56 protein-coding genes and 1 pseudogene are annotated in these 57,503 nt (G+C 42.9%); 21 read left to right on the forward strand and 36 right to left on the reverse strand.

Annotated elements, in window-relative coordinates; translation table 11 throughout:
- A pseudogene (locus P5G49_RS04275) lies at positions 1-792 on the reverse strand (Gly-Xaa-Xaa repeat protein); the annotation flags it as partial.
- Between the two features lie 247 nt (positions 793-1,039).
- Between P5G49_RS04275 and P5G49_RS04280 the strand changes: the two are divergent.
- Complete coding sequence (locus P5G49_RS04280) at positions 1,040-1,237, forward strand: hypothetical protein (RefSeq protein WP_301242213.1); 198 nt, start codon at positions 1,040-1,042, stop codon at positions 1,235-1,237.
- Here the strand turns inward: P5G49_RS04280 and P5G49_RS04285 are convergent.
- The 5 genes from P5G49_RS04285 to P5G49_RS04305 all read right to left on the reverse strand — a co-directional run bounded on the left by P5G49_RS04285 (position 1,210) and on the right by P5G49_RS04305 (position 5,220).
- Entirely contained in the window at positions 1,210-2,139 is a 930-nt protein-coding gene (locus P5G49_RS04285; RefSeq protein WP_301242286.1) for an AEC family transporter, read from the reverse strand. The genes P5G49_RS04280 and P5G49_RS04285 overlap by 28 nt on opposite strands.
- Positions 2,140-2,321: 182 nt before the next feature.
- Complete coding sequence (locus tag P5G49_RS04290; protein WP_301242214.1) at positions 2,322-2,789, reverse strand: hypothetical protein; 468 nt, start codon at positions 2,787-2,789, stop codon at positions 2,322-2,324.
- Between the two features lie 174 nt (positions 2,790-2,963).
- Positions 2,964-3,689 carry an amino acid ABC transporter ATP-binding protein gene (locus P5G49_RS04295; RefSeq protein ID WP_301242215.1) on the reverse strand — a complete coding sequence of 242 codons (726 nt, stop codon included), beginning with the start codon at positions 3,687-3,689 and terminating at the stop codon, positions 2,964-2,966.
- Positions 3,690-3,704: 15 nt separating this feature from the next.
- Entirely contained in the window at positions 3,705-4,337 is a 633-nt protein-coding gene (locus P5G49_RS04300; RefSeq protein ID WP_301242287.1) for an amino acid ABC transporter permease, read from the reverse strand.
- Positions 4,338-4,407: 70 nt separating this feature from the next.
- On the reverse strand, positions 4,408-5,220 hold the full coding sequence (locus P5G49_RS04305; RefSeq protein WP_301242216.1) for a transporter substrate-binding domain-containing protein: 813 nt from the start codon (positions 5,218-5,220) through the stop codon (positions 4,408-4,410).
- 215 nt (positions 5,221-5,435) lie between these two features.
- Between P5G49_RS04305 and mgtE the strand changes: the two genes are divergently transcribed.
- Positions 5,436-6,794, forward strand: coding sequence for a magnesium transporter (gene mgtE, locus P5G49_RS04310; protein WP_301242217.1), 1,359 nt, complete (start codon positions 5,436-5,438; stop codon positions 6,792-6,794).
- A gap of 71 nt (positions 6,795-6,865) precedes the next feature.
- Here the strand turns inward: mgtE and scpC are convergent, their stop codons facing one another.
- On the reverse strand, positions 6,866-8,389 hold the full coding sequence (gene scpC, locus P5G49_RS04315; protein ID WP_301242218.1) for a succinyl-CoA:acetate CoA-transferase ScpC: 1,524 nt from the start codon (positions 8,387-8,389) through the stop codon (positions 6,866-6,868).
- 165 nt (positions 8,390-8,554) lie between these two features.
- A complete protein-coding gene (locus P5G49_RS04320; RefSeq protein WP_301242219.1) occupies positions 8,555-9,193 on the reverse strand; it encodes a LytTR family DNA-binding domain-containing protein in 639 nt (212 codons plus the stop codon).
- 137 nt (positions 9,194-9,330) lie between these two features.
- Here P5G49_RS04320 and P5G49_RS04325 point away from each other — a divergent pair, with 137 nt between their 5' ends.
- On the forward strand, positions 9,331-9,960 hold the full coding sequence (locus P5G49_RS04325; RefSeq protein ID WP_301242221.1) for a CBS domain-containing protein: 630 nt from the start codon (positions 9,331-9,333) through the stop codon (positions 9,958-9,960).
- Between the two features lie 39 nt (positions 9,961-9,999).
- Here P5G49_RS04325 and P5G49_RS04330 read toward each other — a convergent pair whose 3' ends face one another.
- Together P5G49_RS04330 and P5G49_RS04335 are read right to left on the reverse strand one after the other, a co-directional pair.
- Positions 10,000-11,259 carry an MFS transporter gene (locus tag P5G49_RS04330; protein ID WP_301242222.1) on the reverse strand — a complete coding sequence of 420 codons (1,260 nt, stop codon included), beginning with the start codon at positions 11,257-11,259 and terminating at the stop codon, positions 10,000-10,002.
- A gap of 89 nt (positions 11,260-11,348) precedes the next feature.
- On the reverse strand, positions 11,349-12,977 hold the full coding sequence (locus tag P5G49_RS04335; RefSeq protein ID WP_301242223.1) for a M20/M25/M40 family metallo-hydrolase: 1,629 nt from the start codon (positions 12,975-12,977) through the stop codon (positions 11,349-11,351).
- A 263-nt stretch (positions 12,978-13,240) separates the two neighbouring features.
- On the opposite strand from P5G49_RS04335, the gene P5G49_RS04340 reads away from it, so the two are divergent.
- Positions 13,241-15,310, forward strand: a complete 2,070-nt coding sequence (locus P5G49_RS04340) for a sensor domain-containing protein (RefSeq protein ID WP_301242224.1) — start codon at positions 13,241-13,243, stop codon at positions 15,308-15,310.
- 47 nt (positions 15,311-15,357) lie between these two features.
- Entirely contained in the window at positions 15,358-17,295 is a 1,938-nt protein-coding gene (locus tag P5G49_RS04345; RefSeq protein WP_301242225.1) for a GTP-binding protein, read from the forward strand.
- 94 nt (positions 17,296-17,389) lie between these two features.
- On the opposite strand, the gene P5G49_RS04350 is transcribed toward P5G49_RS04345, so the two are convergent.
- Together P5G49_RS04350 and P5G49_RS04355 are read right to left on the reverse strand one after the other, a co-directional pair.
- Positions 17,390-17,998: a class I SAM-dependent methyltransferase gene (locus P5G49_RS04350; RefSeq protein WP_301242226.1), complete on the reverse strand. Its 609-nt coding sequence runs from the start codon at positions 17,996-17,998 to the stop codon at positions 17,390-17,392.
- Between the two features lie 91 nt (positions 17,999-18,089).
- On the reverse strand, positions 18,090-18,386 hold the full coding sequence (locus tag P5G49_RS04355; RefSeq protein ID WP_435877176.1) for an efflux RND transporter permease subunit: 297 nt from the start codon (positions 18,384-18,386) through the stop codon (positions 18,090-18,092).
- Positions 18,387-18,463: 77 nt separating this feature from the next.
- Between P5G49_RS04355 and P5G49_RS04360 the strand changes: the two genes are divergently transcribed.
- On the forward strand, positions 18,464-18,838 hold the full coding sequence (locus P5G49_RS04360) for a VOC family protein (RefSeq protein WP_435877177.1): 375 nt from the start codon (positions 18,464-18,466) through the stop codon (positions 18,836-18,838).
- 42 nt (positions 18,839-18,880) lie between these two features.
- Here P5G49_RS04360 and P5G49_RS04365 read toward each other — a convergent pair whose 3' ends face one another.
- Both P5G49_RS04365 and P5G49_RS04370 read right to left on the reverse strand, forming a co-directional pair.
- Complete coding sequence (locus P5G49_RS04365) at positions 18,881-20,140, reverse strand: MFS transporter (protein ID WP_301242228.1); 1,260 nt, start codon at positions 20,138-20,140, stop codon at positions 18,881-18,883.
- Between the two features lie 144 nt (positions 20,141-20,284).
- Entirely contained in the window at positions 20,285-21,103 is an 819-nt protein-coding gene (locus P5G49_RS04370) for a GNAT family N-acetyltransferase (protein WP_301242229.1), read from the reverse strand.
- Between the two features lie 125 nt (positions 21,104-21,228).
- On the opposite strand from P5G49_RS04370, the gene P5G49_RS04375 reads away from it, so the two are divergent.
- Positions 21,229-22,197, forward strand: coding sequence for a nuclease-related domain-containing protein (locus P5G49_RS04375; RefSeq protein ID WP_301242230.1), 969 nt, complete (start codon positions 21,229-21,231; stop codon positions 22,195-22,197).
- A 16-nt stretch (positions 22,198-22,213) separates the two neighbouring features.
- On the opposite strand, the gene P5G49_RS04380 is transcribed toward P5G49_RS04375, so the two are convergent.
- From P5G49_RS04380 to P5G49_RS04405, 6 genes are all read right to left on the reverse strand, one after another.
- Positions 22,214-22,369: a hypothetical protein gene (locus P5G49_RS04380; protein WP_301242231.1), complete on the reverse strand. Its 156-nt coding sequence runs from the start codon at positions 22,367-22,369 to the stop codon at positions 22,214-22,216.
- Positions 22,370-22,419: 50 nt separating this feature from the next.
- The gene (locus P5G49_RS04385; RefSeq protein ID WP_301242232.1) at positions 22,420-22,845 is read right to left on the reverse strand and encodes a hypothetical protein; all 426 of its coding nucleotides are present in this window, start codon (positions 22,843-22,845) and stop codon (positions 22,420-22,422) included.
- Positions 22,846-22,901: 56 nt separating this feature from the next.
- Positions 22,902-26,042 (reverse strand): DEAD/DEAH box helicase, encoded by a 3,141-nt coding sequence (locus tag P5G49_RS04390; RefSeq protein WP_301242233.1) that lies wholly within the window; start codon positions 26,040-26,042, stop codon positions 22,902-22,904.
- A 257-nt stretch (positions 26,043-26,299) separates the two neighbouring features.
- Positions 26,300-27,931 (reverse strand): hypothetical protein, encoded by a 1,632-nt coding sequence (locus P5G49_RS04395; RefSeq protein WP_301242235.1) that lies wholly within the window; start codon positions 27,929-27,931, stop codon positions 26,300-26,302.
- Positions 27,924-28,721 carry an ABC transporter ATP-binding protein gene (locus P5G49_RS04400; protein WP_301242237.1) on the reverse strand — a complete coding sequence of 266 codons (798 nt, stop codon included), beginning with the start codon at positions 28,719-28,721 and terminating at the stop codon, positions 27,924-27,926. The genes P5G49_RS04395 and P5G49_RS04400 overlap by 8 nt, the downstream gene beginning before the upstream one ends.
- A gap of 195 nt (positions 28,722-28,916) precedes the next feature.
- Positions 28,917-29,093, reverse strand: a complete 177-nt coding sequence (locus tag P5G49_RS04405) for a hypothetical protein (RefSeq protein WP_301242238.1) — start codon at positions 29,091-29,093, stop codon at positions 28,917-28,919.
- Between the two features lie 282 nt (positions 29,094-29,375).
- Here P5G49_RS04405 and guaC point away from each other — a divergent pair, with 282 nt between their 5' ends.
- Positions 29,376-30,359, forward strand: coding sequence for a GMP reductase (gene guaC, locus P5G49_RS04410; protein WP_301242239.1), 984 nt, complete (start codon positions 29,376-29,378; stop codon positions 30,357-30,359).
- A 61-nt stretch (positions 30,360-30,420) separates the two neighbouring features.
- Here the strand turns inward: guaC and P5G49_RS04415 are convergent, their stop codons facing one another.
- Entirely contained in the window at positions 30,421-31,131 is a 711-nt protein-coding gene (locus tag P5G49_RS04415; protein ID WP_301242241.1) for a sulfite exporter TauE/SafE family protein, read from the reverse strand.
- Between the two features lie 159 nt (positions 31,132-31,290).
- On the opposite strand from P5G49_RS04415, the gene P5G49_RS04420 reads away from it, so the two are divergent.
- The gene (locus tag P5G49_RS04420; RefSeq protein ID WP_301242289.1) at positions 31,291-32,946 is read left to right on the forward strand and encodes an ABC1 kinase family protein; all 1,656 of its coding nucleotides are present in this window, start codon (positions 31,291-31,293) and stop codon (positions 32,944-32,946) included.
- A gap of 47 nt (positions 32,947-32,993) precedes the next feature.
- Here the strand turns inward: P5G49_RS04420 and P5G49_RS04425 are convergent, their stop codons facing one another.
- Positions 32,994-34,181: an NHL repeat-containing protein gene (locus tag P5G49_RS04425; protein WP_301242242.1), complete on the reverse strand. Its 1,188-nt coding sequence runs from the start codon at positions 34,179-34,181 to the stop codon at positions 32,994-32,996.
- On the reverse strand, positions 34,174-34,695 hold the full coding sequence (locus tag P5G49_RS04430; protein ID WP_301242243.1) for an RNA polymerase sigma factor: 522 nt from the start codon (positions 34,693-34,695) through the stop codon (positions 34,174-34,176). Before P5G49_RS04430 ends, P5G49_RS04425 begins: the two co-directional genes overlap by 8 nt.
- Positions 34,696-34,872: 177 nt before the next feature.
- On the opposite strand from P5G49_RS04430, the gene P5G49_RS04435 reads away from it, so the two are divergent.
- The gene (locus P5G49_RS04435; RefSeq protein WP_301242244.1) at positions 34,873-35,244 is read left to right on the forward strand and encodes a cytochrome-c oxidase; all 372 of its coding nucleotides are present in this window, start codon (positions 34,873-34,875) and stop codon (positions 35,242-35,244) included.
- Between the two features lie 66 nt (positions 35,245-35,310).
- On the opposite strand, the gene P5G49_RS04440 is transcribed toward P5G49_RS04435, so the two are convergent.
- A complete protein-coding gene (locus P5G49_RS04440; RefSeq protein WP_301242245.1) occupies positions 35,311-35,856 on the reverse strand; it encodes a GNAT family N-acetyltransferase in 546 nt (181 codons plus the stop codon).
- Positions 35,857-36,030: 174 nt separating this feature from the next.
- Positions 36,031-36,915: a LysR family transcriptional regulator gene (locus P5G49_RS04445; RefSeq protein ID WP_301242246.1), complete on the reverse strand. Its 885-nt coding sequence runs from the start codon at positions 36,913-36,915 to the stop codon at positions 36,031-36,033.
- Positions 36,916-37,026: 111 nt separating this feature from the next.
- Between P5G49_RS04445 and P5G49_RS04450 the strand changes: the two genes are divergently transcribed.
- Positions 37,027-38,220 (forward strand): coenzyme F420-0:L-glutamate ligase, encoded by a 1,194-nt coding sequence (locus P5G49_RS04450; protein WP_301242247.1) that lies wholly within the window; start codon positions 37,027-37,029, stop codon positions 38,218-38,220.
- A 274-nt stretch (positions 38,221-38,494) separates the two neighbouring features.
- Here P5G49_RS04450 and P5G49_RS04455 read toward each other — a convergent pair whose 3' ends face one another.
- The 4 genes from P5G49_RS04455 to P5G49_RS04470 form a co-directional block, all read right to left on the reverse strand.
- Entirely contained in the window at positions 38,495-39,436 is a 942-nt protein-coding gene (locus tag P5G49_RS04455) for a Gfo/Idh/MocA family protein (RefSeq protein WP_301242248.1), read from the reverse strand.
- A 303-nt stretch (positions 39,437-39,739) separates the two neighbouring features.
- Positions 39,740-40,450, reverse strand: coding sequence for a GNAT family N-acetyltransferase (locus P5G49_RS04460; RefSeq protein WP_301242249.1), 711 nt, complete (start codon positions 40,448-40,450; stop codon positions 39,740-39,742).
- A 99-nt stretch (positions 40,451-40,549) separates the two neighbouring features.
- A complete protein-coding gene (locus P5G49_RS04465; protein WP_301242250.1) occupies positions 40,550-41,710 on the reverse strand; it encodes a hypothetical protein in 1,161 nt (386 codons plus the stop codon).
- Positions 41,703-42,227: a sigma-70 family RNA polymerase sigma factor gene (locus P5G49_RS04470; RefSeq protein ID WP_301242251.1), complete on the reverse strand. Its 525-nt coding sequence runs from the start codon at positions 42,225-42,227 to the stop codon at positions 41,703-41,705. Before P5G49_RS04470 ends, P5G49_RS04465 begins: the two co-directional genes overlap by 8 nt.
- Positions 42,228-42,509: 282 nt before the next feature.
- On the opposite strand from P5G49_RS04470, the gene P5G49_RS04475 reads away from it, so the two are divergent.
- Both P5G49_RS04475 and P5G49_RS04480 read left to right on the forward strand, forming a co-directional pair.
- The gene (locus tag P5G49_RS04475) at positions 42,510-43,916 is read left to right on the forward strand and encodes a purine-cytosine permease family protein (RefSeq protein ID WP_301242252.1); all 1,407 of its coding nucleotides are present in this window, start codon (positions 42,510-42,512) and stop codon (positions 43,914-43,916) included.
- A gap of 122 nt (positions 43,917-44,038) precedes the next feature.
- Positions 44,039-44,614, forward strand: coding sequence for a hypothetical protein (locus P5G49_RS04480; RefSeq protein ID WP_301242253.1), 576 nt, complete (start codon positions 44,039-44,041; stop codon positions 44,612-44,614).
- A gap of 42 nt (positions 44,615-44,656) precedes the next feature.
- Here P5G49_RS04480 and P5G49_RS04485 read toward each other — a convergent pair whose 3' ends face one another.
- Positions 44,657-44,956: a DUF378 domain-containing protein gene (locus P5G49_RS04485; protein WP_301242254.1), complete on the reverse strand. Its 300-nt coding sequence runs from the start codon at positions 44,954-44,956 to the stop codon at positions 44,657-44,659.
- Between the two features lie 144 nt (positions 44,957-45,100).
- On the opposite strand from P5G49_RS04485, the gene P5G49_RS04490 reads away from it, so the two are divergent.
- Together P5G49_RS04490 and P5G49_RS04495 are read left to right on the forward strand one after the other, a co-directional pair.
- Positions 45,101-45,607, forward strand: coding sequence for a DUF1648 domain-containing protein (locus P5G49_RS04490; protein WP_301242255.1), 507 nt, complete (start codon positions 45,101-45,103; stop codon positions 45,605-45,607).
- A 47-nt stretch (positions 45,608-45,654) separates the two neighbouring features.
- Positions 45,655-46,356: a YjjG family noncanonical pyrimidine nucleotidase gene (locus P5G49_RS04495; RefSeq protein WP_301242256.1), complete on the forward strand. Its 702-nt coding sequence runs from the start codon at positions 45,655-45,657 to the stop codon at positions 46,354-46,356.
- 325 nt (positions 46,357-46,681) lie between these two features.
- Here P5G49_RS04495 and P5G49_RS04500 read toward each other — a convergent pair whose 3' ends face one another.
- From P5G49_RS04500 to P5G49_RS04510, 3 genes are read right to left on the reverse strand one after another with little or no spacing between them, the layout of a single operon-like run.
- Positions 46,682-47,512, reverse strand: coding sequence for a MetQ/NlpA family ABC transporter substrate-binding protein (locus P5G49_RS04500; RefSeq protein WP_301242257.1), 831 nt, complete (start codon positions 47,510-47,512; stop codon positions 46,682-46,684).
- A 16-nt stretch (positions 47,513-47,528) separates the two neighbouring features.
- Positions 47,529-48,191 (reverse strand): methionine ABC transporter permease, encoded by a 663-nt coding sequence (locus tag P5G49_RS04505; protein WP_301242258.1) that lies wholly within the window; start codon positions 48,189-48,191, stop codon positions 47,529-47,531.
- The gene (locus P5G49_RS04510; RefSeq protein WP_301242259.1) at positions 48,184-48,933 is read right to left on the reverse strand and encodes a methionine ABC transporter ATP-binding protein; all 750 of its coding nucleotides are present in this window, start codon (positions 48,931-48,933) and stop codon (positions 48,184-48,186) included. The genes P5G49_RS04505 and P5G49_RS04510 overlap by 8 nt, the downstream gene beginning before the upstream one ends.
- Positions 48,934-49,065: 132 nt before the next feature.
- Between P5G49_RS04510 and P5G49_RS04515 the strand changes: the two genes are divergently transcribed.
- Positions 49,066-49,509, forward strand: coding sequence for a GNAT family N-acetyltransferase (locus tag P5G49_RS04515; RefSeq protein WP_301242260.1), 444 nt, complete (start codon positions 49,066-49,068; stop codon positions 49,507-49,509).
- A gap of 50 nt (positions 49,510-49,559) precedes the next feature.
- On the opposite strand, the gene P5G49_RS04520 is transcribed toward P5G49_RS04515, so the two are convergent.
- Complete coding sequence (locus P5G49_RS04520; RefSeq protein WP_301242261.1) at positions 49,560-51,218, reverse strand: malate:quinone oxidoreductase; 1,659 nt, start codon at positions 51,216-51,218, stop codon at positions 49,560-49,562.
- Between the two features lie 174 nt (positions 51,219-51,392).
- Positions 51,393-51,818 (reverse strand): MarR family winged helix-turn-helix transcriptional regulator, encoded by a 426-nt coding sequence (locus tag P5G49_RS04525; protein WP_301242262.1) that lies wholly within the window; start codon positions 51,816-51,818, stop codon positions 51,393-51,395.
- Positions 51,819-51,957: 139 nt separating this feature from the next.
- Between P5G49_RS04525 and P5G49_RS04530 the strand changes: the two genes are divergently transcribed.
- Positions 51,958-52,485 (forward strand): CarD family transcriptional regulator, encoded by a 528-nt coding sequence (locus P5G49_RS04530; protein WP_301242263.1) that lies wholly within the window; start codon positions 51,958-51,960, stop codon positions 52,483-52,485.
- Between the two features lie 65 nt (positions 52,486-52,550).
- Here the strand turns inward: P5G49_RS04530 and P5G49_RS04535 are convergent, their stop codons facing one another.
- Positions 52,551-53,123, reverse strand: a complete 573-nt coding sequence (locus tag P5G49_RS04535) for an N-acetylmuramoyl-L-alanine amidase family protein (RefSeq protein WP_301242264.1) — start codon at positions 53,121-53,123, stop codon at positions 52,551-52,553.
- A gap of 147 nt (positions 53,124-53,270) precedes the next feature.
- On the opposite strand from P5G49_RS04535, the gene P5G49_RS04540 reads away from it, so the two are divergent.
- The 4 genes from P5G49_RS04540 to P5G49_RS04555 are packed head-to-tail and all read left to right on the forward strand — an operon-like array spanning position 53,271 to position 57,219.
- Positions 53,271-53,885, forward strand: coding sequence for a sterol desaturase family protein (locus P5G49_RS04540; RefSeq protein WP_301242290.1), 615 nt, complete (start codon positions 53,271-53,273; stop codon positions 53,883-53,885).
- Between the two features lie 60 nt (positions 53,886-53,945).
- Entirely contained in the window at positions 53,946-54,836 is an 891-nt protein-coding gene (locus tag P5G49_RS04545; protein ID WP_301242265.1) for a DMT family transporter, read from the forward strand.
- A 54-nt stretch (positions 54,837-54,890) separates the two neighbouring features.
- Positions 54,891-56,516 (forward strand): ATP-binding protein, encoded by a 1,626-nt coding sequence (locus P5G49_RS04550; RefSeq protein WP_301242266.1) that lies wholly within the window; start codon positions 54,891-54,893, stop codon positions 56,514-56,516.
- The gene (locus tag P5G49_RS04555; protein WP_301242267.1) at positions 56,509-57,219 is read left to right on the forward strand and encodes a response regulator; all 711 of its coding nucleotides are present in this window, start codon (positions 56,509-56,511) and stop codon (positions 57,217-57,219) included. Before P5G49_RS04550 ends, P5G49_RS04555 begins: the two co-directional genes overlap by 8 nt.
- Positions 57,220-57,503: the final 284 nt, after the last annotated feature.

The raw sequence follows: 57,503 nt of genomic DNA on the forward strand, positions 1-57,503 counted from the left end.
CTCGCCTTTGTCACCTTTCGGACCTTGAGCGCCATCGCTGCCGTTGGTGCCTGGATCGCCTTTGTCTCCCTTGTCGCCCTTGTCACCTTTCGGGCCTTGGGCGCCATCGCTGCCGTTGGTACCTGGATCGCCTTTATCTCCCTTATCGCCCTTGTCACCTTTCGGACCTTGGGCGCCGTCGCTGCCGTTGGTGCCTGGATCGCCTTTGTCTCCCTTATCTCCCTTATCACCTTTCGGACCTTGAGCGCCTTCGCTGCCGTTGCTGCCTGGATCGCCTTTGTCTCCCTTATCACCCTTGTCCCCTTTGTCACCTTTGTCACCTTTCGGGCCTTGGGCGCCGTCGTTGCCGTTGGTGCCTGGATCGCCTTTGTCTCCCTTGTCGCCTTTGTCACCTTTCGGACCTTGGGCGCCATCGCTGCCGTTGGTGCCTGGATCGCCTTTATCGCCCTTGTCGCCTTTGTCACCTTTCGGACCTTGGGCGCCATCGCTGCCGTTGGTGCCTGGATCGCCTTTGTCTCCCTTGTCGCCTTTGTCACCTTTCGGACCTTGGGCACCGTCGCTGCCGTTGGTGCCTGGATCGCCTTTGTCTCCCTTATCGCCCTTGTCCCCTTTTGGACCTTGGGCACCGTCGCTGCCGTTGGTGCCTGGATCGCCTTTGTCGCCTTTCGGGCCTTGGACACCGTCAACGCCGTTGATACCTGGATCGCCTTTGTCGCCTTTTGGTCCCTTAGGTCCTTCTGGCCCAGGAGGACCTGGAGGACCTGGAGGACCTGGACATGGTAAAATTCCCAAAATAATCACCTCTTTTTAGTTATAATAATAGTTTACTAACGAAAAAGAATTATTCTTGGACGAACCCCTCAGCACAAAAAAATATTATATTATAAATAATCTACTCGCCTGTTTAACACACTGTTCGGAAAAAAGACTGCAATGAAACTATTGAAATGGTATTGAGATCATCACGAAATCACCTAAAGAGTTGATCATTCTTTGATTTGAACAAGAAAGGACTTCCGAGTTGGTGGAAGTCCTTTTTTTGATGTTGTGGGTTCCGCTTGGCGGATTATCGGTCAAATCCGGGGAATTATCGGTCAATTTCACAAAGTTATCGGTCATATCCGGGGAGTTATCGGTCACTTCGGCAGAGTTATCGGTCACTTTCCAAGAGTTATCGTCGTTTCATGACCTTCTACCTACCAGCTCCGATCAAACAAACAACACCGCAGATAAATAAACCACAAACGTCACCGTAATCGCACTTAACACAGTTGAAAACAGAACCGTCTGTGCGGCCAAATCCGGATGTACATCATATTCCAACGCAAGTGTCGAACTGTTTCTTGACGTCGGGAATGAACTTGCAATAAAGAGCGATTGGGCGACGACGCCGTCCAGCCCGAACAGGAAAATGAGGAGCAGCGCCACGCTCGGCCCTATGATAAGTCTTCCGATGCTGCTGGTAACAATCGTCCGATTGAGAATTGTCTTCAATTCGATTTGTGCAAGTTGGGCCCCCAACAATACAAGCGCAATTGCCAAAAACGCGTCCGATAGATGGCTGATAGGAGTCCATAAAAAGGACGGGATCGGGATTTGCAGCCAATTCAACAAACTGCCAAGAATCATCGCATGGATGACCGGCATTTTCATTAGCGATTTCAAGATTTCCAACCCCGACTTCGTTGCGGATATCAAATTATATAATCCATATGTATACGTTAAAACATTTTGGAAGACCATCACGATGATTTGTATGGAGATGCCAAGCGGATTTGCCTGAAACAGCAGCTGACTAACGGGAATCCCATAATTCCCAGAGTTGATTAACGAAATGCTGTTTTTGAATATCGCGGCTTCCCCTTTGTCCAACTTCAATAGTTTACTCAAAATAGTTGTGACGACGATTATTATTAAACTGAAGGCAACCAAATAACCGATGATCTCCAATAGGATGTGCACATCAATCTCTGTCTGATACAGATTGGTGAAAACGGCTGCCGGCATAAGACAATACGTAATCAGATTTGAGATCGCTTTTAAATTGAATGCGAATTTCCGCTGTAAGACCGCGCCGATTATTAATAGAATTAAGATCGGTATAATGATATTAATGAAAATGGTTCCTATGAACATGATGGTCCCCCCTGTTGTGAGGTTACTCTAACAGAAATCTCTTCCATTTAAGTATACAGGAATGCAATCCTTCATTGTAATTAGGAAAAAGTTATAACGCTCTTTATCAATTTATTCTTTTGCGACAAAATGAAAAAGTATCGGAAGGGTGTACTCTCGATACCTTTGGTTACAGCTATATGCTCTTAAAAAAACTTCGTTACCCCAAGAATGAGATTGACCAGGACGCCTACGTGCATGATATCCAAATAGACGATGAGACGGTTGGTTTGCGAGCGCATCAAATCGTCCACTCCCCCGCCTCGCTCTATATTCTCCTTCAATCGCTTTTTTAAGCGCTTCATCCCGGGAGCGATAATTGTGGCCAACAAGATAATGATACCAAGCATGATGTACTGCTTCAGCCCAATCCACGACCACTGCAAAAATCCGTATTTACCCATGATTGTCATTGCAATTCCTGTAACTATAATCGTGACCACTGAAGTGAAAAAGAACGGGACACTGCCTAACAACAATTTCAGCATCGGCACTTCCTTTTCACTACCGGCTTCCCTATGGAATCCAGCAACTATAAAGCATCGCTCATAAAGTGCCCCACCAAGCCAACAACATACTGCAATCAAATGAAGCACTAAAATAAATGTGAACATCGTACCCCTCCCGAAACTTATAACCATCTACTCTATGTATATTTCGGAAATGATGTTTAAGTACCATGCGGACAAAGGTAAGGGTAGATTTTTCACGATAGAGGAGTTATGTGCCTGAATGTGATTGATTAATAAAAAAGCAGCCTCCTTTTAAATAGGAAGCTGCTTTTTCATTCACACATTCACCATCTCTAAAAACTGCCGTGTTCTTTTGTTAGTGGAGTGATTAAAAAATGTATCCGGATCGGCGTCTTCGATGATGACCCCTTCATCTAACATGACGATGCGATTCGCCACTTCTTTGGCGAATTTCATCTCATGTGTTACGACGACCATCGTCATGCCTTCATTCGCAAGGTCCTGCATGACTTGGAGAACTTCGCCGACGAGCTCCGGGTCAAGCGCGGATGTCGGTTCGTCGAATAATAATGCTTTCGGCTCCATTGCAAGGGCTCGAGCGATTGCGACCCGCTGTTTCTGTCCGCCTGATAATTTATTCGGATAGACATCCGCTTTATCGGAAAGTCCTACTTTCTCCAATAAGGTGAGTGCCAATTGTTTTGCTTTCTCCTTATCCATCTTTTTGACAATCAATGGCGCTTCCATAATGTTTTCAAGCACCGTCTTATGCGGGAACAGGTTGAAGTGCTGGAACACCATGCCGACTTCTGCACGGACTTGCGAAAGGTCATCCTTCTTCCGGTCGATTGCGCGGCCATCAATCGATACCGTTCCCTCTTCTGCTTTTTCAAGAAAATTCAAGCAGCGCAGCAATGTACTTTTCCCTGAACCACTGACACCGACCAAGACGACTACCTGACCAGGATTAATGTCCAAATCAATCCCTTTTAAAACTTCCAATTCACCAAAAGATTTATGAAGATTCATTGTTTTAATCATCTGTATCCCTCCCTATCAAGATCCATCCACATTTAATTTGTTCTCATATAGCTTCAGCAACCACGTGAAAATCAAGACGAGGATAAGGTAATACAATCCGACGACGAGGAATGTCTCAAACGGCATGAAGTTCGCTGCCGCTTCGCGGTTCGCTCGGGCGAACAACTCCGAAACCCCGATTAGATAGACAAGGGAAGAATCCTTCAATGTAATGATGAACTGGTTGCCGAGTGGCGGAATTGCGCGGCGAAGCGCTTGTGGGAAAATGATTCGGCGCATCGCTTGTGTGCGATTCATGCCGAGTGCAAGGCTCGCCTCGCGTTGCCCGCGGTCGACTCCCTGTATCGCACCTCTGAAAATCTCCGCAATATAGGCGCCGTTATGGACCCCAAGTGCAATCGCTCCTGCCCAGAAATTCGACAAGACGACAATTGATGTTATCCCATAATAGAGGAACATGATCTGCACGATTAGCGGAGTACCGCGGATAATCGTAATATATAAGTTTGCAATCGTCTGTAAAACTTTTGATCTCGATATTTTCATCAATGCAAAAACAATTCCAAATGCGGTTCCCAAAACAACAGCAATAGCCGTAACCTTCAGGGTGACAAGTACCGCCTCTAAGAAACCTGGATATGTGTTCATGAATACTTCGTAAAATGTTTTAATTGTTTCAGGCACTGGCCACTCCCTCTTTCCATTCCAAAATCTTTATTTATTCAAGCAGTTCCGCATCTTCCAAGTCGATGTCTAACAGATTGCGCTTGAACCACTTCTGCGAAATTTCCTCATAGGTGCCATCATCGATCATTTCTTGAAGGGCTTGGTCAATCGCGTCACGTAGCTTTTCATTATCCTTCTTCACCGCGATCGACGGCTGCTCCACCCATAACGGGTTCCCGACTTCCTTAATGGCAAAGCCATTTTCAATCGCTTCAAATCCTACGATATCGGCTGTAATTACAGCATCCAACCGTCCTTCAATCGTCAAATCCTTCAGAGCAACAACATCACTGGCATAGTATTGGATATCGTCAGACAATGTTTTTGCTGGCTCTTCATAGGTGGATTGTGAAACTACACCTATTTTCTTTCCTTTCAAATCTTCAGGTGTCTTAATTTCGTCATTGTCTTTCGCAATCCAGATCATCCCACCAGAATAGTAGTAAGGCTGTGTGAATGCTGCCTGCTCTGCACGTTTTTTCGTATAAGCCATCGAACCGATGATGGCATCATACTTATTCGCAACCAATCCTTGTAGGATTGTTTCAAACGGGTTCGTTACTGGATTTGCTTCCAATCCCATTCTCTTAGCAATCTCGGTTCCTATTTCTATGTCAAACCCTGTCAATTCGCCATTCTCTTCAAAACTGAACGGCTTGTAAACGCCACTTGCCGCATATGTGAATTTACCTTTTTCAGTAAGGCCGTATTCGTTGTCACTCGCTTCGCCCTTGTCTTCACTACATGCTGCAAGCACTAACACTGCTGCCATAAGCAAGAATAATAGCGTCTTCCAATTTCCCATTCGAATAACTCCCTTTTTTGTCGACTGATGCCGATTTATTTTGCCTACTAACTCCCTTTCCCTATCATTTATCCACTAAACCTACTTTTTTGGAGGGAGATTGGTTGGGAGGATGATCCCTTACAATCTCCTACTCTGTTTATCCGAACAACTATAAGGGGATAGACAGGTTACCGAGAGTTTTATTTAAATTGCAAGGTGAGGTGAAGGGGGACATGTCAATAAACGGAGAAAGAGAGGAAATTTCACGTGCAATTGTCCACCTCTTAAAGGAAGGGCAGAAAGATACATTCCAGAAAGTCGTTAGTGAATTGTCGCCTTATGAAATATCAACACACTACCGGGGCTTGCCGCGAAAACGTAGAATCCTATTTTTAGAATGGCTTTCTTTAGATCAGTTAGTGGCACTTCTTAGATATTTGACACGCAGTGAACAGCTTCGTGTGCTGAAGAAAATTGGTCCCATTCGTTCAATGGAATTAATGGAGCTTTTGAAAAGTGATGAATTAACACACCTACTTTCCGATTTACCCGAAAAAGAAGTAAATCGGTTGATTGCCGAGATGAAGGACGAGGAAAAAAAGGCGATACGCAAGCAGATGAAATATCCTAAAAAATCCGCTGGGCGTGTGATGATTAGTCAATATGTTTGGGTTCATCAATCGTATACCGTGCGAATGGCGATCGATAAGCTGAGGCATTTTAGGGAGTATGCGGATTACTTGAACTATGTGTATGTGATTGATGATGAAAAGAAATTAATTGGCGTAGCCTCGTATCGGGACCTGCTGTTATGCGAACCGGAGAACGACATCGTTGAGGTAATGACAACGGATATCATCAAGGTCACCGATACGACAAAACAGAGTGATGTCGCAAAAATGATTGGACGGCATGATTTACTGTCGGTGCCGGTCGTGAACGATAAAGATATTTTGGTGGGCATCATTACAATGGATGATGTGTTAGATATTGTCATACGAGAGGCGAATGAGGATATTGAAATGTTGTTTGCATCGGGTAAGGAAATTGACTTCCATACAAAACCGATTGCCGCCGCTTTTAAACGGTTGCCTTGGCTAGTTTTGCTATTATTTATCGGACTTGTTTCCGGTAGCATTATTGCAAAGTTCGAAGAAACACTTGAAGCGGTCGTCGCGCTCGCCTTTTTCATGCCGATGATTGCAGGGATGACTGGAAATACAGGCACACAGTCGTTAGCTGTTGTCGTCCGCGGACTGGTTACCGAGGAACTGACGATGAAAAAGACATTCGGCCTCATTTTCCGTGAACTGCTTGTCGGCATCATGCTTGGTGTCATCAACGGATTCGTTATTGCCATCATCGCTTATTTTTGGCAACAAAACCTTACACTTGGACTTGTCGTAGGAGCATCCCTCATCGCAACTCTCATCATCGGTACACTCGCGGGCACCATCATTCCGCTGATTCTGAATAAATTCAAAGTAGACCCAGCTGTTGCATCCGGTCCACTTATTACGACCATCAACGATATCTTATCCTTGCTCATCTACTTCGGGATTGCGACGATGTTCATCTCGAAATTGATGTGAAACGAAGAAAAGCGACCCCTTAGAGGTCGCTTTTTTGGCGGTTTATATATTTCAGTTCGAATGGCGGTAAATTAAACTAACCTTTCAGTGCGCTCAGTGCGTGGGCGCATTGTTCCATACTGCATCAAATTCGTATGCCAGGAAAATGCTTTTTCAAGTACATGCGGTGTGTGACCGCCTCTTTCTAACGCTTCAGAGTAGTATTCCCACAGCTGCGCGCGATACATCGGGTGCGCACAGTTTCCGATGATTATCTCAACACGTTCTCTTGGCGCAAGCCCGCGTAAATCCGCATAGCCATGCTCTGTAACGATGACGTCGACATCATGTTCCGTATGATCCACATGTGAGACAAACGGCACGATGCTGGAGATATCCCCGTTTTTGGCAACCGACTTTGTTACGAATATGGCAAGTCGTGCATTACGTGCGAAGTCACCGGAACCGCCGATGCCGTTCATCATTTTTGTCCCCGTTACATGCGTTGAATTGACGTTTCCGTAGATGTCCAGTTCAAGCGCAGTATTGATGGAGATCAATCCGAGCCGACGGATGATTTCCGGATGGTTCGAAATTTCCTGTGGACGCATAATTAATTTATCACGATAGTTTTCCAAATTACTGAATACCTTGTCCATCTTCTCTTGCGACAATGTAATCGAAGCACAAGAAGCCTTACGGACTTTACCTGCGTCGATCAAGTCAAAGACAGCATCCTGCAATACTTCCGAATACACTTCGAGATTTGCGAATTCCGAGTCTAAGAGGCCGTGAAGTACAGCGTTCGCCTGGGATCCGATACCCGATTGAAGAGGTGCCAATGAATTTTTTAATCTGCCTGACTCAACTTCCGTGCGTAAGAATGAAAGCAGATGTGCAGCCATGATTTCTGTTTCTTCATCAGGTTGGGCAATCGTCGATGGTGAATCAGCTTGGTGCGTAAACACGATACCTTTGACTTTATCTACGTCTACTGGAATGCCGATTGTTCCGATTCGATCACCGACTTTCGTAAGTGGAATCGGATTTCTTTCGCCTTGTTTACCCGTGTCATACAAGTCATGAATGCCTTCCCATTCAGAGGAATGCGCTGTGTTAATTTCAATAACGATTGATTTTGCATGCTTTGCAAATGATAACGAGTTACCGACAGATGTCGAAGGAATGATCATTCCGTCTTCGGTAACTGAAACCGCTTCCACAATAGCGAAGTCAATTGGTTCAATCACACCTGCGCGAATCCACTCAGCTGTGTGGGATAGATGGTGATCCACAAAAAGAAGTTCCCCGTTATTGATGCCGTTTCGCATCGCTCGTTCCGCTTGGAATGGCAGACGCTTATTCACAATACCTGCTTCCGTAAACAGTCTATCAATATCAGAACCAAGTGAAGCACCTGTAAATACATTCACTTTAAATTTTTCGGTTTCAGCGCGTTTCACCAAAGCCATTGGAACCGCTTTCGCATCACCCGCACGCGTAAATCCACTTAGCCCCAAAGTCATTCCGTCCGTAATCCAAGAAGCTGCCTCTTCTGCAGAAACGATTTTCTCCTTTAATCCTTCATGTCTGATGCGATCCATATGGTTACCCATTCCCAACCGCTCCTTTTCATATCTTTGGAATAATTTTATCTTATCGAAAAGAATGAAAGGGAATTTGAGGATGAAATACGATTTTACAGGATGAACAGCTATACAATTTGTCCGAAGCAGCATATTTTCGCCCAAGAACCAATTCAGCCCGTTTGAAATACGACGTTAAAAACCTAATAGTTTTCTAAAATAACTTGAGTACGACTGACTCACAGGGATTTGTGCACCGTCACTCATGGATAATAGGAAAGTTGAGTGGGTATCCGGATAAATGGCTCTAATATGAGTAACGTTTACAATGAAAGAGCGGTGGCAACGCACAAACAGATCATGCGGCAAGACATACTCGAAGTTTTGTAATGAATTCTTATGGGTACCTGTAATATGATCGGCAACGACAACAGTCTTTCGATTCTTTACTTCAATATAGTTCACTTCAGAAAAAGGAACTGGCACCCATCCGTCTGATGTTTTCAACGTGACAACAGATTTGCCTTCCGTATATGCCGGGTAAATTGCAATCACACAACCGTCAATGACACCATCATTATGAAAAGGAACGGCCATGCCATGATAAGGAACACCGAAAACATCTCGGTTGATGAACTCCGAAGTTTTCTGACCTTCTGTTAACGCTTTGTACGCAAGTGTTCCTTCCCTTACAGGATCACCTGGCCTTATTTTCAAATCGATTCTTTTGCTTGGTCGATAATAAACGTACTCTTTTGTATTTGATACAACGATGGATATTTCATCTGCAAATAATTCACCCATTACGTCCAAAAGGGAATCCAAATTCAACATATCCTTGCTCCTTTCTCTGAGAAAGCTTTACCTATACGTATAAGTTTTCATGTACAACATTCAACTTATCAATTATAATAAAAGATACCAAGTAACGAAAAATTATGATAAAAAAGAAAAATTAGGGGGACTGCATTATGCATATTCGAGATTTAATTGTAGAAAGATTAGGAGTCGCAACGGTGAAAGTGGATCAAACCGTTTCAGAGACATTTAAGAAAATCATTGAGACAGGATACCGGTGCATCCCCGTTGTTGATAACGATGATACGTATAAAGGGATGATCTACAAGGTCGACTTACTTTCCTACCTATACGAAGAAAAAGGTGATGAACAAAAGTCCATCGAGCATTTGTTAGAACACCAGGACGTCTTCCTATATGAAGACTCTTCATTCTTAACTGCCTTACTTAAAATAAAGGCATTGCCATTCATCAGCGTCGTTAGAAACGGCAAGCTTCTTGGTATTGTAACGCATAATAAGATTGAAAGCGTATTTGAAGATGCCTTTGGATTAAAAACAGGCGGACTAAATATTACTTTAGCATCAACCGAAGCACGAGGCATGATCCGGAAATTGACAACGGTGTTAAAGGATGAAAACATCGAAGGTCTAATGACGCTCGACAATGGATCTGCACTTGCGCGACGAGTCGTCCTTACATTGGAAAACGGAAAATCCGAAGATGAAGCTACGAAAATACGTGAAAAATTAGAGAAAAACGGCTTTAGAATCTTACAAATGCAGCAAATCGAACCGAGATAATATAAAAAACAGGCGAAATCGCCTGTTTTTTATTTTCCCCTATGCTACTTCACTCGCCGGCTTCGGAACCATACGTAACAGAATTCCGCCGATGATGAACAAGATCACTAAACTAAACACGCCATATGCCGAGCTCCCCGTCATTTGAGCCGTCACCGCCAACAACATTGGTCCCATAACGGATGCAAACTTACCAAAGATATTATAGAATCCGAAGAACTCATTGGATTTCTCCTTCGGTACAAGCTGAGCAAAATACGAACGGCTCAATGCTTGGATACCACCTTGAGAAGTCGCGACAAGCATTGCAAGTATCCAGAAATCCATTACTGACGATAAGAAAAACGCGTAAATACAAACGATAATATAAACAAAAATCCCTACATACAACATCGCCTTCACCGAAAACCGCTTTGCTAACCTTCCATATATAAGCGCGAACGGAGCTGCCACGACTTGGGTTACGAAAAGGATAATGAGAAGATCAGTAGACCCAATCCCCAAGTCCGTCCCATATGCTGTCGACATCGAAATGATTGTACCAACCCCGTCGATGTAGAAGAAATAAGCTAACAGGAAAATGAAAACGGTTCTGTACTTCTTAATTTCCTTGAACGTTTCGCCAAGTCTCCGAAAGCTGCTTGCAAGTATCTTGGGTTCACGTTCAATCGCATGGATCTGCACAACATTTTTCAGCATTGGAATCGTGAACGTGAACCACCAAATTCCCGTGATGACAAATGCCAACTTAGTCGCTACAGCCATCGAAAGCGGAATCACTCCATTATCAGCCAAAAGTATGATTGCAATACTGATAATGAATGGAATTGTACTTCCGATATACCCCAAACCGAATCCGCGAGCGGACACTTCATCCATTTTCTCTTCAGGCGTCACATCAACTAAAAATGCATCGTAAAATATATTCGCCCCATGGAATCCGATGGCCGTTATCGTATAAATGATTAACAGCGGTAGCCAAGTACCGTCAGGCACAAACGCCAAAGAAACCGTCGAAACTGAACCAATCAGAAAAAACGCAAAGAAAAACTTCTTTTTTAATCCCCGATAATCCGCAATCGTCCCCAAAATTGGCCCGATCATCGCCAAAATGAATGTAGCAATCGCCACCGTATACCCTAAATACGCTGTCGACTGCGCCAATCCAACACCAGCATTCGTCGCCACTGACTTGTAATAAATCGGAAAAACTGCAGTTGTAATAATTATCGAATAAGCCGAGTTTGCCCAGTCGTAAAACATCCAACTCTTTTCCGTCTTGTTATACCTCTTCCCCATTCCACCACCCCTTTTTAAGAACCTTCATTATAGTCTATTAATACAAGTGTACAATTAATTGACTTAAAACAATAGGATTTTTAATAATTTCATTGTATATAGCTTCCAACAAACATGCTTTCAATCACTTTCGCCAAAACAAACGGCGTATACTTGAATGCACTTTCCTTGTGTAGACGTTCGGTTAACTTATGCGCGTCTTTTCCGAATGGCCCGATGTTCAACACGGGTGATTGAAGCTGCTGCATTTCCTTGAACGGAATACTGTATGTATCTCCCCACACAGGCGTATTGTTTTTAAAAGACTGCCATCCCGTGTCGGTTGGATTGTAATTCACATAGCTTAAATCTGAGATTCCATTGAAGTAATGCACTTGGGTCGCTTCAACATTGAATTCCTCTTTTAACAATTTTTGAGTCAAGGCAATCTTCTTCTGTACCAATTCATTATCAGATGAATTAATTGCTGGATAATATGGCGGTGCATAAAACAATACTGTAGCTGGGGCCAGCTCCTGACAACGCAACATCAAATTATCAGTAATTTGCATGGACAATTTCCGTTCATCCAGTGACTCATCAGCCATTACGCTTTCTATCAATTTCTCTACTCCGTTAGAACCCATTTTTCTCACCGCGTACTCAAGCAGTTCAGTGTACTCCAATACTCGGATCTCCCCGATCGGAGTGACGCCTTCCCGTTCACAGATTTTCTTATAGTCATTCGTACATTCAGCCATTGAAGTGATAGCGGTGTGTTTAAATATCGTCATAATATCATCCGCATTCTGCCGCATTAAGAAGACATTATAAAGCGCAGCAGTATGATGGGATGTTTGTGCGGAGTAATCTTCCTTTAAGTCAATTTCTTGTAAACAAATTGGAAGTGGGGTTTTCTCACCGTACTCCTCTTCAACAAAATGTGGGTTAAACTCCATTGCTTTCGTCAGATAGGATGCCATATAATGACCTGTTATCCCGCTTAACGGTTCCCCGGCATGTGTTTCCCTGCCGTAAAATAATGCTGATGGCATAATTTTTCCAATCGTTCCTGAGTAAATATAATAATTTGCATCCTGCGGCTTTTGTGAAAATGAAGGTTCGCTATTCAAAAACAATTGGTATTCTAACCCATATTCTTTCCTTAAGTTGATTAGACCCTTTACTGCAGCCCTCATCCCTGAAGAGTTTACTTCTTCGTCTGGTACAGTCAACAAAAGTAGGTTGATGGGCCATTTTTCAATGCTTGCTTTTTCTAATAGATGAAGATGTAAAACAAGCCCCATTTTCATATCCATTGTTCCTCGACCAAATAGATAGTCGTCAGTATCAAGATCTATTTGAACATCTTCGGGCAAATCGTCTTTTCTTTTTTTAAGCTCTTCTGTCAGCGCCTTCGGTTGGAATGCTAATTCTTCCAAGCCGCCACCAAACTCTTCTGTATGTACTGTATCAAAATGGCTAATTAGGACGATTGTTTTATTAGTCACTCCACTATCATAATACGCAGTAACCGCACTTCTTCCCTTACCCGCATCATGAAAATGGATATGGGAGCTGTTTTCTTGAAAGTATTGCATCTCCAAAATCTTTTTTAAAACCTTCGTTGCAAACTCAATTTCCCCTTCGGTTCCCGTTCTGCTATCCCAACCAACCACTTCGCATAATAACTCCTCGAGGTCCTCCGGAGTATTCCACTTCATCTTTTCATTTTCCATTTCAGGACACCCCCTATGAAACATCTTTTCTATAAAACAATGCAATCCTATTTATGTGTTAAATTCTCCATGCAATGGGTTTATCCCTCTTTTTCACCTTTCGAAATTGGTTTTGTATTAAGCTATCGCAATTGTATCGGTGTCTTTGATAATGGTATAATTAATAATAATTAGTAATTTCTTTGACCCTTTGCGACTTTAGACCTGGCGAATACTACAAAAATCTATCTTGCGCTATTTTTGTATAAGAAAGGGATTTTTAAATGCAACCTTCGGATATTGATTCCGCATCCTTAAATGATAAATACAACGAGACGCTGAAAACCCTACGCAATATTGAAAATGCACTTGATTTCTCTTCTGTCGTCGCGATTACAGATGCAAAAGGCGTCATTACATATGTCAATGAAAAATTCTGTGCGTTATCCCAATATTCAAGCGAAGAGCTGATTGGAAAAACCCATCGAATTATTAATTCAAAATATCATCCAAAGAGCTTTTTCAAAGAAATGTGGAATGTGATTCAAAGTGGAGAGGTTTGGCAAGGCGATATTTGCAATAGAGCTAAAGATGGCTCCCACTATTGGGTAAGCACAACAATCGTTCCTTTTCTAGATGCCAACGGTAAGCCCGAACAATATATCGCCATCCGCTATGATATAACGGCTCGTAAGAGAGCTGAGGAATCCCTCGAGATTGCATTGCAGAACGACTTTCGAACAACCGTTAAAAACTTGCAGAATGCCATTTTTAAATACACGACAACAGAGGACGGCTCCATCCTGTTCACTCTTTTCGAAGGTCAAATCAAAGAGCGTGTCGGACTGACAGTGGATCTCCTGAATAACAATGAAGTAAATCATTTATTCACCGATGAAGAGCTTGAGACATATGAAAGTTATTTACAAGCAGGAATGGCTGGGGAAACAGTTCAATTTGAGATCACCCATGAAGGACATACATTTCTCGTTTATCTATCGCCGATTTCAAAGGATGGAAAAATTGTTGAAGTGGTCGGCACGGCGAGTGATATTACTGAGCGAGTTAAGGCAGAAAAAGCGATTGAGCATATGGCGTATTTCGATTACCTGACCGGCTTGCCGAACCGGAGAAATCTACAGGACATAGTGAATCAGAAATTCAAGCAGACTGGTAAACAATTCGCCTTACTATTCCTGGATTTGGATCGCTTTAAGAATGTTAATGATACGTTAGGCCACCATGTTGGCGATAAATTGCTTGTAGCAGTTGCGGAAAGGCTCCGTGACTGCATTTCCGATAAGGAAACCGTCGCACGTCAAAGCGGGGATGAATTTATTATTTTGAAAGACTTCACGGATAGGGATGATCTGATCGATAGTGTCACAAGTATTGTAGATGAAATGTCCCAACCCTTCCTCCTTGGTGATCATGAGGTTTTTGTTGACCCAAGCATCGGGATTGCGCTATATCCGGAGGACGGTCGAGATTATAATACATTGATGCGAAATGCGGATTCCGCGATGTATCTGGCAAAAGAGGATGGGAAAGGAACATTCCGCTTTTTCACCGAGGAACAATATGAGAAATTGATGGAAAGGACTTTTTTTGAACGCGAGCTTCGCCAAGCTTTGGATAGGGACCAACTCGAGCTGCATTACCAACCGCAATATGACTTACTGACAGGGCAGATCAAAGGGTACGAAGCATTGGCAAGGTGGAATCATCCTGATCGTGGCTATATACCGCCCGCAAGGTTCATTCCTGCCGCGGAAGAGAACGGATTCATTCTCCAGCTTGGGGAATGGGTGTTGAAATCAGCATGCGCACAGGCAAAGGCTTGGCAAAACAATGGTTTTCCAGCTTTACGTATAAGCGTCAATGTATCAATGAGACAATTCAGTCAGCCAACATTTGTTGAAGATGTCAAACGAATCCTTACTGAAACCGGCTTACACCCATCCTTGTTGAATTTGGAAATCACGGAAAGTGTGATGTCTGATGTGCAGCATTGCCAATGCATTTTACAGCAACTGCATGAGATTGGCGTTTCTGTCAGTGTCGATGACTTTGGGACAGGCTACTCTTCCCTGCTCTATTTAAGTAAGTTTCCGATTAGTCACTTGAAAATCGACCGGGCATTCATAAGGGAACTGAGCAAAAACAATACAATGATTGTCAAAGCCATCATCGATTTGGCAAAGAATCTACAGCTGAATGTCATCGCTGAAGGAGTCGAGACAAAGGAACAGGAAGAATTCCTCGAACAGTTAGCCTGCAATGAAGTGCAAGGCTTCCTTTACTCAAAACCCCTCCCGCCCGATGAAATTAAACAGTTTCTACAAAACCTATAACCGCACTCCTTCAAAGGGGTGCGATTTTTTCGAGATTGAGGTGTATTATGCACAAAACAATTGGAATCGTTGCCCATGTCGATGCGGGGAAAACTACTTTTTCTGAGCAACTGCTCTTCCATACAAATAGCATTCGCCAAAGAGGACGCGTCGATCATCAAGACGCTTTTTTAGACAGCCATGAAATCGAAAAGAATCGCGGCATCACTGTCTTTGCGGATCAGGCGACCTTCACTTTCAATGGCTCACATTATACGCTCATCGACACGCCTGGTCACGTCGATTTCTCTCCCGAAATGGAAAGGGCCATCCAAGTAATGGATTACGCCATTATTATCATCAGCGCAGCGGATGGTGTAGAAGGACATACGGAAACGGTTTGGCAGTTGTTAAAGAAACACGGAGTGCCGACGTTCTTCTTTTTGAATAAAACCGATCGGGAAGGCGTCGATTTAGAGGCTGTACTTGATGAAATAAGGGGCAGCCTATCGGATGACATCTTTAATATGGCAGAGTTGACTGAAGGCGGCATGTCGGAGGAACTTATTGAATTCATCGCAGAACGAGACGAGGCATTGTTAGAACAATATATGGACAGCGGGTATGATAACGCAATATGGATGGTTGCCTTAAAACGAATGATCAGCAGGCGCGAAGTTTTTTCATATGGGCACGGCTCTGCGTTAAGGGATAGCGGCGTTCTTGAGTTTCTTCAGGGGTTCGACCAACTCACCGTTACCGATTATTCGGATACGGGCGATTTCTCGGCGCGTGTCTATAAAGTCCGGCATGATGAAAACGGACAACGGGTGACGTTTTTGAAGGTGCTACAAGGAGTAATGCACGTTCGGGATGAGATCGCTTATGGAGAAAAATCAGAGAAAATCACACAGATCAGACAATATAACGGGAGTAAATTCAAGGCGGTTGATGTGGCTCACGCTGGTGAAATCGTTGCAGTGACTGGGTTGACAGAGGCAGGCGCCGGGGATCCGATTGGTACTTTGACTGGAGAAGTGGCATTTGACCTCATTCCTACATTGACTTCGAAAGTCATTTTCGATTCGACCATCCATGTAAAGGAAGTGCTCGGCTACTTCAAAATGCTGGACGCGGAGGATCCTTCATTGCATGTTAGTTGGAATGAACAAGTCCAGGAAATCCATGTCCATGTCATGGGCGTCATCCAACTCGAAGTGCTGAAGCAAATCGTCAAGGAACGCTTTAAATTTGAAGTATCATTCGGCGATCCAAAAATCCTTTATAAAGAAACGGTTGGTTCTTCTGTCAATGGGTACGGCCACTTTGAACCTCTGAAGCATTACGCGGAAGTTCACTTGAAAATTGAACCGGCGGAACGGAACAGTGGAATTACCTTTGAAAATGTCTGCCATGCCAACGACTTGTCTATCGGCAATCAAAACCTTGTGCGGTCCCATATATTTGAGCGCCCTCACCATGGTTTATTGACAGGTTCAGCATTGACAGATGTGAAAATCACCTTACTTACAGGCAGGGGACATAATGAGCATACATCCGGCGGCGACTTCAGAGAAGCGACATTCCGCGCGTTGCGGCAAGGCTTGGAGAAAGCGGAAAATATCCTGTTAGAGCCGTATTATGATTTCAAAATTAAAGTCGAAATGGACCATATCGGGCGCGTACTTTCCGATATCCAGCAGGCATCCGGAAGCTTTGCACCGCCTGAAACAATAGGCGGCAAAACAGTAGTTACCGGCCGCGTACCTGTTGCAACATTCATGAATTACAGCACTGTTTTTGCTTCTTATACGAACGGAAAAGGTGCGCTTACTTTGAAATTTGGCGGCTATAATGAGTGCCATAATACGCCAGAGGTGATTGAGGCAATTGGTTACAATAAAGACGCCGACCCGGAATACACATCGACGTCAATTTTTTGTGCAAAAGGCAAAGGCTATCCAGTTCCATGGGACGAAGCGGAAGCCGCTATGCATTTGTTGTGATTGATTGGTTAAGTGCATTAGGCGCGACGGGATAGTTAGCTTCCGCGGCAATTTTTATAGCCCGCGGACGGGTCGCGTCGCGCCTAATGCTTTGTCACCCGCCCAATCGATAGATTAAAAACCGCTCATTTTCATCTTTCCCATACAACCGGTCAACCCTAATCTCTTTCAACGGTTCAAACGGCGTATGGTTGTTCATGAATTGCACATATTCAGCCGTTGGATAATAAAGGATGATGTCAACCATGCGTGGCTCTGATTCCGCGGACCAAAGAATATTCCAGACTACCTTCATGAATACCTGGATAGAGAACGGATTAAAGAAATAGAACCGATTTTCAGATACATCAATTTCATATTCCTCCGCATAGCAACGTTCAAAACGAATCGCCCCGCCGGCATACCTCGCTTTACGCCGGTAACTTGCCAAGTTTGCAATCGCGTCCTGATAGAGCTGCCCATTCATCTCGATACCCGCCACGGATGCACCGAAATGATGATGGACGTAAAATGAGACGCGCGCTTTGCCGCATCCGAAATCGACGAAGCCATCCTCCGGGCCCAACTTGTACTCACTAAACAGCACATTGAGCGCCTCATACGGCGTCGCTTCATAGCGATTATAATGAGGCGACTGGCTTAACAATTCGAGCGTTCCAGCTGTTTTTATTTGAAGACGTTTGTCATACTCCTTTTCATTCATACGAAAATCACCTTCCCCTTATCGCCCTATTGTACGTGGCTTCACCGATAAATGCCAAAACACGGTCCCCTTGAATGAGGACCGCGAAAACTCACTTCATATTTATTTGCGTCAGCGGGTCAACCGACCTTCTCACTAACCGCTTCCTTCCCGCGCTTTTCTCCGGCTCCGCCACTTTCTCAGTCCGTGTAAACAAACGATACACAGATGGGGTCAATAGTAGCGTAATAAAAGTCGCAAACAGTAATCCGGAGATCAACACCGTTGCCAACGGCGCCTGGTAGTTGCCCGATGCACCTGATGCAAGCGCGAGCGGAAGCATTCCCCCGACTGTCGTCAATGTCGTCATGAAGATTGGACGGATCCGGTTCCTTCCTGCTTCAACCACATAACAATTAAATGCGTGTTTGATTACTTAGAAAATGGTATGATGAAGGAAATTTATTGAAAAGGGAGAGTATTAAAATGGGGGAAATCAAGAAAATTGGACAAATTGGGGTGCCGGCAAAAGATATCGAACGAGCAACAGCATTTTATAAAGACAAATTAGGTTTGCAGCTTTTATTCAACACGGACACGATGGCATTTTTCGATTGCGATGGGGTACGCTTACTCGTCAGCCTTCCCGAAAAAGAAGAATTCGCACACGCAAGCTCCGTCCTTTATTTTCAAGTGGAGGACATTCAACAGGCGTATGAAAACTACAAGGAAAAAGGAATTGTTTTTATAGATGAACCGCATATTGTCGCGAAGATGGGGCAAACAGAAACTTGGATGGTGTTCTTTAATGATACCGAGGATAATATGCATGGGTTGATGAGTGAGGTTATGGTGGGATAAAAAAAGCTTTGGATTCCGTTATGGCATCCAAAGCTTTACTATTTATACATTCTTTAATACTCTGCTCTTACGGAACAAGAAGACGAACGCGGCAAGGGATAGCAGAATGACAACCGTCAACACTTCGTACATGCCCCGATAGCCAAGGCTTGGAATAACAACGCCTAAAAAGTACGGCCCAAATCCAAGTCCGGAATCCAGGAAAATATAGAACGTCGAGGTTGCGATGCCGAGCCGTTCAACAGGAAGTCCTTTCAATGCGATTGCTTGGGCGCATGATTGGAAATTCCCATAGCCAAGCCCGAAGATGGCACCAGCAGCAAGTAACATGAACCCGCTTTGCGTCTGGCTCAACACAATCATGCCGAGCGCAAAGAGCACAAGCGCAGGGACGACGACAAACTTTGCGCCTTTCACGTCCAATAGTTTTCCCGTGAATGGCCGGGACAACAATACGACGATGGCATAGACGAGGAAAAAGAAACTTGCCGTCTCAACGAGGTTAATCTCCTTCGCGTAAAATGAGATGAATGACAGAACTCCCGAATAGGCGAGCGCCACGAATAACGTAATAATGGAAATCGGCAATGCTTTCACTTCAATGAAGTTTGATAATCCCATCTGTTTTTTTGCCACTTCCTGCTTGTTGGAAACGGAGGGATTCACGGTTTCATTGACGAAGAAGAACATGATAAGTGTCACGATGCTTAACGCGAGGCAGAGGGCGAACAGCATACTGAACGGAAAATGCTGACTCATGAAAATGCCGAAAAACGGCCCAATTGCTGTCGCCATCACAGTGCTCATGCTGAAATAGCCAATCCCTTCCCCTCTCCTTGAAGCTGGGATTGCCTGTGCAATCATTGTGCCCGTTGCAGTAGACGCAATGCCTAGTCCGATTCCGTGAAAAAGCCGGTTTGCAAGGAGCAACGGCATATTCGCTGATCCGAAATAAAAGGCGGTTGCAATCGTGGACACAAGAAGGCCGATGAACAATATCCTCTTGCCGCCGACTTTTCCAATCAAGCCTCCTGAAAAAATCCGTGCGATCAATGTTCCGATGATGAATATTCCCGAAACAAGCCCCGCCAAGCTCGTTGATGCCCCATATTGCTCAACCGCGAACGGTGCGATGGTAACTAACAACAAATACATTGCAAGCATGAGAATAAAATTGACGATCGAAATTATTATGAAATTCTTTGTCCATAGCTTTTGCCCTTGCATACTTTCACTCTTTCGTGGTGATAGATTTTGGTGTGCGCGCCCATACGTTCCTCTAAGTTTGTCGGCCGAATCCATTTTTCCCTCTTATCTTGTCCCTGCGTCGATTCCTACATACCCCGTGGCAGTGAAATGCGGAAACTGTTTGACCTGTCATAACCGATAAATGACGGCTTTATCAGCAATAAAAAAGTTCGGCAAACGCCGAACTTTTTTTACTTATTAATCCCAAAGATAATAATCCTGTCCTTGGACTGTTTGGAATCCGATTGACTCATAAAGACGGAGTGCATTGCGATTTTTCGCTTCCACTTCGAGTTTAATCGGGTTGCCGGACGGTTGTTCCATACGGACGACCGCTTGCAAGGTTTGGCGGCCATATCCCTTCCCTTGAAAGTCGGGATGAACGACAAATCCATAAATATAGGATTCCCCATCATTTCGGCTAACTCGGATCTTCCCGACACTTTTGCCTTCCGCTTCAATGATGAAATGCGTATCATTCGGATAGTTTTTTACTTCTTGTTGATGAATGTTGGCGTCTTCCTGCGACATGCCGAATCCTAATATATCCAATTGGATTTCAAACGGCACGTCATCCTCGGTGGATTGCCTTAATTGAATACCTGTGCCCTCTTCTAAAGACTGCTGCTTCCACATCATTTGGTATTCAGAAAAGTCATAGGTACATGGCTGATTCTTGAGCCACCCTTTTGCCGATTCGGAAGTCGAAGGTGCATTCAATAGGACTTTTTTATATCCCTTTTCTTTAATAACTTGCAATGCTTGATGCCATATGTTTGTAAAGTGACCCTGATTTCGATGGGCAGGCTTCACCATTCCGCAAATTTCAACGGTTGAGCCAAAGCCGTAAAGGGCCAAATACGCTACAAGCTCGCCATCCACATAATGAAAGAAGTCCATCGCTTGATCTTCACGTTGGCGAAGCATATCCCAGTTTAATTTCAATAAAATCCCGTCATGCCTTTCGCATTCTTTTTGCAAGTTTGCGATTTTCTGTAGCTGTTCAGTTGTTAACATCGTGTTCCTCCTCATCTTCCTTAAACTAATTATAAAGGGAGATGGTTCAATTGCCTATCTAAATTGGGGCAGTTATCTAATTAGTATGATAGAATTAGGATGTATTTTAAAGGAGGCGGTGTTATTTGATCATTAAGGAAAAAACAAGTTCCTTAAAAGCAGTCGGGTTAGAAGCACTTCTGCGTCGGTTGCCGAAGAGTCACCCCCGGTACCCAGATATCGAGAATGAACTAAGGATTACCCGGGCCGGTGATAACGGCGAAAGAATACTGGCGGATGTATTCGATAAATATCAGTTCCCTTTCGAGCACTACATCTTTCACGATTTGAATCTCCAATCCACCGGCAAATTTCAGATCGACACGCTTTTCCTCTGTCAGCAAGGCGCCGTCATCCTGGAAATGAAAAACATAGCCGGTCAAATCAATTTCCGGGAAGAGTATAATCAACTGACACGTACCCTTGAGAATGGACAAGTCGACGCATTTGAATGTCCTTCCGTTCAACTGGAGCGAAATAAAATGCTCCTTGAAGATTGGTTTCATGCACATCAGTTTTCCATACCCATCCATCAGGCAGCGGTTTTCCCCAGGCCGCAACAGCAATTTGTGAACCACCGTGAAGATTTGACTATCCTATTCCCCTTTGAAATCCCTACTTTTCTCCGTAGATTAAATTCATTTCACAGTGTACCCAATTCCCTTCCTCTCGAGGAAATCGCGAAAATGCTTTATAGTGCCCATCGCGATTATGATCCATTTCCATTGATATCTAAATACGGGATTCAGCCGTCTGAACTTTTCACGGGAGTTTGTTGTGTGCAATGTGGCTTTCATGGTATGAAATCGATATACAACGGATGGGGTTGTCAACAATGCGGTCATGTTGACGAGAAAGCCCATATTCAAGCAATATTGGATTACTTTATGTTGATTGGTTATCGCTTTACAAATAAAGAATTTCGACAGTTTTTACGATTGGAATGTCGGCAAAAAGCAAAACGGCTATTAATGCAGATGGAAATTCCCAGTGAAGGAGAAAATAAGGGTAGATGCTATGTTGCAGACATAAAAACCATTAGGAAACTTCATTAATCAATTAGGTCAAAGGTCACAAAACGACCATATATTGCGGGAAATAACCGATATAATCAGGGAAATAATCAATATCCTCTTCCAATTGATCGATATAACTCGGGAAATGATCGATATCTGCCGGGAAATGATCGATAAGTTTTAAATGGGCACCCATTAACCCAAAAAACACCGTTTTCCCAACAAAAAACCGCCCCAGTCACCCCTGACTGAAGCGGTTTTTCATTTAAACAGCTCTTTGTAAGCCAAAGCCTTCAACGCAAGCATCTCTTCCTCCGTCAGCTTGCTTTGAATCTTATTCAACAGCTCCTGTTGCTCGGTTGGTGTCATGCCTTGACGCACTTTAACCTGAATGTCGTTGATTTCAGCAAGATCAAACTTCTTCAGCAATACGCGGGTCGCTTCCTCTTTCGTTTTGAAAGGCAGCTTAGAACTATCCGCGTTTTTCCCTTCTTCAATGAACTTTCGCAACTCCGGATTATTTTGAATTTCCTTTTTCAAATCGTCCAACTGCCCGCTTGCATCTAATTCTGCGGCGACTTGGCCCATCACTTCATCTGCAATAAACTTCGTGCCGAAATGATAGACACCAAACGCAATGAGGGCAAGCACAACGACGGTCCCTGCCAAAAATTTAAGTGCTTTCAACTAATTCACCTCTCTACACATTCAGTGTCGACTTTCCAAGCAACTCTTAAACAGCACTAAATCTCCAGCAAATCCTTTATATCCTCCACCGTCAACATCGAACCCATCTCCCCATCAATGACCTCGCTGATTAAATCTCTTTTCCGCTCCTGCAACTCATTCATTTTATCCTCAACCGTCCCACGGGCAACAAGCTTGATGACGTGGACGGCGTTTAGTTGGCCGATCCGGTGGGCGCGGTCTGCCGCTTGTTCCTCGACGGCCGGGTTCCACCAAAGGTCATATAATATGACGGTGTCCGCCCCTGTTAGGTTCAATCCGGTGCCCCCCGCCTTCAATGAAATCAAGAATAAGTCACGCTCTCCTCCATTGAACCGGTTGCAAAGTTCCAACCGTTCCTCTGAAGGCGTCGACCCATCCAAATAAAAGAACGGCGTTCCTTCCACCGCCAAATCCCTGCCGATGATGCCGAGCATTTTCGTGAATTGCGAGAAGATCAATACCCGCCTTCCTGCACGCGTCGATTCCCCAATCAGTACTTTCAACTGCTCATATTTCGCCGAACTTCCTTCATAGCCTTCAACGAACAGTTCCGGGTGGCAGCAAATTTGACGCAATCTCGTCAGGCCCGCCAAAATTCGAATTTTATTCTTCCGCAAAGTATCCTTATCCAAATGTCTCAATGTATCATGCCGCAATTTCGCCAAATAGGCAGCATATAATTCCTTCTGCTCCGGCAGCAATTCGGACGATTCGATTGACTCAACCTTATCAGGTAGTTCCTCAAGAACATCCTCTTTGACCCTGCGCAATAAAAACGGACGGATACGCCTTGCGACCGTCTTCCGCGAAAGCTCGCTGAATTCTCGCAAGCCCATGAACAGTTCAGGGAATACGACATGGAAGATCGACCATAATTCCTCCAATGCATTTTCAATCGGCGTGCCCGTCAATGCAAAGCGGTGAGTCGCCCGCAATTTCTTCACGGACCTCGCCGTTTGAGTGAACGGATTTTTAAACGCTTGAGCTTCATCGAAGAATACCGTATGGAAATTCTGCTTTTCATACCAAGCGATATCTTTACGTATCAAGGGATAGGAGGTGATCAGAACATCTTTGTCAGCCGCATCAGCTTGTCGCTCGGCCCTCTCCTTTTTATTCCCATCCAAAACGACGGCTTCAATTTCCGGCGCAAACTTCTTCAGCTCGCTCAGCCAGTTATATGTCAGCGAAGATGGGCAAATGATGAGTACTTGCTGCTTTTCATCGCGGATTTTTGGCAGTTCGGACACGATGAACGCAATGCTTTGCAATGTTTTACCGAGCCCCATGTCATCCGCCAACACACCGCCGACTCCAAATTCAGCGATTGTCTTCATCCATTTAAAACCGTTTTTTTGATAATCGCGTAATATGGTTTCCAGTGATGATGGTATGTCCCACGCGGACTTTCCTGGATTCAAGAGCCGTTCAAGAAAGTTGCGGGCTGACTCCTCGACAGCAAACAGTTCATCCCCGCCAAGTGCACCTAAGAAACGGAGCCCCCGTGTGATTGGCATATTCAAACCCTTTTCGAGATCATCCAACTCACCAGGCACTTCATTCATAAAGCGACGGATTTCTTTAAACTCCCTTGTTTCGAGTGAAAGTAGGGTTCCACTTCGCAAACGATAGTATTTCCGCTTTTCCTCAAGTGCTTCAAGGATTCCACGGATCTGCTTGTCCGGAATGCCATCCATGCTGAACTTGAATTCAAGCCAATTCGTTTTTTCCTCGAACGCTTTCACGCGGATACGAGGTTTGGCGCTTCCTCTGAAAATCCGGATTCGTATTGCAGTCGTCGCATAGACACGCACTAATTTCTCAAGTTTCGGAAGGACATTGTAAAGGAATTCATACTCCAATTCCTCGTTATGCAATAAATAGCCTTCATCCGTCTGGGCGAATGAGCTTTCCTCCATTAAACGCAGGATTTCTTCTTCCTTTTCCAAGTCACGAACCAGTACAGAGGTCGCCGGCAATTCCCTTTCGATTAAAGGGTTGATGACGATATGATCGTATTGGAATTCAAGGCTTGCGAGCAAGCGGTTGTTCACCCGATCCATATACAGTTTTGCATTCAATGGAGATTTAACGAGCTGGTCCAAAACCGTTTCATCGACTTGGACCTCGCCAATCCTCCGCAGTCCCGGGACAACCTTTTCAATGAAAAAGCCGATTTGCTCATTGGCTATCGGTAACTGATGCGTTCCCGAGGTTTCAACCATCTGCTGCAAATCCGCAAGCCGCTTGCAATCCTCGCCTGACAGTCGGAACAATTGCAAATCACAAAGGACAAGATTATAAGGTTGTAGCATAAGAACATGATCCAACCCGTCAATTTTCAGGAAATGCCCCTTCTCCGGTCTTTTTTCGAAATGAAACTTTACTGGCAGTCCAGTTTCCTGGATTTGTAAACGTGTTGCGGGCTTGCCGTAGATTTTTAGATAAACTTCCGGTGCTTCATTCAAATCCGAAAGAACCTTTTCCCAAGCGGAAGGGGGTATGACCAATGTTCGCGGCACACCTCCACGGTATGTGTACGCCCCTTTGTTAATTTCAATTAACCTTTGTAAGACCGCATCAGCTTCCCGCTTGAAACAATGAAGATTCGTGTCAAACATGAATGCGGAATTCAATGAGCTCGCCCGCCCTTCATTCACATCCTCCAAAAATTGACAAACGTCTTCCACTAACACGCCTTCTATTTGCAGATCAATGCCTAACACAAAACCTTTATTAGTCGGGACCGGCGACAAAATGAATGTTAACTCCAACACTTCCCTATCTTCAAAATGTAGCTGATGCCCACTGGACCTCGGTTTGCTATCGAAAAGGGAAAGCAGGCCCTCCGTCAAAGATTGTTCAGTCGGTACTTCCACCTGTTCATTCATGGCGATCAAAACAGCTGCCACATGCTGGCATTTGTATCTATAAAAAGGTAAAGTCGGACAACTGCATTCAGTCCGAATTTCACCTTCATTATCAAAGTCGATTGTCACATGGAAGTTTTCCTTCCCCTCCACAATCGCTTTGCAATAATTATCGTTATATTCTTTTAAGATCACTTTCCCTGCACGGTAATACATCTCGCCCCGTTTGAACGAAACAGAGCCACATAAATCCATGATTTTGTTTTGAGTTAAATGAATCCCCATTTGTTCATCTCCTCCCGGGAACAATTGTCCTCTTATATCTTACCATTTGAAGAGGGTGGTTAAAAAATCATTACCCTCCACTTAAAAACGATAGCATCGATCCAAAAACGCATAAACTCTCCCATAAACTCATAAATCCCCACAGGCACGCATAAAACGCCCCAAAAGCTTATAAACGCCAACAATCACGCATAAATCACTCCAAACACGCATAAACGCCAAAAAGGATGCACCTCGATGCGCATCCTTTTTTCATTCTATCTAACTTCTCCACTCTGCATCGGAAACACCCGACGCCAACCGATAAATATTGCAATCAGCAACAACACGATATACACATAAATCCCGCCAACCACTGCATTCGCTATCAAATGCGCGATGACGAAAATCCCTGCCCCCAAGCTGATCAAAAACATCTTTGCGGACCCTTCCGATTGGGCAAACTCAAACGATTGAGTGAATGGGAATTCCCCGGCATCCATCCATTTATATGTAATCAATGTATGGAGGATTGCCCCTAATAAGACCGCGAACAAGTCGGGTAAAATTCGCGTTGAGAAAATGGCTATAAATGCAATTGAAAGCAACAGGAAAACCGGTACATACAATTTCACTAAAAATGCTTTCAACGTCCCGCTATATGCAGACTCTGGTTGCTGGATCGGCGAAGCCATAAATAGCCAACTTCCTTTATAACTATCGGAAAACTGAAGCGTGTGAATGATTGTCGGAATCATCATGTTCCCGAAATAGATAAGCAAGAACATGCTGCCCGTAGAGATATCCTCTAAAGTCCTCATCTGCAGTTCCGTAAAGATGAAAATGAATGGAAAGATGAAGGCAAATCCAAGTGCGGGATACACTCTAAGCTTGAAATTCCGTTCCTGTTTCATCATCAACGACGCAAAACGGAAGAACATCCGCTCTTCTCTGTTCCGGCAGCAAACTTTTGCCCAGAAATCCATCAACCGGCCAGACCTTTTCCTGCTTTTAGACTCGCTCATTAACTTATCCATATTGCGTTCGAATGATGGCATCAGCTTTACATAAATATAGATCGAGATAATTGGGATAACCAAAGCAAGCGCTGATAAAAGAATGCTTGGAGTTGCAAAGTCTTGATTCAACAATAACTCGAATGCAGCTCCGAACCACATAGGCGGCAAAAACACATGCCACCAGTTGAATGTATACGCCAATTCCAAGTCTGCGAAATTGAATGCCCGGATAACGATTTGATATCCAATGATAACGCCGATGGAAAGTATTATTTGGACGTAATTAATCATATCCTTCAGTCTTTCGCCATCAAAAAACCGCAAGACTGCAAAATACATAAGTGAAGTGAAAACAACTACGAAAAACATAGTTAATATCAATGCCGCAAGAAAGACAAACGTGAATACAATCCCGTTATTGAACAGCCCGATGACCAGCGGAATTGCGATGAAAGACCCTGTTATGAAAAACATATAGATCAATATATGGATAAGTTTCGCCGTGTTGACCGTCCTGCTGCTTGCGGGTTTCGTCTGTAAGACCGTTTTATCTCGAATATCGAGCAACACGGTGGAGAAATCAGACACCATCGTTGTTGCTAAAATGAACATTATAATGCCGAAGACGATGCTCATCTGGAAGATATAATGGCCGTCCCCGAACAGCATGAACGGAATAATCATTAGGCCATACAATCCATAAATCCACAAGGACTTCAGGAACTGGTTGCCTTCCTTTTTCTTTTGTCCAGTGAAAATAGTCGGTGTGCGTCTGCCGTCCATCGTCAGCTTCATGCGAAGTATCGTTTCCATCGCACTGTAATCAATTCCTGCCTTCACAAAAAGCCATTTGAATCTTGAAAGGAATGATAGAGTCCGGAATTCATTCATTGTCTGTTCCGCCTTCTACGATGGAGATGAACCTCGCCGCTCTGCTTGCATGATCCGTGAATCCGGTCAGCTGATTGAAAATGCCGGACAGCGACCCTTCTTCACTTTTCTCCTGCAACTCCTCGAAACTGCCATCCGCAACGACAACTCCATTGACGAGCAGCACGATTCGATTGCTGATCTTCTCGACGATATCCATGATATGTGAGGAATAAAAAATCGTTTTCCCTTGCGCCGCCAACTGCGCAAGCATCTCTCGGATGACCATCATACTGTTTGCATCGAGGCCACTCAATGGTTCATCAAAAAACAATAGATCCGGATTATGCAAAAGGCTCGAAATGATGAGCACTTTCTGTTTCATCCCTTTGGAAAATGAAGAGATTCTGGAATGCAACACATGTCCTAAGTCGAATTCCTCCATGAGCTTTTGCGCTTTCTCTTCCGCAAATTTCCGATTAAGCCCGTATAACTCTCCTGTAAACGCCAAGTATTCCATCGCCGTCAGATTATCGTACAGCTCAGCCTGCTCCGGCACATATCCGATCCGTTTCTTGTAAGATGGGTCCCCTGAAGCAATATCTTGACCGAAGATTTCCACCTGGCCTTTATAATTTTTTATCAATCCAAGCATAATTTTCACAGTCGTACTTTTCCCTGCACCGTTCGGCCCGATATAGCCTATGATCTGTCCCCGTTCCACTTCCAAATTCACGCCATTTAATACAGTTTTTACGCCATACCTCATTGTGACGTTGCGTAAAGATAACACCTTATTTTCCATACTCATTCCAACACCCCCGTTTCTTCAAGTCTATCATTTCTATTCTTCCAATTACATCCAATTTAACATGTGCTGTTGTTTTATTTAACTTTATGCAGGGAATGAAAGAATAGTAGATGAAATCCTTAGAGGCAGGGGCGTTCTCCATATAACAAAAAACCGGCAGCGCATATTTTCCACGCTGCCGGTCTTCTATATCGATCACAACTCCTGATAATCCTTCATGAATCTTCCGCTTTCCTTCACTTCAGCGTGGTATAACGCCTTGAGTGCGAAACTCTTCTCCAATTCATGCTCCTTCATAATCTCTTTGAGCCTCTTCGTCAATTCCGCATTGTTTTTCACAAGTAGTTCCATTTTTGACTTCGAATATTGCATGATTTTGCCCTCCTTGTGCTTTTATTTACTTAGTGTAGCATACTCAATCGTCTGATTACGTCCCAAGCGTTTTGCTTCATATAGACTTTGATCGGCGAGTTCCAGTAATTCAGCCTAAATTTGTTTTAACTTGGGAAAGCTCATTGCAAGGGGAACTGTTCTGACTTTCATGTTTTTCATAAATTAAAACGGTTGACGAATAAAAAAGATTGATGTAAATTACAAAAGTACGAACGACAAATTAAATAACAAGAATAATATTCGTCTTTAGGAGTGTATATAATGGATACAGTATTTGATTATGAAGATATTCAGTTGGTTCCTAACAAATGTATCGTAAACAGCCGTTCAGAGTGTGATACTTCCATTACTCTTGGTAAACATAAATTCGTATTGCCGGTCGTTCCTGCGAATATGCAGACGATCATTGATGAAAAGATTGCAGTTCAATTAGCTGAGGGTGGCTATTTCTACATCATGCACCGTTTCAATCCCGAAACACGTGCGGAATTCATTAAGGACATGCATGCACGTGGATTGATTGCTTCTATTAGTGTCGGCGTCAAAGAAGATGAGTATGGATTCGTTGAGCAATTGGCGGCGGACGGACTCGTTCCCGATTATGTGACGATTGATATAGCGCATGGCCATTCGAATGCAGTCATCCGTATGATCCAGCATTTGAAAAAGCATTTGCCTGAGACATTTGTCATTGCGGGTAATGTCGGTACACCGGAAGCTGTCCGCGAGCTTGAAAATGCGGGCGCTGACGCCACTAAGGTCGGTATCGGACCTGGGAAGGTTTGTATCACAAAGATCAAGACAGGATTCGGAACTGGCGGATGGCAGTTGGCTGCACTTCGTTGGTGTGCAAAAGCTGCGACGAAGCCGATTATCGCTGACGGCGGTATCCGTACTCACGGGGATATTGCGAAATCCGTACGTTTTGGAGCATCTATGGTCATGATTGGATCGCTTTTTGCAGGTCACGAAGAATCTCCTGGTGAAACGATTGAAGTCGACGGAAATCTGTATAAGGAATACTTCGGTTCCGCATCAGAATTCCAAAAAGGCGAGAAGAAGAACGTTGAAGGCAAGAAAATGCATGTGGAATATAGAGGGAAGTTGCAGGACACGTTGACGGAAATGCAGCAGGATCTTCAGTCATCCATTTCCTATGCAGGTGGTAATAAATTGGATGCCATTCGAACAGTTGACTATGTTATCGTGAAGAATTCCATTTTCAATGGAGATAAGGTTTATTGATTATAGTGAAGGGCCGGCGATGTGCCGGCCTTTTTTTATGGATCGGCAAAGTCTACCGCTATTAATTACCCAAAAGTAAATACAACCCTGTAAATAATAAAATGACATACATAAACAAGCGAAATCCGGTTTGATTGACCTTATGAAATAAATATTGGCCCGCATATAAGCCAATCCACACGAGTGGCAACGCAAGCAGACTGGATATCCATACCGTTTTGCTCGTGCCAGCAAAAATGACTTGGATGAGTAAACTAATGAAATAAATGAATAAATAATAGACAAGCGTTGTTCCCCGAAGCTTTTCCTTGGAAGTACCCGTACCCGAGAAATAAAGTAGCAACGGTGGTCCAGGCATGCCGATGCTTGTCGTCAACGAACCAGAGAGGCCACCGATGGCAAAATCCCTGTTTGTCGTTTGCTTGAGTCTAAATTTCAAAAGCAATAGCACAGTCAAAGCAAGGATGACGATTCCGATACCTAACTTTAGCTTCGGAATGTCGGCTAACAGGAAGATAAAAATACCTATCGGCAAGCCGATAATACTACCTCCTATGAACCGTTTTATTACCCCTCTATCAATATCCGTCCTCACTTTACGATACATTGCAAGTGAAATAACCAATGATAAGAACAAATTGATCTGTATGGCGTCCCGCGCGTCGAACAGTAAAAGAAGAAAAGGCGTCGCGACAATCGAGAAGCCAAACCCTGTCCCGGTCTGGAGAACAGAAGCTACTATTATAATTGTGATAAACAGTATGATATCCAATTGAATCCCTACTTCAATGTATAGAGTCATTCAAGTGTACCATTTTTCGAAACCCAACTTCTCCTAAATAAATCCTCCCCCCAAATACAATGGATAACCCACCAGTCAAACGGGTATATCTTTCTTACAACCTTAAAAAATGGGGGAGTCGTTTTGAAAATGAAAATTCGACATACGAAAAGATTCAAAGAAATCATTTATGCATTCATTCGGAACGGACTAAGCGTCTTCCTATTTCGATTGGGCCTGATAAGCCGCAATGCTTCAAAGCATGATACGACTGATATGAATATGCAGGAAATAGGTGATAAACTTCGGCTAACATTACAGGAGTTAGGCCCGACGTTCATTAAACTTGGTCAGATTGCCAGTTCGAGGCGTGATCTTGTTCCTCCAATGATTGCATTCGAGCTTGAGAAGTTGCTGGATCATGTAACGCCAGTTCCTTTTGCACAAATTCGTGAGATCGTCCAGTCGGAGTTGGAGGGACCGCTTGAGCAATTTTTCAGCGACTTTTCGGAGGAGCCCTTGGCGACTGCTTCAATTGGCCAAGTCCATGTTGCGAGATTACATTCAGGTGAACAAGTTGCCGTGAAGGTGCAGCGTCCTGATATCCGACCTACAATGGAGACCGATCTTACCATTTTAAGCGACTTGGCTAAGTTTCTTGAGGAAAGGGTCGATTGGGCAAAAACCTATCGGCTCCAAGATATGATTGTGGAATTTTCAAGATCATTGAACAACGAACTTGACTATCGCGTGGAAGGGCGCAGCTGCGAGCGCATCGCCAAACAATTTGAAAAGCATCCAACAGTCATCATTCCAAGGGTCCATCGGAACTTTTCAACGGGGAAAGTATTGACAATGGATAAGATTGAAGGGATTAAAGCGAATGATTTAGAAAAGCTTGATGAAGGCGGGTATGATCGCAAATTGATAGCCCGAAGAATTTTCGATTCTATGCTTCACCAAATTTTAGATGACGGATTTTTCCATGGCGATCCTCACCCGGGGAATATTTTGATACTGCCCGGTAATGTTGTGTCTTACTTAGACTTTGGAATGGTCGGGCGCCTCGACAATAAACTAAAAGAGCAATTCGCTCCTTTCATCCTCCATATGCGTAATCAAAACACGGAGGGGATGGTAGATCTTATGTACGAAATGGGCATCATTTCTGACGAAACGGATCTTCGAGCGTTTACAAGGGACGTGGATAATCTACAGAATAAATACTATGATGTCTCCTTGGATGAAATAAGTTTAGGCACTATTTTCATTGAATTGTTCCAAGTCGCATACCGCCACAATATTATGATACCAACGGATATCGCCCTATTAGGAAAATCCATTCTTACATTGGAAGGTGTAATTTCAAAACTGGATCCAACCCTAAACATGATGATGGCTGTCGAACCTTTCGGAAAAAAATTGATGTGGAAACGCTATAATCCAAAGAAAATCATTGAAAACTCATGGGTTGAAATCGTCGCAAATATAGGATTCCTTTCACGTTTGCCAAAAGAATTAAAGGCCATCACGACGACTATTCGCAAAGGTAAACTTCATTTGGACATTAACACCCAACAACTGAAAATGTTTTTAGGTAAGCTTGATCAGATCAGCAATCGCCTGTCATTCAGCATCATTCTACTTTCCTTAAGCATTCTTTTAGCTGGCTTGTTCATCGGCTCCGCCATTGTCGGAAGGTCAAGCATCCTTTGGCAATATCCGATTATTGAAGCAGCTTTCATTATATTCCTACTCATGTTTTTCTTCCTGATTTATTTCATTGGTCGATCTAACCGGAAGTAAAAAGTGCCTGCCACTGACGTAAAGTACGTAGTAGCAGGCACCTCTATTTATTCATTCAAAAACTCATCAATTCGGTCCTGCAGCTTTTTTTCAAACTGTTTCCCCGGAATCAATTCGAAAATAACCACAGAATCAGCACCAGCCGATAAATAAAAGATCTTATCGTCTACCATCCGCAGCGAATGTGTTGAATAATAGGCGGATTCCTCATGGGGTTCCTTCACAGCACCTAAAACATTCCCCTCTTTGTCGATGACATACACATGAAATTCCGCCATTATTTTATGCGTATCAGCGACTTCCGTTTTCTCGAAAATGATTTGATCAGATCGGATGTCAAGAATCCGGATGCCGCCGGTTGTATGATCGAAAGGAACAGTAATCTTTTGTTCATTACCGGCTTCTTCGATATTGATAACTTCTATTTGCTCGTCTTTACGGACTACTTGGGCGATGATGCCATCTTTTTCGAATGCAGTTCGAGTTCTTGTTATTTCCCCTGTCATCAGATTTTCCATAAGCGGTCTTACATCGTGGACAAGAATTTCATTTCGCTCATTTACTACCACTGCATTTGGGTCCATCATGTCAGCCTTGATTGGAAATACCTCCAACAGCTCACCCCCCGGACTGAATTTACTAACCCCCTTATAATAAGATGAATCAAGTACATATATATTGTCGTCATCATCTACAAAGATATCTCGATACCATTTACCATCCTCTGAATCGTCCAATTGGATGGTGAAAAGATAACCTTTCGGCGTTGTAACGATTACCTTCCGTGCCGCATTGTCCAAAAGATAAAAGACGTCATCTTTTACATAAAAGCTTTCCACTGCACGATCGCTGCCCCCGGGCCTTTTTTGCGGCATACCTATTTCATTACTTCCTTCCCCATAGGGCACTTCCAATAGTATTTTTGCCTGTTCCTGTTCGAAAATCATAATCCCGTCTTGAGGGGTATTTTCTATGGCCTCCTTTTTGTCTATAGATTCCACCAATACAAGTGGAACTCCGCTTGGAGGTTGATTGAAAAACAGAAAAATTACTGCAAGAAAAGTCATGAATGCAAGCGATGTTACTGCAATCGGGATAAATTTAGGCCGCTTTTTAGTAGACGGCTGAATAAGTTGTCTTTGAAGTCGATTGACAAACTCCCTATCCGGATCCTTATCAGGTCGATTTCGAAGATTTTGTAGAAATTCTATCTCTTTTTCAGTAGGCTCATTCATAGCTTTCCCACCTTTCTTTAAGACTATCATCCTTCTTCAACTCTTGAATTGCCCTGTGAAAATCCACTCGCACCTTTCCCTCGCTGCATTGCAACGCCTCGGCCGTTTCTTTCACACTAAGTTCGTTCAAACCGCGCATAATTATGACACTCCGGTAATGCGGCTTTAGTTTGAGGAGCGCTTGTTGAAGGTCTTTCCAGTTTTCCTCACCAATCACGCGGCGGCTATTCATGTCTTCTTCATGTGTGACAGTAGATGCCGTTATAGTAAACAGTCTTCTTAACTTTTGCTTTCGAATCCAATCAACTGCTGTAAATCGTGCAATGGATAAAATCCACGTCTTCACCTTTTGCGGGTCCTTCAATTGGTGGAGATTTTTCATCGCCTTGAGAAATGTTTCCTGTGTTATATCCTCAGCATCCTGTTTATTATTCGTGAAATACAAAGCAAAATGATACACATCCCTATGAAACTGGTTAAACAGTTCAGAGATATGTAGTGGTTTTTCATTCAAAAAGGCCGGCCCCCTTTCAGCTGTACCAATAAGTCGATTCAGAAGATGTTTTGTTACAGGAGTTTGTGTATTCGGAAAAATTTCTTTTCATTTAGTTCAAACAATCTCATTCCTATGCAGATGTTAAACATAGAATACTATAGAAAGATTTCAATGGTGGAGGGGGGTGTTGAGAAAATGGGGAAAACATTGATGAAGATTTCGGTGGTTTATTTCATGATCGGTATTTCTTTCGGCTTATACATGTCTTTTACACACGTGTTTAACTTGACTTCAGTGCATGTTCACTTGAATTTGGTTGGATGGGTCTCTTTGGCGTTAGCTGGCGTATTCTATCATCTATATCCAAATTTAGAGCAGACCGGAATGGCGAAAGCGCATTTCTGGCTCCATAACATTGGCTTGCCAATTATGATGATCAGCATTGCAACGGCTATTTTAGGTGGTCCGGAAATATTCTTCCTGTTCGCAACGTTAGGTGGAGCAATGACTGTTTTAGGCGTGCTTTGCTTTGGATTCAACGTGCTGCTTCGGTTGGATAAGAATTAAATTGTAAATGAACAGGCGAAGGAATGTATTAGCATCCCTTCGCCTGTTACGTACCGAAAGTCCACCTTACTGATTGCTCCAATCCTCACTTACCATTCCAAACACAAAATGATCAACAAACTTGTTATAAAGCCATTCAGCTTGTTTAATGCGACCTTCCTGCTGGAAACCAAGCCTCTTCGGAATCGCCATGCTTTTTTTATTTTCAGTAGCAGTTCGAATTTCAATTCGATTCAACCCTAATTCTGTGAAGCAATATTCGATAACCGCCTCGCATGCCTGTGTCATCAGCCCATTGCCTTCATGTCCCTTCCCAAGCCAATAGCCGATGGACGTCGATTTATTTGACCAATTGATACTGTGCAATCCTATGACGCCGGCAAGTTCCCCTTTATGCCATATCCCCGCTTGGAATCCATCATTGCGGCTGAACTGCTGCATCGTTCCCATGATGAAGCCTCTCGAATCCTCCACCGTCTTCGTGAAATCAACCCACGGAAGCCATTCACGCAAACTATCACGTGATTTGTCAGTAACATTGAATAATTGTTCCGCATGTCGCACTTCCAATAAGCGCAACTCAATTTCTTCATTTATTTTATGAATGAACATTCTAAATTTCCCCCTTTATAGTTTCTTTTGCCGTAAAGACGCATAAATTCCGGTACACACGCATAAACTCGATTATTTACGCATATTCCCTCCTAAAAACGCATAAATCGGAAAAAAAGTCCATAAACGCCACCAAAAACGCATAAACAGAAATAATCACGCAAAACATGCCCCTCACTCCCGTACCAATAACTCCAAAAACCTCGTAGAAGCCGGCGAAAGCGGAACACTTTTCAAGGAACAAACCCCGATGCTTCGACGCGGAATCTCCCCCTTTAGCTGCACTTCCTGCAGAACACCACTTTCGAGATAATCCTCCGTGAATTCCCTTGTCACACACGCAATTCCCATATTGATCCGCGCAAATTCAACGACGAGATCATGGGAGCCTAATTCGAACTCCGGCGAGATCTTCACGCCTTTCGACAAAAGAAAGTCTTCGACATACTTTCTTGAATTTGAACTCGGCTCAAGGAAGATCAGTGGGAGCTTCGCAAGCTCGTGGAAACCGATTGGCCTCGCAAGCAGCTTCCGATATTTATCTCCATAGACGAATGTATCATGGATATCCATGCAAGGTCTTACGTTCAATGCATCATCGACGACAGGCAAATTGCATACGACGATATCGACTTCGCCTGATTTCAGCAATGAAATAAGCGCATCCGTCGTACCATTTTCGATTTTTAACTTAAGACTTGGGTATCGATTACGGAAGGCTTCCAGTTGGGGAAGCAGAAAATACTTGGAAATCGTATCACCAACGCCTATCCGTAGCTCACCGATCGTGAGATTTTTGAACTCTGCAATCTTTTCTTCCCCGATCTCGATTAAATTGATGGCAGAATTAACATACTCCAACAGAAGGCTTCCTTCGTTTGTTAGCGTGACACCCTTAGGAGTACGATTGAACAGCCGTGTTTCCAGCTCTTTCTCTAACTGCATAATTGATTGGCTGATGGCGGGCTGGGTCATGAAAAGTTCCTTCGCTGCCCCGGAAAAGCTTTCATTTTTCCCTACAATACAAAAAATGCGGTACAAATCCAATTTACTTACCATATAACCACCTCTTATATCCATTATTAGATATATTAATTTTACTTATACCACTGATTGGTAGTATCATACAAGTAGATCGTCAGTATAGTTTTGCGATAAGGAGCGATAACATTGGAAAGAGTAGTTGGAACGGTTGTCAGAGGTCTTCGATGCCCAATTATTAATAAAGGGGATAATATCGAGGAGATCGTTGTAGATAGCGTATTGAAAGCGGCAGAAGTCGAAGGGTTAACGATCAATGACAGAGATATCGTCACGATCACGGAATCCATCGTAGCTCGTGCCCAAGACAATTATGCGACAGTCGATCATATTGCGAAAGACGTTCAATCTAAATTCGGCGACGACACAATCGGCGTCATCTTCCCGATATTGAGCCGTAATCGTTTCGCCATCTGTCTACGAGGCATTGCGAAAGGCACCGCGAAGAAAATCGTTTTGATGCTCAGCTATCCATCCGATGAAGTCGGAAATCATCTTGTCGATATTGACACACTCGACGAAAAGGGCGTCAACCCTTGGACGGACGTTTTAAGCGAAGAAGAATTCCGTGGCCATTTCGGTTACAATAAACATACATTTACTGGTATCGACTATATCGATTATTATAAATCAATCGTTGAAGAATACGGCGTAGAATGCGAAGTCATCTTCTCAAATAACGCGAAGACGATTCTTGATTACACAAAAAACGTGCTCACTTGTGATATTCATTCACGTTTTCGTTCTAAACGCATCTTGAACGGGAACGGCGCTGAAAAGGTTTATAGCCTGGACGATATCCTTTCAGAATCGGTTGATGGCAGCGGCTATAACGAAGCATACGGACTTTTAGGCTCCAATAAAGCGACAGAAGACAGCGTGAAGCTATTCCCACGCAACTGCCAACCGGTTGTCGACTCAATTCAAGCAATGCTGAAAGAGAAGACAGGTAAAACAGTTGAAGTCATGGTGTACGGCGACGGTGCGTTCAAAGATCCAGTCGGCAAAATTTGGGAGCTTGCGGACCCGGTCGTTTCCCCTGCATACACAGCAGGCCTGGACGGCACACCAAATGAAATCAAATTGAAATACCTTGCAGACAACAACTTCGCTGATCTACGCGGCGACGAGTTGAAAAAAGCGATCAATGAGTTCATTGAGAATAAAGAGGAAGACCTCGTTGGCTCAATGGAATCCCAAGGGACAACCCCTCGTAAACTTACGGATTTGATTGGATCTTTGTCCGACCTGACATCAGGCAGCGGGGATAAAGGGACTCCGATTGTGTTCATTCAAGGATATTTTGACAACTTTACGAAGTAAGATACAGCCCTCGGTCATTGACTGAGGGCTTTTTCATGTTAATTTGAGGTGGGCGATGCTCTGCCGGGGAAGATTTTCCGGTTATTGATCATTTCCCGGGGTTTATTGATCATTTCCCGGCGGATATCGATCAATTGCTTAGAGTTATCGGTTATTTCCCGGAAGTTATCGGTTATTTCCCGAGATATATGGTCATTTTGGGACTTATTGACTATCCACACTCTTACTTACTCTTTCATTGAAAAGAAAAAAGGTAAGAGAATTTCCTCTTACCTCACTTCCTTAATGCCTCCAACACCTTCTGCGCTTGATAGCCAACTTCAAAGTCATATAGATCCGCTTCTTGCCCGTTCACTGCTTTTACTAACTCGTCAATTAAACGCGGGTTTGTGGCTGTTTCAAGAGAAATTGGTTCAAGAATGTCACCCGTTTTCCCTCCCCGTAACTCACCCCAGTTTTCCAATGTCAGGACGCCTTCTGATCCATATGCGGTAAATCCAATATGCTCTTTTCCAGCTTGTCCGCTTATCCCTTCAATCAAAACTGGCGTGCCATCCGCAAGTTCTGCCGTGGCAATGATACCCGTTTCACATAGCGTAGGGTCTTCCGGGAATTCCAACCGAGTTTGGATATTGTGAAGCTCGCCGAATAATTTAAGCGTTTGCTGGATGAAATGGACGCCGACTTCAAGGACAAAGCCGCCTTGCTCTCGCCCGCCAACCCAGTCATTTTTCTGCCAAGCACGCGGCCATTCAGGGAAATGCATGGAGAGCTGGAGGCGACGCAACTTGCCAACATAGTTTTCGTTGATGAGCTCAGCGAATTTCGTTGCCGCCTGACCGTAATTTAGCGGAAAGTTCATGGCATGAACGATGCCCGCTTCTTTTGCCGCATCCGCCATTTCTCTCGCCTCTTCCAATGAATTCGCTAAAGGCTTCTCACAAAGGACATGCTTTTTCGACTGAATGGCATCCATCACGATGGCGTGGTGGAATTTCGGCGGAACCGCAACGTAGACGACATCCACCTCGTCGTTCGATAACAACTGCTTATAATCGGTATAGGCTTGTACATCGCCAAGGTTGTCGGCCGTTTCCTTTGCGAGTGCTTCCGTTCGGTCACACACTGCCGTTATTGTGACCGCATCGTGCTGTTTGAATTGGTTGATCAACCGCTGACCAATGGCTCCAAGGCCGATTATTCCAATATGTATCATGAAAATTCCCCCTTTTCCCTATCGTACAATAGGTGGGGCAGGCTGTCATTTGTTTATTGCGGGAGTTGGAATGGACCCTGGTGTGGAAAGAATGGGCCTTTGTTCAAAAGAATGGACCCTGAAGCGGAAAGAATGGGCCCTAATTCAAAAGAATGGACCCTGACGCGGAAAAAATGGACCCTAATTCAATAGAATGGACCCTGACGCGGAAACAATAGACCCTACCCTACGCAGTAGGAGTTCCGGAGTTAACGAGAACTCTCCCCATATTAACGAGAACTTCCATACTGAAACGACAACTCCTCACCGATCAATCCGATAGATCCCTTTCCGATTCCTCAACACACAGTCATTCCGCATAAAAATGCCAATCATGCGGTGATTCGCTTCATCCGTACTGCCGACATACGTTGTAGCCCCAATCCCCTTCAGCAATTGGAGTGAAATCCTATGAAGGGCAGCTCCATATCCCTTTCCTCGCCATTCCGGCATAACACCGAAATAAAACAGGCGCCCCTCATCGACTGTTCCTTGCTCGATAATTGGGATGCTTAAACCGATTGGCTCGCCGGATTTTCGGAAAATGAAACAAGATGCTCTCCATTCAAGGCCAAGTTCATTCTCAAGCGACTCCATTACTTGTTCGATTGTAAACAATTTATTTTTATTCGCAGATCCGCTGCGACATTGTTCATACAGCTCCGCAAAATCTGAGTCAGACATTCCCCCGTCAGACAAAGCTTCAACAGAAATTCCAGGCTCGCCAGCGAAACTCTCATCCAATTCCCGTGTATATTCTACAATCGTTGAAACCTTACGGAATCCCTGATCCAATAACCAATCCTCATACGTTGCATCCATTAACAGCGACAAGTACGCGACTTGATTTTCCCGCCATTCGGCTAATAAACTACCAAATACCTCAATGTATTCCTGATCAGGTACACTTTCATCTTTCACTTGATCCACAAGCCAATACTCCCGATCCTTCTTAATCGTGTTAAATAAATCCACATTACCAACCCTTTCAATTGAATCAACGTACTTTATTCAACAAAAACAGAGTAATTCCTTCTTTTTAAAAAGAACAGCAGCCTCCGCAGCTGCCGTCCCTCAATCCAACTTATTTGCATCCACCACATACAAAGAATAAAAACCGGCACCCTCCACATTAACGACCAACTTCCCTTCAGGTGTAAACCGTGGTCTCACAAGGCGTTCCTGTATATGATTCAACGTCGGTAAAGCATGCGCTTTGTTATTTTTAATTTTATAAAGCTCGACTGTATTTGAGCTCTTTTCCGGAGTGCTAAGCGCAAGCACATCCCGATACACTGCATACGAAACAAAATCCGGCGTCTCCACTGTGTAGAACTGTCCATCTGATAAATCTACATAACCGAGGGTAGTCATCTCATCCCCTTCATTATACAGGCCAGCAAACACCCTGTTTTCGGAAACAGTAAGGTTATACACACTCTCATATGGAAAGACAAAGGAACCGATTTCTTGATTTGTTTGGAGATCATATACAGAAAACGATACTTGAATAGGGTCAATTTCAGTATAAGGATCCCAAAGAACAAGTTTTCCTTCACCCACCGCTTCATGTCCAAACTGTTTTTGCAACTTGTCATAAAGTCGGGTCTGTTCGAGCGTCGTCAAATCAAGCTTCGTGAGCCATACATCACCCCAACTTACAGACGTATAGATCAGTTGATCCCCGGCAATCTGCATGTCATGTAATTCATCAGGGATATTTCGAATTTCCCCGTTTGAACGATTCAAAACGAAATATCCCTCTATGTCTTCCTGCTTCCAAACAATCCAACTCTCGTTTGCCACAACTTCATAACCTGATATATTCGCATCCCCGTCTATAAGAATCTCTTTTGTATTCGATTCGGTGTCAAACGCAATAATTCTTTTCCCGTCCGAGTAAATTATTTCCTTCGTTTCATCTACATAAATCGCGGTAATCAAAGTTCCAAGATTCTCGCCGGGTATGGAAACTTTCCGCAGAACATCAGCAGGGGTCGATTCTTCGATAGCTTGTTCGCCTATCTCATTCTGGATGTACGGCATACCTAAGAACCCGGCAATCCCAACAACAGCAATCGCGGTGACAAGCGGCTTCAATGCAGGCTTCCTTGAAGGCGCACCATTTTCCAACCGACGATGGGCTTCCGCTAAAATTGCTTGTTTTTGCTCATCTTTTAACGTCACTTTTTCAGGAATCGATTGATCTAAACTTTTTCGCAAATGCTCATGCATAATCATTTCCCTCCTCCAAGGCTATACGAGCCATTTCCCTACCCCTTGCAAGCCGTGTTTTGACTGTATTCACTGGACAGTTCAACACACTCCCGATCTCCGTGACGGTCAACTCGGAATAATAATGCAGCCAAATAACTTCCCGATACTTGAGCGGTAGTCCTTCAATCATTTTCACAATGTGATCATCCGACTCTTTTTGGAGAATCTTTTTTTCAGGCGTATCTTTGTTAACTAACAAATGACCAAACAGATTAGAAATCTCCATTTTCCGATATGCCCAGCTTTTAAAATAGTTATGGCACTCATTGACGGCAATCCTGTATAAGTACGTTTTAACGGACGAGCGGCCCTCGAATTTTTCGAGGTTCAGATAATAGCGGATGAACACCTCCTGCACGATGTCCTCCGCTTTCTTTTCATCTTTGATGATGGCATATATGAGCCGCAATAAGTAATCCCCGTAGGAATCAATAGCGGTTAAAAGTAATTGATCACGTTCATGCTTTTGCACCACTCCGCCTCCCTCCCTAAATGTTAGACAAAACAAATGATGAAACGGTTTCATTTTCGCTCGCCTTATTAAATAATGTTAGATTTTTATAGTTTATTAACAAAGCGCACATTGATTTCAAATTGATTTTTATGTTTTTAATCAAGATACCAATCAATATAACACCTGTACTTTTTCATTACTTTTTGATAAAATATTCTAGTGCGCATTAATAGAAGAAGTTTTGACCAAAATATTGCCTAAGGGCTTAAGGAGTGAGCGATACTTAACAAGGAGCTGATATCTATGACAACAGAACAAACTACTATGAAACAAGACACAGATGTTGAAGTCGTCAAAGACTATTCATTGGACCGTGTACCTCGTGAGGAACGAAAGTCCGGCTGGCTTAGCATTACGAACATTACGTTCGGGATTGCTACCGCTATTTTTTACTTCCAAATGGGAAGCGTGATGGCACTTCAATTCGGGGCTCCCAATGCCCTCATTTCGGCTGGCTACGCAATCATCGTAGCAGGCCTGCTTGGTACAGTCATCGTTTATTTATCGGCTAAGTCGGGAATGAACGTTAACCTATTGTCCCGAGGAGGCGGCTTCGGCTATATTGGAGCATCATTGACTTCTCTCATTTACGCTTCGAATTTTATCATGTATTGTGCTTTCGAAGGACTGATTCTCATATCAGCTGTGCACCATTTCCTACCTTCATTTCCAAAATGGGTTTTAATCCTCGTATTTGGACTTATTGTCATTCCTCTAAATTGGTTTGGAATTAAACAACTGGACAAGCTGCAGAAGTGGTCATTACCTATTTTCATCTTCTTCTTGATCACTGCAATTGTCGTTTCATTCATCAAACCTGCTATCTATACGGGTCCTGTTTTCTCTTATATGCCTGAAGGAGTACAGCTTGGTGGAACCGCTCTGCTACTCTGTATGGGTATGCATAATGGAATTATGGGCTTAACCGCTCTATTAGCTTCTGATTATGCCCGCTTTTTACGTCCTAAAGATATTAAAGTCGGATCTTTAGCAATCGGGTTCATTCCTCAAATTTTTTGTTATGGTGTAATGGGAGGATTAGGTATCTGGTTCGGCGTCCGTTATTTGGAGTCGGATCCAGGCGTTTATATTGTACTGCTGTTAGGAATCGGCGGTGCGTTATTTACTATGTTGACGCAATTGCGTATTAATGTCACAAATATTTATAGTAGCTCACTCTCCCTGTCAAACTTCTTTGAAAATATCTTCCGTTTTACCCCTGGTCGACGATTTTGGGTCGTGGTCTCTGCATTGACTGCAATCGTATTAATGCTTGGAGGAATTGTTGACCATCTTGCTACGGTCATGACTTTCCAAGGTGTCTTCCTATTTGCATGGGCTTCCATCTTGGTAACGGATGCGCTAATCGTAAAAAAATGGTTGAAAATCGGACCAAATTATTATGTTGCAACACAAGATTATTTGTACAAATGGAATCCTGTCGGCGTTGTTTCCCTCCTTCTTGCAAGTGTGGTCGGTACAATCGCAGCACTTGGCTATATGGGGGTCTTCCTCCAGTCAACTGCCGCATTTTTCGCCGCAGTGTTAGCTGCTATCTTGACAGTCATCATTGCGATACTGACAAAAGGAGCATATTACCTATCGCAAGAACCTCCTCATATAGTAGAAGAGGACAAACTGAAACGATAAACGCAAAAAACCATGCCTGCTTGAATATGAGCGGGCATGGTTTTTTTATTGTTTGAGCATATTCCACACGGGTACGTGAATATTGTGGGCTTTTCATTCGCTTCTTAAGGCAGGTGCTTTTCATGTTGGGACTTTCTGATTTGCTATCACTTATTATTTCGGCATTCATCATTCTGCCGGTAGTTGTGTTCCTGAGGGAATCGGGGTATTTACTCGTCAGTGCCATTTTCGGCGTTGAAAATCCAAGGATTACAATTGGGTCAGGACCGCGCATAAAAAAATTAGGCATATTCGATATCCGAAAGCATTATCATATGTATAGTTGGTTTTCATTCGATTCGATAAAAAGAGAAAGCAAACTTGCGTACATTTGCATCTATGCAGGTCCCATCCTCATCAATATTGTCATTGCTTTAACAATTAACGAGATGCTCGCAAATGGGATCATTGAAGGGCAACGCACGTTTTGGGAAAGGTTTATTTTTTACGCTTTTTATTATGTATTATTCGATATCGTACCGATGATTACAATGAACGGAAAGCCGAACAACGGCATGATTATCTATGAAATGATCCGTTATGGAAAACGTGTGGATTTTAACGAGGAGCCCTTCTTGCCGTCCACGACTGAAGTGGAAGAAGGGTATCAGGAGCTTATGAAGGAAATTAAGGAAATCAAAAAAGAACGAAAGCAGTGACAGGCACCCGCATAATTCTGTTTGGCGGGCGCCTGTCACCACTTAATCTTTTCGTTCTTTCTCTTTTTTGAAGTCTGGTTCTTCACCGAATTCAGTGTTAAGATTCGGATTCGTGAAACGCTGTCGATCTGGAGCGACTTCCCGATCTTCATCCGGTTTAAATAAAATCCCTAAACAAATTAGACCTCCAATTGCTACAAGAGCGTAAATGACTCGAGATAGAAATGCATCCTGTCCGCCGAACAAAGAAGCTACCAAGTCATATTGAAAAAATGCGATTAAGCCCCAATTCAAAGCGCCTATAATGGTTAAAGCCAAAGCGATACGCCGAACTGCTCCCATCATGAATTCCTCCTTCATTCTTCTTGCCCTATTATCTTTAGCTAAAAACAGTATTTAATACATGTGAGTGCAAGTTCAAATTTTTTGAAACCTTTTTCAAATTCTCCTCGTAAAGAAGGGAACAAAGGAGTGTGTAGAGGGAATATGAATAAGTTTAGTTATAATAAACCAAAATTAGATATCCCGAAAACTTCATTGCAGAAGATATTCGATTTCCTGACGATTATCATTTTTTTGGCAGGAATGATTTATATAATTTCCGTATGGGACCAACTACCAGACCAAGTTCCAGCACATTACAATGCTGCCGGCGAAGTCGATCGTTGGGGTTCGAAATGGGAACTCGTCCTTCTTCCAGCGATTGCTGTTTTAATGGCCATCTTCCTGACGTTTTTGGAGAAGCATCCGGAATGGCATAATTACATGAATCTCAATGAAAGTAACATTGAATTCCAATACAGAAATTCAATGATATTTCTCAATGTAATTAAAAATCAATGTGTCCTACTGTTTGTTTTCTTGAGTTTTAATATTTCGCAAGTGGCGTTAGGAAAAGCCGAATCGCTTGGAATTCTATTCTTGCCTATTTTCCTTGTCATTATGTTCGGTACGATGGCTTTCTTTATTATCCGATCGATAAAACAGAAATAATGGTGATATACTAAATACACAGCTTAAGTCAGTCAGGAGATGTAAGAATGAAATATGATGTGTTTTTATTCGACTTGGATGATACGTTAATGGATTTTGTGGAAACTGAAAAAAATGCGTTTACGAATGTTTTCACTACACATGGTTTCCCTAACGCATTGACGGATTTTAGGGACACATACCGTGCGGTCAGCACAGTGCTTTGGGGAGATTTGGAGCAAGGTAAGATGGCGTTGTCCGAATTGAAGACGGAGCGTTTCAGAAGGTTGTTCCTTGAACACGGTCTTGAGATGGATGCGGAGGCGTTCGGTCAATTGTATCTTGACTATTTAGGGAAAGAAGTCCATTTGATTGATGGAGTGACAAGGATGCTTCATTCCCTTGAAGGCGCGAGACTCGCTGTTTTGACAAACGGCTTCAAAGACGTTCAGCTTGCGCGCATCGCTGCTTCCGGTCTATCCGATACATTCGAAGCAATCTTCACATCTGAGGAGATTGGTTTCCAAAAACCTCAACCTGGGATTTTCGAGCATGTATTCAAGCAGTTGCAAATCAAAGACAAATCACGTGTCCTGATGGTAGGAGACTCCCTTTCATCGGATATTCGCGGGGGCAATAATTTTGGGATTGATACATGTTGGTATAATCCGAACCGAAAAGAAAATAACGGCATGGCAAAGCCTACATATGAAATTCATGATTGGGAAGAGTTTCAGATGATAGTCAATCAAACGATCGCGTCCAGATGAATGGGCGCGGTCGTTTTTTATTTGTTAAAGACATTTAGCGCGACAGTTTATTGTACTGCTACCAGTTCTACACCACGGCCGCATTTGTTCCACGTGAAAACTACTGAGTCGAAAGTCCTGAAACGACGATAACTTCCTGAAACTGACCGATAACTTTGTGAACTTGACCGATATATGTCAATATTTGACCGATAACCTCGCGAATTTGACCGATATCCGCCGGGAAGTGACCGATAACTTTCCGCAGTCGTTTCCAGCATGCAATTTCACATCAAAAAAACCATTCCAGTTGCACAATACAACCGGAATGGCTTTTTATCATGATTTATTTAAACGCTGGAATTGCTGTTTCGTCGTAGTTTTCTTCCAAGAACTTTTTGACTTCCGGGCTTGTCATTGCTTCAGCCAACTTTTGAATAGGCTCCCAGTCTTTATTGTCTTCGCGAGCGATTAATGTGATTGCAAAGTCGTTTTCACTGCCTTCTGTGAGCAGTGCATCGCTTTTCGGTGTCAAACCAAGCGGTGCTGCGTAAGCAGGTGTCATAACGACTGCATCCGCATCGTCGTACATGCGAGCAAGCATCAGTAAGTCGACTTCTTCGAACTTATAGTTTTTCGGATTGTTAACGATGTCCGCTTTCGTGTAGTATGTGTCTTTCTTTTCGCCTAACTCAATGACTCCATGCTGTGCCAACAATGACAATGAGCGATCGATGTTGGAAACATCATTCGCCATTGCGATTACAGCGCCTTCAGGCATTTCATCCATTGAATTATAATCCTTCGAGTATACTCCGTAGTTTGCAAAATAGATTGGAGTGATCGGAACTAAATTTGCATTGTTATTCGCATTGAATTGCTCCATGTATGGAACGTGTTGGAAGAAGTTCGCATCGACTTCTTTAGCGGCAAGTGCAGTGTTCGGCTGAACATTATCGCCTAACACAACAACTTCCAATTCGATTCCTTCTTCAGCGAGCTTTGGCTTTACAAGTTCAAGAATTTCCGTCATCGGTGGGATCAATGAAGCGACTTTCAACGTCACAACTTCATCATCCTTTTGAACTTTCGCAGGCTTTTCCGCACCTTTATCCTTGCCGCCACAAGCCGCTAATAGGACTAGTAGCATTACCGTTAACATAAGTAGTTTCTTCATGTTGTTCCTCCTAATGTTATCTTTTATCTATCATTCGTGATACAGTTGTCCCCGTAAATTGGATGAGCTGTACCAGTATGACCATAATGATTATCATGTACATCATTAAATCATCTTTGAATTGCTGGTAACCATACCGGATGGCAAAGTCCCCAATTCCGCCGCCTCCGACAACACCCATGATTGTCGAATAGGAGATAAAACTGATAATCGACGTTGTCAATCCAAGGACGAGGCCAGATCTGGCTTCGACGTACAAGAATTTTAAAATGATTTCCCTCACGGAAGCACCCATTGAAACAGCTGCCTCCATGACGCCTCTCGGTACATCCAATAAGGATTGTTCGACTAAGCGCGAATAATGCGCGATGGCGATGATGGATAGTGGCACCGTCGCAGCGGCTGTACCCATCGCTGTCCCGATGACCATTCTCGTAAACGGGAGTAAAAAAACAACCAACAATAAAAACGGAAATGAACGGGTGACGTTCACCAATAAATTCAAAATAGAAAAGATGAAATGATTCTCGTAAAGTTGTCCCTTCCTACACAGATAAAGCAACGTACCTACAGGTAGACCAACAAGAATTGCAGCTATGATTGAAACCCCTACCATGATAAAGGTTTCACCAATTGATTGCCAAATTTCAGCTTCATATTGAACCAAAATTTCAGGCATGGCCTACATCACCATCCTTAGTCAGTTGTTCCACAAAGCTTTTCGGATTATTATCCAGTATATGAATCCCTTTTGGCTCTATCGAAACAGTGTCATAAACCTCGCCATCTGCCATGACGGTTACGCGATTGCAAATACTTCTAATCACGTCCATCTCATGACTGACAATGACAATTGTGACACCAAGACTCTTATTCACATTTTCCAATACACCAAGGATTTCGGCTGTCGTATTAGGATCGAGTGATGATGTTGGTTCATCACATAACAAAACTTGCGGGTTATTCGCGAGTGCCCGTGCGATTGCAACACGCTGTTTTTGCCCCCCGCTCAGTTGCGCAGGATACTTGTCCTGAAAACGTTCCAATCCAACGAACTGCAGACACTCCATCACACGACCCTTACGTTGTCGTCTTGGAAACCTTGCTAACTTCAGGGAAACCGCAACATTTTCATAGACAGTCTTATTTGCCACCAAATTAAAATGTTGAAAGATCATTCCAATCGACTTTCGTGCTTGTCGAAGATCCTTGCCACGCATTTTTGTTAATGTTTTACCGTTTATCTCAACATCGCCTGCCTCTGGGATTTCCAGTAAATTCATGATTCGCAGTAAAGTTGACTTTCCAGCACCACTTGCTCCGATGATGCCATGAATTTCACCATTATGCACCGATAGTGAAACGGATTTAACGGCTTTAAACTGCCCAAAATTCTTGCTGACATTATGTAAAATAATCATAAAAAAATCCCTTTCTAAAAATTTGAAGGGTGATTGCGACGTTAACTATTATAACATTAATAATTATTTATTTCAGGACTATCCACATCTATATTTCTCTTTGTATAATTTACCAAAAGGGAGAGATGAATCATGTTGCATTTAGAGGAGATAACAAAAGAAAATTGGTATAAGGCGATTTCACTCCGCGTCCGGGAGGATCAAGTGAATTTTGTGGCATCAAATGTATTTTCGTTGGCACAGTTGAATTTTCTTGAAAATTTCACCGCAAAAGGTATTTTCTACGGCAAGGAAATGGTCGGCTTTGCGCTATATGGTATAGACGATGACGACCATGAGTACTGGATTTATCGTATGATGATTGACCAAAATCATCAGGGCAAAGGCTATGGAAAAAAAGCGATTCAACTTGTAATGGATGATATTCGGGAAATTAAAGAGGATTATCATCAAACAGTTACCTTGTCCTATGAACCGGCAAATGAACATGCGAAACGGATTTACGAAAAAATTGGATTCCAGGAAGTAGAAGGCTTCGTGATTGACGGTGAGCAAGTCGCCCGGTATACGTTTTAATAGACAAAAAGCTGACAAGGCAAGTAGCCCTGTCAGCTTTTTACATTCATTTATTCTTCCTTCTTCGGATCATCTTCCACGACAAGGTTGGCATCCACATTAGGAACTTCTCGGTCTACTCCCAATGTATCGTCCGCCTCGGTATCTCCTGTTTCAACATCAACCGAACCTTCTTCTTGAGTTGCTTCTTGTTCAGTATTCATAACTTCATCTTCAACCGGCTGCTCAGTGACTAAACCAAGTGCCTGTGCAGTTGAAGCATGGACTTCATCAAGAAGGTCAGGGTTCTCGACAAGCGAAACTCCGTAAGATGGTACCATTTCTTTAATTTTCGGTTCCCATTCTTTGATCTGTTGTGGGAAACATCTATTCAAAATTTCAAGCATTACATGGACGGCAGTTGAAGCACCTGGAGACGCTCCAAGCAACGCGGCAATCGATCCATCCGCAGCTGTGACAACCTCCGTACCGAATTGAAGTGTACCTTTGCCGCCCGCCTCAGTATCCTTAATGACCTGGACACGTTGACCAGCAACTACCATATCCCAATCTTCACTCTTTGCTTCAGGAACAAAATCACGTAATTCTTCCATACGCTGTTCTTTCGATAACATCAGTTGCTGGATCAGGTATTTCGTCAATGACATTTCTTTTGCCCCAGCAGCTAACATTGTAAATACGTTGCTTGGTTTCACTGATGTGATCAGATCCATATTGGAACCCATTTTAAGGAACTTCGGTGAAAAACCGGCAAACGGACCGAAAAGCAATGATTTTTTATTATCTATATATCTCGTATCTAAATGTGGAACAGACATAGGTGGCGCACCAACAGATGCTTTCCCGTACACTTTCGCATGATGCTGCTCAACCACTTCAGGATTTTTACAGACCATGAACAATCCGCTCACGGGGAAGCCACCGATATGTTTACTCTCTGGAATGCCGGTTTTTTGCAATAAATGCAAGCTTCCGCCACCAGCGCCGATAAAGACAAATTTTGCTTTATGGCTTTCCACTGTACCGGTACTGAGATTCTTAACTTTTAACTCCCATTGACCGTCACTTGTACGTTTAATGGTATTCACATTATGTCGGTAATTAATATCAACATTGTTCCTCTTCAAGTGATCGAATAACATGCGCGTCAACGAACCAAAGTTGACGTCTGTGCCGGAATCGATTTTAGTCGCTGCAATCGGTTCTTTTACATTCCGCCCCTTCATCATTAACGGAAGCCACTCTTTTAGTGTCTCTAAGTCCTCAGAGAATTCCATACCTTTGAATAAAGGATTATTGGACAGCGCCTCATGACGTTTCTTCAAGAATTTCACATTCTCTTCCCCGCGTACATAACTCATATGAGGTAACGGCATGATGAAGTCCTCTGGATTGCTTATCAAATTGCTACTTACAAGATATGACCAAAATTGTCTTGAAAGTTGAAACTGTTCATTGACCTTTATTGCTTTACTAATATCAAGGGAGCCATCGGGTTTTTCAACAGTATAGTTGAGTTCACATAATGCAGCGTGGCCCGTACCCGCGTTATTCCATTCATTCGAGCTTTCCTCTCCTGCATCAGAGAGTTTCTCAAACACTTTAATCTTCCAATCTGGTGCTAATTCTTTCAACAAAGTCCCCAAAGTTGCACTCATGATTCCGGCGCCAATTAAGATAACGTCTGTAGTATTTTGTCTGTTACTCATATTTACCTTCCTTTATGCCTTGAGATTTGAGAAAGGATGTACGCGCTCCCATTAAGCATCAGCAAGCCAAGGCGAGACCTAGGAACACACCTTTTCCGATTCAATCTTAACCCTGTATATTGTATCACAGTTAGTGATAAATCAAAACGACTATAGGTTCTTATTTCGATAGTGTCATATCCATTCCCTGTCCAACAAATCTAGTAATCGTTGAAAATTGTCTTCTCCTAAACTTGCCAATATTTGTTCATCAATCCTATTTTTCAATACTACTGTCTCCGTATAGCATTCTCTGCCTAAATCGGTCAGATTAATAACCTTTTTTCCCTTGCGTTCCGCACTCAACGTTGTAACTACAAGGCCCTTCCCCTCCAACCCATTAATAAACTTATGAGCGGCTTGTCTGGAAATATCATTTTGCTTGCAAACCTTTGTAATTGTATCGTTTCCTTCTTGTATGGAAGAGAGTATATACCACTCCGAAATTGTAATTGAAATATCTTTTTCTTCTCCCCAAATTTGTTCCGCAAGAGAACGTAATTGCGTATAATGCCCTCTCATTAAATCGAGGACATTTCTTGTTGTTAGATCAATACCCATGTCATTACCTCCGTGATATATATATCCGTACTATAATGAAAATCAGCCAACGCGTCAACTAAGTTGACATAATAGAAAATATAGCATATACTATATGTAAACTTAGTTGACGTTTGATACTAAGATAGGAGGTATGCTTATGTTTAAAGTCGGTGATTTAGTCACGTACGGCTCACATGGCGTATGTAAAATAAAGGACATGTCTGAAGAAACATTCGGCGAGGAAACGAAATCCTACTATATTTTGCATCCGATTGATCAGCCTACGCTAACAATTTATTGTCCCGTAAACAGCGACCAGTCCACGTTAAAAGATATTATCTCTGAAGAAAAAGCAAATCTTATTTTGGAATGTTTCACAAAACCAACTGACAAATGGATTGCCCATCCTTCTGCACGTTATCAGTCTTTCAGTTCCACTTTGAAAACGGGTGACTCTCTCCAAATTGCTGCTTTAGCGAATACAATAATACGCAAAGAAGTGGATTTAGCAGGCGACGGAAAGAAATTAGGATCACGGGATATTGAAATTTTATCTTCAGTACGCCAAATACTGATTGAAGAATTAGCATTGGCGTTATCTACGACACCCGATAAAGTTTCGAATCGAATTGTACAACTTATTTCCGACTCAAGTACTGATTCGACTATGCCGATTGCAGAGTAGGACAATCCACCAAATAATATAAATCTCTATAGGAGTAGGCGGGCACATTTGGTGTCTGCCTTTTTCTATTGCAATTTGAAATAAACTGCAAGTGCCTCAGCCAATGCTTCACCTTGTGCCTTCAGTCTTTCCTTTGAACGAAGTGTTTGGATATCGATTTTAGAATCCATGAAGCCGCCTTCTGTCAGAATGGCAGGCATTTTCGTTTCACGCAGCACGTGAAAGTTTGCCCTTTTCACCCCCCGATCCTTCAATCCCATCGCTTCAGCAATCCGTGGTCCGACAAGTCGTGCAAGCTCCAATGATTTAGGACTGACAGCAGGCGAATTCATCACATATGTTTCCACACCTGTCCAAACACCCCACTTACCCGTATTTGCATTATGATGCACAGCTACATAAACGTTGGCATTCCACCTATTCGCCCGATCCGTTCTCTCACGTAGTGGCACATCCGTTTTTCCGGTTAGGTCGTCAACACGCAACACTTGTACATTTCCATACGTAGCAAGTTTCGCAGCACAAGCCTGAACTACTTGGCTGTTGAATTCCCATTCCCTCTCCCCGTCAGGCGAGCTCTTACCAGGCGTATTAAGACCATGCCCTGCATCCAGAACGATTTTCACGATTTTCACCATATTCATCTTCCTTTCTTATTATCATCCTCTCTCTCTATATATAGTTTGGATTTTGGACGAGGGATAGTATACATAACAGATTATCATTTGTATAATATAGTCAGAATGTTTCATATTGATAAAATCCATATAATGAGGAGTGTGTTCATATTGAAAAAGTACATGAAGGAGTTTTTTAGTGATATTCACGTTTTGATAATGGTTGTGGTACTGCTTATGGGGCTTGCTTTTATTGTTACAGAAATAAATAAATGGTCGATATGGCTGGCCCTATTTCTCGGAATGGTTACCTATACAGGTGCCGAGTATGTTAATCATCGATTTGTTTTTCATATGAAGACACCAAAAAATCCGCTATTGCTGAAATTTATAAAGCGTATTCATTTTGACCATCACGTCGACCCACGAAATTTGAAACTATTATTCTTGCCGGTATGGTATAGCTTGCCACAAATCATTGTTATATCATTGATTGTTTACGCTATTTTCGGGAATTCGGCTTTCGCAATTGCTTATGGATGTGGAATTGCAGCGATGCTTTTGTATTACGAGTGGGCACATTATGTTGCACATCAACCAATCAATCCAAAGACTCCTTGGGGCAAACAGATGAAGAAGATGCATCTCTGGCATCATTTTCAAAACGAAGATTATTGGTATGGTGTCACCAATCCAGTCTATGATAAATTGTTAGGGACATACGCTGACCAGAAGGCCGTAGAAAAAAGCAAGACTGCCCGCAACTTGGAAAAGAGGGTATAATAAGGGGGAACTTATTAAAAATTCGTATATGGCTACTTCAACGACTAAAGGGAGTATACTATGAAATCCAAATTCCAATTTACATTATCAATGATCATATTTGGAACGATTGGTCTATTTGTAAAATATATCGATTTATCATCAAGTGAAATAGCTTTATTACGTGGTTTAATCGGAAGCTTATTTTTAATGACTGTCATATTCATAGTGAAGAAAAAGATTCCATGGGCGTTGGTGAAAGTAAATGCCGTTCTTTTGTTAGCTTCAAGTATCGCATTAAGCGCTAACTGGATTTTCTTTTTCGAATCGATCAAGCATACGACCTTGTCAAATGCTGTACTGAGCTATTACTTCGCTCCTGTATTTGTAACGATTCTGTCGCCAATCGTTCTGAAAGAAAAACTGTCAGCAAAGAAAATAATCTGTATTGGTATCGCCATGCTTGGTATGTTGTTCATTGTCGGCAACGGAAAGGTCAGTACATCCGGTGTAGGGGATCTGATTGGTATTGGATATGGATTAATCGCCGCCGCATTTTATGCATCTTTAATGCTTATTAATAAGTTCATCAAGAATATGGACGGATTAGAAACCACAATAATCCAACTTGGAATTGCAACAACGCTACTTATGCCATATGTATTTCTCACTGAAGGATTTGGTGTATTGAACGTTCCCGGTTCCACAATTCCGTTTATCGTCATCATCGGGTTTGTACATACTGGTTTTGCTTACTTATTATTCTTCTCAAGTATACGAAAGTTGAAAGGACAGAGTATTGCTGCCTTAAGTTATGCGGACCCCATTACATCTTTACTAATTTCCGCAGTTATTTTGCAAGAGCAAATGACATTTATTCAATTGATTGGCGGAGCATTACTGTTAGGCTCCACATTTATCAGCGAGAATAATTCAATTAGATTTTCAAGACGTAAAATTGGATATATGTAAGAATGAGTGGGAGGCATTCGCTTCTCACTTTTTTATGTAAGGAGCATACGATTGATGAATAGACAGAATAGAGTTAACTTCAAAATGAGAATGATCGTATTAGTAGGTGCCCTTGTCATTGCGATTATTACGGGAATCGGCCTTTATATCGGTCATTTCATATCCAACGCAATGGAGGAGCAAGTTGGCAATCGTGCACTTGGTGTAGCGAAAAGTGTAGCACTTATCCCGGAATTAGCTGAAGCGTTTAAACACGATGACCCTGCATCCATTATTAATCCCCTTGTATCGCCTATTCAAAAAGCAACAAAAGCAGAGTTTATAGTCATCGGTAATACCGCAGAGATTCGATACGCACATCCTATTCCGGAAAAAATCGGAAAGAAAATGGTGGGAGAAGACAATGAGAGGGCATTGGTTTTTGGTGAATCTTATGTTTCAAAGGCGGTTGGGTCATTAGGCAGTTCAGTGCGCGCAAAAGTCCCTGTATACTTGGACGGTCAAATTGTGGGTGTTGTATCGGTCGGATTTCTAGTGAATGATATCCAATCAATTATAAAGTCTTATAACATCCATCTTTGGGTTGTTCTGTTGAATACCGCCATTTTAGCTGTAATTGGTGCAATTCTTATCGCATCGTACATTAAAAAATTATTATTCGGCCTGGAACCGGAAGAAATTACACATTTATTAGTTCAAAAAGAAGCGATTCTTCAATCCACACATGAAGGCATTATTGCTGTAAATCAAACCGGCATGATTACGCTAATCAACTCTGCTGCACAACGCTTACTTTTCAATCAAGTCATTCATTCAAAAAACTACGAAGGTATGTCAATCAACGATCTCACAGCTGCAAAGCATTTGCTTAATTTCCTTCAAGATAGTAATGACCGAATCGATGAGGAAATAATTATTGGCAATACAATTGTTTTCGCCAATAAAATGCCCATCTATGACAAAGGCTCATTGGCTGGGACGGTATTCACATTCCGGAACAAAACCGAAATTGATTTATTAACAAAGGAATTACGATCGATTAAACAATATACAAATGCGTTGCGGGCACAGACACATGAATTCTCGAACAAGCTTTATACGATTCTTGGTCTATTGCAACTTGGTAAAAAAGAAGAAGCGATTTCCTATATCCAGCAGGAAAGCTCGGTACAAAAAAACTGGATTCGCTTGGTCATTCAAAAAGTGTCAGACCCGAAAGTAAGTGGACTTTTACTTGGTAAAATCAATCAGGCGAGCGAGTTAGGGATTGAGATTACAGTTCAAGAGGATAGTATACTAACAACTCACTTAAATGAAATGCAGAGTGAAGCATTGCTGACCGCTATCGGAAATTTATTCGACAATGCGATGGATGCCGTGAGAAAGGCTCCACCGGCTCAACGTAAAATAGCAATCTTTTTTACGGATATTGGAAATGATATTATTTTTGAAATCGATGATTCCGGTGAAGGTATCGCCGCCCAGTATATGAACAAGGTTTTCGAACAAGGATTTACTTTAAAAGAAGGAGAACATGGTGGTTTTGGCCTATCACTTACAAAACAACTTGTAGAAAGATTAAGCGGGGAACTCTATTTGGAAGAAGGAGACCTTGGCGGTGCAAGCTTCGTGCTTTCAATACCGAAAGAAGTGGATGAAAGAAGGAAACCATATGCTTGATACGATTAAGGTTTTAATTATTGAAGATGACTTTCGAATTGCGGAGATAAACCGTCAATTCGTCAATCGTGTAGAAGGATTTATTGTAGAGAATGTTGTAAAGACAGGTGAAGAGGCACTTACTTATTTGCGCAGCGTAAGTAGTTTGCCACAACTGATTCTATTGGATGTCTATATTCCAGACGTTCAAGGAATGAATTTATTCTGGACATTACGAAATGAGTTTGCAGAGATTGATGTCATTATGATCACTGCAGCAAAAGAAGTGGAAACAATTGCTGAAGCGCTTCGAGGCGGGATTTTCGATTATATCGTAAAACCGGTTGATTTTGAACGATTTGAACGTACATTATTAAGCTTCCAAAACCAAAAGTATATTTTCACGACAAAGTCGGAATTGCAACAAGAGGAGATAGACCGCTTGACAGGCCATCAAGTAATTTCAACATCAAATATAGAAGATCTTGAGGTAGGATTGCCGAAAGGAATCGATCAACTTACGTTAGAAAAGGTGAAAAATATCTTACAAGAAAGCGATGAGTCCGGCATAACTGCGTTGGATGCCGGAAGCAAAGTAGGCGTAAGTCGATCGACCGCGCGGCGCTATTTGGAATACTTAGTGTCCATAAAGGTTGCGGATGCCAAGTTAAAATACGGAGACATAGGCCGCCCTGAACGAAAATACACACTGTGGACAAAATGAACAAAACAACCAAAACATCCATTAGTGATTTTAGTTACATAAACTTATACATTTAACCTCTCTATGATAAATTTCTAACTATAGAATATTTTGAAATAGAGATGGTTATTTTTTTGCGGATACTTTTTTTAGTCAGGTATGTATCCGCTTACATGAACCTTTCTTTTTCAAGAGTGGACTTCGGTATATCAATTGAAGCTTATTTTCTTTTGCGTAGAGGATATTATCTTTTTCCGAATAAGCTGTATCTCCGATTACCGTGTCAATCTCCATACCCGTTTCTT

It is taken from the genome of Sporosarcina highlanderae, from assembly GCF_030433715.1.
GTDB lineage: Bacteria > Bacillota > Bacilli > Bacillales_A > Planococcaceae > Sporosarcina > Sporosarcina highlanderae.

Excerpts from the sequence above, each read along its gene's own strand:
- P5G49_RS04390 (WP_301242233.1), bottom strand. The coding sequence starts at position 26,042 with ATGGGGATTCATTTAACTCAAAACAAAATCATGGATTTATGTGGCTCT.
- P5G49_RS04420 (WP_301242289.1), top strand. The coding sequence starts at position 31,291 with ATGAAAATTCGACATACGAAAAGATTCAAAGAAATCATTTATGCATTC.
- P5G49_RS04480 (WP_301242253.1), top strand. The coding sequence starts at position 44,039 with ATGTTGGGACTTTCTGATTTGCTATCACTTATTATTTCGGCATTCATC.
- P5G49_RS04400 (WP_301242237.1), bottom strand. The coding sequence starts at position 28,721 with ATGAGTATGGAAAATAAGGTGTTATCTTTACGCAACGTCACAATGAGG.
- P5G49_RS04370 (WP_301242229.1), bottom strand. The coding sequence starts at position 21,103 with ATGTTAACAACTGAACAGCTACAGAAAATCGCAAACTTGCAAAAAGAA.
- P5G49_RS04445 (WP_301242246.1), bottom strand. The coding sequence starts at position 36,915 with ATGGTAAGTAAATTGGATTTGTACCGCATTTTTTGTATTGTAGGGAAA.
- P5G49_RS04345 (WP_301242225.1), top strand. The coding sequence starts at position 15,358 with ATGCACAAAACAATTGGAATCGTTGCCCATGTCGATGCGGGGAAAACT.
- P5G49_RS04545 (WP_301242265.1), top strand. The coding sequence starts at position 53,946 with ATGAAATCCAAATTCCAATTTACATTATCAATGATCATATTTGGAACG.
- P5G49_RS04485 (WP_301242254.1), bottom strand. The coding sequence starts at position 44,956 with ATGGGAGCAGTTCGGCGTATCGCTTTGGCTTTAACCATTATAGGCGCT.
- P5G49_RS04510 (WP_301242259.1), bottom strand. The coding sequence starts at position 48,933 with ATGATTATTTTACATAATGTCAGCAAGAATTTTGGGCAGTTTAAAGCC.
- P5G49_RS04465 (WP_301242250.1), bottom strand. The coding sequence starts at position 41,710 with ATGCATGAGCATTTGCGAAAAAGTTTAGATCAATCGATTCCTGAAAAA.
- P5G49_RS04350 (WP_301242226.1), bottom strand. The coding sequence starts at position 17,998 with ATGAATGAAAAGGAGTATGACAAACGTCTTCAAATAAAAACAGCTGGA.
- P5G49_RS04405 (WP_301242238.1), bottom strand. The coding sequence starts at position 29,093 with ATGCAATATTCGAAGTCAAAAATGGAACTACTTGTGAAAAACAATGCG.
- P5G49_RS04550 (WP_301242266.1), top strand. The coding sequence starts at position 54,891 with ATGAATAGACAGAATAGAGTTAACTTCAAAATGAGAATGATCGTATTA.
- P5G49_RS04515 (WP_301242260.1), top strand. The coding sequence starts at position 49,066 with ATGTTGCATTTAGAGGAGATAACAAAAGAAAATTGGTATAAGGCGATT.
- P5G49_RS04500 (WP_301242257.1), bottom strand. The coding sequence starts at position 47,512 with ATGAAGAAACTACTTATGTTAACGGTAATGCTACTAGTCCTATTAGCG.
- mgtE (WP_301242217.1), top strand. The coding sequence starts at position 5,436 with ATGTCAATAAACGGAGAAAGAGAGGAAATTTCACGTGCAATTGTCCAC.
- P5G49_RS04335 (WP_301242223.1), bottom strand. The coding sequence starts at position 12,977 with ATGGAAAATGAAAAGATGAAGTGGAATACTCCGGAGGACCTCGAGGAG.
- P5G49_RS04300 (WP_301242287.1), bottom strand. The coding sequence starts at position 4,337 with ATGAACACATATCCAGGTTTCTTAGAGGCGGTACTTGTCACCCTGAAG.
- P5G49_RS04435 (WP_301242244.1), top strand. The coding sequence starts at position 34,873 with ATGGGGAAAACATTGATGAAGATTTCGGTGGTTTATTTCATGATCGGT.
- P5G49_RS04490 (WP_301242255.1), top strand. The coding sequence starts at position 45,101 with ATGAATAAGTTTAGTTATAATAAACCAAAATTAGATATCCCGAAAACT.
- P5G49_RS04455 (WP_301242248.1), bottom strand. The coding sequence starts at position 39,436 with ATGATACATATTGGAATAATCGGCCTTGGAGCCATTGGTCAGCGGTTG.
- P5G49_RS04555 (WP_301242267.1), top strand. The coding sequence starts at position 56,509 with ATGCTTGATACGATTAAGGTTTTAATTATTGAAGATGACTTTCGAATT.
- P5G49_RS04365 (WP_301242228.1), bottom strand. The coding sequence starts at position 20,140 with ATGGATTCGGCCGACAAACTTAGAGGAACGTATGGGCGCGCACACCAA.
- P5G49_RS04535 (WP_301242264.1), bottom strand. The coding sequence starts at position 53,123 with ATGGTGAAAATCGTGAAAATCGTTCTGGATGCAGGGCATGGTCTTAAT.
- P5G49_RS04530 (WP_301242263.1), top strand. The coding sequence starts at position 51,958 with ATGTTTAAAGTCGGTGATTTAGTCACGTACGGCTCACATGGCGTATGT.
- scpC (WP_301242218.1), bottom strand. The coding sequence starts at position 8,389 with ATGGGTAACCATATGGATCGCATCAGACATGAAGGATTAAAGGAGAAA.
- P5G49_RS04325 (WP_301242221.1), top strand. The coding sequence starts at position 9,331 with ATGCATATTCGAGATTTAATTGTAGAAAGATTAGGAGTCGCAACGGTG.
- P5G49_RS04505 (WP_301242258.1), bottom strand. The coding sequence starts at position 48,191 with ATGCCTGAAATTTTGGTTCAATATGAAGCTGAAATTTGGCAATCAATT.
- P5G49_RS04520 (WP_301242261.1), bottom strand. The coding sequence starts at position 51,218 with ATGAGTAACAGACAAAATACTACAGACGTTATCTTAATTGGCGCCGGA.
- P5G49_RS04425 (WP_301242242.1), bottom strand. The coding sequence starts at position 34,181 with ATGAATGAGCCTACTGAAAAAGAGATAGAATTTCTACAAAATCTTCGA.
- P5G49_RS04440 (WP_301242245.1), bottom strand. The coding sequence starts at position 35,856 with ATGTTCATTCATAAAATAAATGAAGAAATTGAGTTGCGCTTATTGGAA.
- P5G49_RS04295 (WP_301242215.1), bottom strand. The coding sequence starts at position 3,689 with ATGATTAAAACAATGAATCTTCATAAATCTTTTGGTGAATTGGAAGTT.
- P5G49_RS04495 (WP_301242256.1), top strand. The coding sequence starts at position 45,655 with ATGAAATATGATGTGTTTTTATTCGACTTGGATGATACGTTAATGGAT.
- P5G49_RS04320 (WP_301242219.1), bottom strand. The coding sequence starts at position 9,193 with ATGTTGAATTTGGATTCCCTTTTGGACGTAATGGGTGAATTATTTGCA.
- P5G49_RS04395 (WP_301242235.1), bottom strand. The coding sequence starts at position 27,931 with ATGAATGAATTCCGGACTCTATCATTCCTTTCAAGATTCAAATGGCTT.
- P5G49_RS04360 (WP_435877177.1), top strand. The coding sequence starts at position 18,464 with ATGGGGGAAATCAAGAAAATTGGACAAATTGGGGTGCCGGCAAAAGAT.
- P5G49_RS04305 (WP_301242216.1), bottom strand. The coding sequence starts at position 5,220 with ATGGGAAATTGGAAGACGCTATTATTCTTGCTTATGGCAGCAGTGTTA.
- guaC (WP_301242239.1), top strand. The coding sequence starts at position 29,376 with ATGGATACAGTATTTGATTATGAAGATATTCAGTTGGTTCCTAACAAA.
- P5G49_RS04525 (WP_301242262.1), bottom strand. The coding sequence starts at position 51,818 with ATGGGTATTGATCTAACAACAAGAAATGTCCTCGATTTAATGAGAGGG.
- P5G49_RS04330 (WP_301242222.1), bottom strand. The coding sequence starts at position 11,259 with ATGGGGAAGAGGTATAACAAGACGGAAAAGAGTTGGATGTTTTACGAC.
- P5G49_RS04475 (WP_301242252.1), top strand. The coding sequence starts at position 42,510 with ATGACAACAGAACAAACTACTATGAAACAAGACACAGATGTTGAAGTC.
- P5G49_RS04340 (WP_301242224.1), top strand. The coding sequence starts at position 13,241 with ATGCAACCTTCGGATATTGATTCCGCATCCTTAAATGATAAATACAAC.
- P5G49_RS04290 (WP_301242214.1), bottom strand. The coding sequence starts at position 2,789 with ATGTTCACATTTATTTTAGTGCTTCATTTGATTGCAGTATGTTGTTGG.